Here is a 55,497-nt window from a genome sequence, read left to right as displayed (position 1 = left end):
GCGGATCTGCGGTTCGCCGAGGAAGAAGCGATCGGTCAGGCGAACGTCGTCGGTCCCCGGGATGCCGCGGTCCTCGAAGCTGCGGATCGCGCCGCCCTCGGCGGTCAGCGAAAAGATGAACCCAGCAGGGAGCGGGTAATATTGCCCGACCTTGCCGTTGACGCGCAGGTAGTTCACCGACCCGCCCAGCCCGGCATATTGCGTGGTTATCGCCAGGTTGCGGCCGCGGGTCGGGCGCAGGCGGCTGTCGGTCGAATCGACCGATAGCGTCAGGCCGAGGATCGAACTCGTCCGCTCGCCGATGGCATCGCACAGGAACCGGCCCGCTAGCAGCGGCTCGCAACTGTCTATCCCGTCGCCGTCGAAATCGCTGAAAAAGCGGTTCTCGTCGATCGAGACGTCGTCGTAATTGAGCGTATAGCTGCCCACCAGCGAGGCGTACTCGCTCAGCGGCACGCCCGCGCGCAGCGAGAAGCCGGTGGTCGATTGTTCGAACGTGCTGTTATTGTTCCGGTTGAACCCGAAATTGCTGTAATCCTTGCGGTAGATGTCGACGCCCGCGGAAATGTTCCGGTCGAACACATAGGGCTCCGAAAAGCTCACCTGCGCCGAACGCGAGAAGCGCGAATAGTTCAGGCTGAGCCCGACCGTCTGACCGCGCCCGCGGAAATTGCGCTGGCGGATCGAGCCTTGCAGGATGAAGCTCTCGAGCGAGGAGAAGCCCGCCGAAAGCTGCAGTTCGCCGGTCGCCTGCTCCTCCACATTGGCTTCCAGGATGATCCGGTCCGGGGCGCTGCCCTCGACCTGATTGATCTCGAAATTCTCCTGGAAATAGCCCAGCGAATTGATCCGGGCGGCCGAGCGCTTGACCTGCAGCGAGTTGAAGGCGTCGCCTTCCGCGACGCGGAATTCGCGGCGGATGACCTTGTCCTGCGTCAGCGTGTTGCCGTTGACGTCGATCCGCTCGACATAGACCCGCGGCGCCTCGCGCAGCACGAAGGTCACGTCCATCGTGAGGTCTTCCTTGCTGCGGTCGAACTGCGGCGCGACGTCGGCGAAGGCATAGCCGAAGGTGCCCGCCAGATCGGTCAGCTGCTCGACCGTGTCCTCGACCGCCTTGGCGTCGTACCAGTCGCCGCTCTGCATCGGCAGGCGCCCGGACATCGAAGCGCTGTCGAAATCGCGCAACTGGCTTTCGACCTTCACATCGCCGAACTTGTAGCGCTCGCCTTCCTCGACGACGTAGGTGATGATGAAATCGCGCTGGTCGGGGGTCAGTTCGGCGACCGCGGAGACCACCCGGAAATCGGCATAGCCCTGCGTCAGATAGAACTGGCGCAGTTTCTGCTGGTCGAACGCCAGCCGGTCGGGATCGTAGCTGGTGTTGGAGCTCAGGAAGCTGGTCAGCCGCGCCTGCTTGGTGATCATCTCGCCGCGCAGTTCGCCGTCCGAGAACGCCTCGTTGCCGATGATGTTGATCTGGCGGACCTTGGACTTGGGGCCCTCGTCGATCTCGAACACGACATCGACGCGGTTCTGCGCCAGCTGGACCATCTGCGGCTCGACCGTGGCGGCGAACCGGCCCTGACGCTTGTACAGCTCGATGATCCGCGCGACATCGGCGCGCACCTTGGAGCGGGTGAAGATCTGCCGCGGCGCGAGCTTGATCTCGGGAACGATCTTGTCGTTCTTGATCCGGTCGTTGCCCTCGATGATGATGCGGTTGATCACCGGGTTCTCGACCACGGTGATCAGCACCGTGCCATCCTCGAAGCGGACATCGGCAGAAGCGAACAGTTCGGTGGCGTAGAGATCCTTCAAGACCTGATCGCCCACGACCTGGTTCCATTCCTCGCCCGGACGCAGGCGGATGTAGGACAGGATCGTCTGCGGCTCGAGCCGCTGCGCCCCGGCGACCGAGATCGTCTGGACGATCGGGCCCTGCTGCGCGGCAGGCGCGGCGGGTGCTGGTTGGGCAGTGCCATCCTGCGCCGCCGCGGCGACCGGCAGACCCGTCAGGATCGTCCCCGCCATCAGCATGGCGGGAAGCCGCCAGGCGCGCTTCGTTTCTACAGCCGAGGGCGTATAATGATCGTTCGACAAGGAGATACCCGTCCCATAAAACATCGTCGGACCCGGACAATACGCCGTCACCCGGAGGGGCGACACCGCTGATCCGGGCAGGCTCGCTGCCCTTTGCCCGATGCGCCCCATGCAATCAAGTATTGCAGGCGGCGCCGCGGACGGCCGACGCTTCGTTTCCCCCGGCTAATTCCCGAACACGGGAAGGCTCACCAGATCGTTGATCGTGACGAATATCATCAGCATGAGCACGAGAGCCATGCCGGTGCGATACGCCAGTTCCTGACTGCGCTGACCCACCGGCTTGCGGCGGATCGCCTCCGCCGCGTAAAAAGCCAGGTGCCCGCCGTCGAGGGCAGGAATTGGCAGCAGGTTGATGAATGCCAAGTTAAGCGAAATCAGCGCCACGAAATTGACGAATGTTATCGCTCCCATGCTGAGCTGCTCGCCCGAGAACTTGGCGATCTTGACCGGTCCGCCCAGCTCCTGGACCGAGCGTTCGCCGGTGAATATCTGCGCGATTCCGGTGAGCATCATGTCCATCACCCCGATCGAGTGATCGACCGCCAGCCCCACCGCCGCGATCGGTCCGGCGCGTTCGTAGACGTAGTCCGACCCCGCCGACTGGATCCCGACCAGCCCGATCTTCGAGCTGTTGCCGAAGCGGTCCTCCATTTCCTCGGCGCGGACGGTCACCGGATAGCTGCGCTCGGTCCCGTCGCGCTCGACGGTGAAGGCGAGCGTGCGTCCGGGGTAGAGCATCACCGCCTCCTGGACGGCGGCGAAATCCTCCATCCGCTGCCCCTCGATGGCGAGGATGCGGTCGCCGACCTCGAGCCCGGCCTCGCGCGCGGGCGATTGCTCGGGGAAGGCCTCGATGGTCAGCTGGCGCTCGGGATCGGCGGCGACCGGTTGCCCGTAGAGCGCGAAAAACGAGGCGAAGATCGCGAGCGCGATCAGCACGTTGGTCGCGGGACCTGCGAAGACGATCAACGCGCGCTTCCACAGCGCGGCGCGATGGAACCCGCCGGGGCTGTCGTCCCGCGCGGCGTCGGGATCTGAGCCGGAAACCGGAACGCTGGCGGGGTTCATGTCGCCCTTGAACTGGACATAGCCGCCGAGCGGCAGCGCCGAGAGTTTCCAGCGGGTGCCGCGGCTGTCGGTCCAGCCGGCGATCTCCTTGCCGAAGCCGACCGAAAAGGCCTCGGCCTCGACGCCGAACCAGCGGCCGACCAGATAATGGCCCAGCTCGTGCAGAGTGATCAGCGGCCCCAGCAGCAGCGGGAAGCCGATAAGATACATCCAGAAGGGGATCGAAGCGTCCAAGTCAGTCAGTCTCCGGAATAGCGCTGGCCCAAAAAGGCGGTGGCGGTCGCGCGCGCCTCCCGATCGACCGTGAGGACTTCGTCGAGCGTCTGCGGTGCAGGCGGAAGGGTTCCGCTTTCCAGCACTTGCTCGACCAGTAGCGCGATCCGGGTGAACCCAATCTTACCGGCGAGGAAGGCGGCCACCGCTACCTCGTTGGCGGCGTTGAGCACCGCAGGAGCCGCCCCGCCCGCCTCCGCCGCCTGCCGCGCCAGCCGGGTGGCGGGAAAGCGGGTCTCGTCGGGCGCTTCGAAGGTGAGCTGTCCGATGGCGGCGAGGTCAAGCGGTTCGCAGGGGCTTTCCATTCGCGCCGGCCAGGCGAGGCATGAAGCGATCGGCACCCGCATGTCCGAGGGGCCGAGCTGCGCCAGCGTCGAACGGTCGCGAAATTCCACCATCGAGTGGATCACGCTTTGCGGGTGGACCACGATCCCCAGCCTGTCGAGCCCCACGGGGAACAGGTGATGCGCCTCGATCAGTTCGAGCCCCTTGTTCATCATCGTCGCCGAATCGACGCTGATCTTGGCGCCCATGTCCCAATTGGGATGCGCCACCGCTTGCGCCGCGGTGGCTGCCTCGAGCTGCGCCAGCGTCCAGGTCCGCAAGGGGCCGCCGCTGGCGGTCAGCGTGATCTTCGCCACTTCGGCGAGATCGTTTCCCGCGAGGCACTGGAAGATCGCATTGTGTTCCGAATCCACCGGCAGCAGCGTCGCGCCGTGGCGTTCGACCGCAGCGGTCATCACCGCGCCTGCGGAAACCAGCGCTTCCTTGTTCGCCAGCGCCACCGTGCCGCCCTGTTCGATCGCCGCCATCACCGGCGCCAGACCGGCGCAGCCGACGATTGCGGCCACGGTCATGTCGACCGGGCGCGCAGCGACCTCGCACAGCGCGCTGCGCCCGGCGGCCGCCTCGATCCCGCTGCCCGCCAGCGCAACGCGAAGATCGGCAAGGCAGCTCTCGTCCGCCACCACCGCGATCTCGGCGGAAAACTCGCGCGCCAGCTCCGCCAGTTCGGCGACATTGCCATTGGCGGTCAGCGCCACCACCCGCCAGTCGGCGCGGTTGCGGCGCACGAGATCGAGCGTCGAGGCGCCGACCGAACCGGTAGCACCCAGAATGGTAAGCGAGCGGGTCACGCGGCGGGCGCCAGGATCAGGCCGGCCAGCAGCGCGACCGGGATCAGCCCGTCGGTGCGATCGAACACCCCGCCATGGCCGGGGATCAGATTGGAGGAATCCTTGCGCCCCGCGCGCCGCTTGAGCCAGCTTTCGAAGAAATCGCCCGCCTGCGCCGCGACCGCCAGCACGATCCCGGCGCCCACGATCTGCGCCAGTTCGAGAATGTCGAAACCCACTATCTCGTCCGCGCCGCGTCCGCCCACCACCCACACGAACCCGGCCAGCCACAGGCTCGCGCCGACGATTCCGCCGAGCAGTCCGGCCCAGGTCTTGGAGGGGCTGATGGTGGGCGCGATCTTGGGACCGCCGATGGTGCGGCCGAAGAAATAGGCGAAGGTGTCGATGAAGATCACCGTACCGATCACCCCGACCATCAGGAACACCGGCATCATCGCCAGCAGCAGCCCCGCCACACCGATGTAGGCGGTGCCGAACAGCAGCGCCGCGATCCGCCCCGGCCAGCTGCCGAAGGCGCGATATCCGAGCCGCACATATTCGACGAAGGTGGCCAGCGCGACCGCGCCGATGAACGCCGCGAGCCATGCCCCCCCCGCCCTCAGCGCCGCAACGGCCACCACGATCATCACCACCGCGGATGCCGCGCGCACCGGAAGATCCGAGGTCCGGATCGCAATCGGAACATCGACATAGCGCTTCACCCGCGCGCGCACCCGGTCGCGCTTGCGCGCGGTCAGCGGATCCTGTGCGTCGTGTCGCTCATCCCTCGGCGGATCAGGCAGCGGGGCCTCGGGCTCAGCGTCCACCATAGCGTCGCTCCCGTTCGGCGAATTGCGCCAGTGCCTCGTTAAGATGCGCGGGCGTGTAATCGGGCCACAGCACATCGGTGAAGATCATCTCGGCATAGGCCGCCTGCCACAGCAGGAAATTGGACAGCCGCACCTCGCCGCTGGTGCGGATCAGCAGATCGAGCGGCGGCAGGTCGGCGGTGTAGAGATGGCGCGCGATGCTCGCCTCGGTCACCTCGCCCTCCTGCGCGGCGAGCGCCGCGGCGCGCGCGATCTCCTGATGCGAGCCGTAATTGAGCGCCACCGCCAGTATCCGCGAGCCCTTGGCGGTCTGCGCGAGCGCATCCTCGAGCATGGCGACGATATCGGGCGCCAGCGCCTTGTAGTCGCCGACGATTTTCAGCCGCACGTCATTGGCGATGAATTCGGGCAGATCGGAGATGATGAACTTGCGCAGCAGCCCCATCAGATGGTCGATCTCGTCTTCCGGGCGCTTCCAGTTCTCGCTGCTGAAGGCGTAGAGCGTCAGGCAGTCGAGCCCCATCGCCCCGACCTCGCGGACCAGCCGCCGCACCGCCTCGACCCCGCGCTGGTGGCCGATCGCGCGCGGCAGATGCCGCCGCTTGGCCCAGCGGCCATTGCCATCCATGATGATCGCGACATGGCGCGCACGACCGGGGTCGGCGGTTGCGGGGTCGGCGGTTGCGGGGTCGGCAGCTCCGGGGCCGGCGGTTGCGGGCTGGGTCACCGGCTCGCTCGCTGAGCAGCTCTCTGGCGCAAGCCTTGGCCCGAACGGGACGCGAAGCCTCTCACTGGGAGAGGATTTCCTTCTCCTTCGCCTCCGCGGCCGTGTCGGCTTCGGCGACGTATTTGTCGGTCAGTTTCTGAACCTCGTCCTCGAGCCGCTTGCGGTCGTCCTCGGAGATTTCCTTCTTCTTCTCGTCTTCCTTCAAAGCTTCCATCGCATCGCGGCGCACGTTGCGGATCGCGATCTTGGCATTCTCGGAATATTGCCCGGCGAGCTTGGCCAGTTCCTTGCGACGTTCTTCGGTCAGATCGGGCAGCGGCAGGCGGATGGTCTGGCCGTCGGTCATCGGGTTGAGACCCAAATTGGCGCGGGCGATACCCTTTTCCACCGCGGTGGTGTTGGCCTTGTCCCAGACCTGCACCGCGAGCATCCGCGGCTCGGGCGCGTTGACCGTCGCCACCTGGTTGAGCGGCATGATCGAGCCATAGACGTCGACCGTCACCGGATCGAGCAGCGCGGTGTTGGCGCGGCCGGTGCGCAGCCCCGAAAGATCGCCCTTGAGGCTCTCCACCGCGCCCGCCATCCGGCGTTCGATATCGCTTTTGTCGTATTTGGCCATGGTCGGGATCCTCGGTCTGCTGTGGTCGGTTCGATTTGCTTATGGCTCAGGCGCTTGCGCCCTGGAACAGGGTTTTGCGCTAGGCTTCGCTGGCCGGGGCGCCGACGATGGTCTGGACGCCCTCGCCCGCCAGCACCCGCGCCAGATTGCCCTTCTCGCGGATCGAGAACACCACGATCGGAATCGCGTTGTCGCGACACAACGCGACCGCGCTGGCATCCATGACCCTGAGATTGTCTGCGAGTACCCGGTCGTAACTCACTGTATCGTAGCGCTTTGCCTGGGTGTTTTTCTTGGGGTCGGAATCATAGACGCCGTCGACGCTGGTGCCCTTGAGGAGCGCGTCGCAGCGCATTTCCGCCGCCCGCAGCGCGGCACCGCTATCGGTGGTGAAATAGGGGGCGCCTACGCCGGCGGCGAAGATCACCACGCGGCCCTTCTCGAGATGACGTTCGGCGCGGCGCCGGATCACCGGTTCGCACACCTTGTCCATCTCGATCGCCGACTGAACTCTGGTGGGGACGCCCAATTGCTCGAGCGCACTCTGCATCGCCAGCGCGTTCATCACCGTCGCCAGCATGCCCATGTAATCGGCCTGCGCGCGGTCCATGCCCTGCGCCGCGCCCGCCATCCCGCGAAAGATGTTGCCGCCGCCGATGACGAGGCAGATCTCGAGCCCGCCCGCCTGCGCGGCTTTCACCTCGCGCGCGAGTTCCATCACGAAAGCGGGATCGATCCCGAACTGCTGGTCGCCCATCAGCACTTCGCCCGACAGTTTGAGCAGGACGCGTTTGATGGGGGGCATGGTCATGGGGTGGCCGAGGTCCGATAAATCCGAGGGTTGCGGCTCCTTAGCCCCCTCGCGGCGGAGGCGCAAAGGGGAAAGGGGCGCCGTGCGTACGGGCGCAGAAGCGGGATTTCCTACATGCGATACCCTCGCTAGCCTCGCTCAGGGCAATCTCGTCCGCGATTCGGCCCCCCGCGGACCCGCGCTGCCGCAGCCCGCCTGTGTTTCATCAGCCAACTCGCAACGAATCGGAGAAAACGCACAAAAACGGCCGCCGAATACACATCCGGCGGCCGCAAATTGTAGGATTGGGTTTTGGGCTCAGCCCTTGACCGCCGCCGCCACTTCCGCGGCGAAATCGCTCTCTTCCTTCTCGATGCCTTCGCCGAGCTGGAAGCGGACATAGTCCTTCAGCACGATGGAGTGCCCCGCATCCTTGCCGGCTTTCGCGACGACATCCGAAATCGGAGTCTTGTTGTCCATCACGAAAACCTGGCTGAGCAGCGCGTTTTCCTTGGCGAACTTCTTGATCGCGCCGTCGACCATCTTTTCCTGGACCTCGGCGGGCTTGCCGCTCTCGGCTGCCTTCTCGGCCGCGATCTTGCGCTCGCGCTCGATCGTCTCGGCGTCGAGATCCTCGGCGTTCAATGCCTGCGGGAAGGCCGCTGCGATATGCATCGCGAGCTGCTTGCCGAGCGGTTCGAGCACATCGGCACCCGCCTCGCTCTCGAGCGCGACCAACACACCGATCTTGCCAAGATTGGGCGCGACAGCATTGTGCATATAGGGCACGACCATGCCGCTGGAGACCGCAACGGTCTTCATCCGGCGGATCTGCTGGTTCTCGCCGATCGTGGCGACATTGTCGGTGAGCTTGTCGCTGACGGTTCCGCCGTCGGGATAGTCGAGACCCTTGAGCGTCTCGACATCATCGCCCGAAGCCTTGAGTGCGGTCTCGGTGACCTTGCGGACGAAATCCTGAAACCGGTCGTTCTTGGCGACGAAGTCGGTTTCGGAATTGACCTCGACCGCAACGCCCGTGGTGCCTTCGACGGCCACGCCGACCAGACCCTCGGCCGCGGTGCGGCTGGACTTCTTCTGCGCGGTGGCGAGACCCTTGGCGCGCAGCGCGTCGACGGCCGCCTCGAGATCGCCGTCGCATTCGACGAGCGCCTTCTTGGCATCCATCATGCCTGCGCCGGTCCGCTCGCGCAGCGCCTTGATGTCGGCGGTGGTGAAATTCGCCATGGTGGGATCCTTCTTCGAATGAGGTGCGGCGCCGGGCCGAGATCACTCGGTCCGGCGCCTAGACTGGAGTTTTGACGGGCGCGTGACGCACCCGCACAAATGATCAGGCTGCGGCTTCTTCCGGCGGATTTTCCATCGCGCCGAAATCCTGGCCGCTGTCGACCACGCCTTCGCCCTTGCCCGAGCGCGCGGCTTCGCCGATCGCGTCGCAATAAAGGCGCACGGCGCGGCTGGCATCGTCATTGCCCGGGATCGGGAATGCGATGCCGGTCGGATCGGTATTGGTATCGAGCACCGCGATCACCGGAATGCCGAGGACGTTGGCTTCCTTGATCGCGAGGTCTTCCTTGTTGGCGTCGATCACGAACATGACGTCGGGAATGCCGCCCATGTCGCGGATACCGCCAAGCGAGAGCTCGAGCTTGTCGCGCTCGCGCGTCAGCTGAAGGACTTCCTTCTTGGTCAGACCCGAAGTGTCGCCCGAAAGCTGTTCCTCGAGCGTCTTGAGACGCTTGATCGAACCCGAGATCGTCTTCCAATTGGTGAGCATGCCGCCGAGCCAACGGTGGTTGACGAAATGCTGGCCCGAGGAGCGCGCCGCTTCGGCGATGGCGTCCTGCGCCTGACGCTTGGTGCCGACGAACAGCACTTTGCCGCCCGACCGCGCGGACTGCGCCACGAAGTCGAGCGCGCGCGCGAACAGCGGCACGGTCTGCGACAGGTCGATGATGTGAATGCCGTTGCGCGCGCCGAAGATATACGGCTTCATGCGCGGGTTCCAGCGGTGGGTCTGGTGGCCGAAATGCGCGCCGGCCTCGATCAATTGCTGCATCGTGACGGTAGGAGCCGCCATAGATAATTCCTTTCCGGTTTGACCTCTGGAAGGCTGGAACCCGAGCTGCGGAGCTTCCCGCTATCGGGCACCGGTGTGAAGCGCCTTCCATGTGGATTTGCCTGTCGCGGGATGGGCCGGAGCGGCCGAATCCCCGATCGACAGCGCGCCCTTACTGCGAATTTGCGGCGAAATCCACCTTCAATTCGCCGCTCATAGCGGACCACCAGTCGCGAATTCGCTTGACTGGCGAGAACATATGGGGAACATTATGGCTGTCGCTGGAACATAAGCCGGCCGACACGAGTTTTCCACTGGCAATCCACATCCTTATCCCGGGTCTGGGCTGCACCGAAATGAGGAAAGACGATCGATGTTTGCTCTTGCTGTGAATGTGCTCCTGATCCTGCTGGCTGTGGCCAGCCTGGCAGTGGTGGCCGATTGTGCCCTGCGCTGGTGGTCCGCGTTTGGCGCGTTGAAACGGCAGCTGGCCGATGGCGGCACGAACCATCGTCATTCCCCCAGCGCCGCGCTTCGTCGCGGTGGCGACAAGTCGCGTGCGCTCGTTACGCGCAAGCTTACGCCGCGGGTCGCGCAGCGCGCTGCCGCTTGATCTTCGCGTAACGCATCCAGCCATAGGGTAGCGAGACCAGATAGCCGAGACAGATCGCCACCAGCGTCCACCACGGCTCGATCAGCAAGGCTGCGAACAGCAGCGCCACGAAAGCCAGCAATTCGAGCCGGACCGTCCTTCGCGGACGCAGCGACGCCCAGCTCATCGTTGCCAGATTCGAAATCATCAGCACCGCGATGACCGCCAGCCATGGCCCGACCAGCAAGGGATCGCGAAACAACTCCAGCCCCGTCGCCATCCAGCAATAGAACGGCAGGAACGCGAGACCTGCACCTACCGGCGCGGGTATGCCGGTGAGAAAACCCGCCGATTTATGCGGCTGCTCGTCGATATCGATCTGCGCGTTGAACCGGGCAAGCCGAAGCGCGCAGCAGATCGCGAAGGCCAGAGCGGCGAACCAGCCAAGCCGCGCCATGTCCTGAAGCGACCACAGATAGATGATGATCGCCGGCGCGGTGCCGAACGACAGCGAATCCGCCAGGCTGTCGAGTTCCGCTCCGAAGCGCGATTGCGCGTTGAGCATCCGGGCGATGCGCCCGTCGAGCCCATCGAGCAGGCCTGCCAGAATAATCGCGAACACCGCGAGCCCCCATTGCCCGGATATCGCGAAACGGATGCCGGTGAGACCAGAGCAGAGCGCGGCAGCCGTGATCGCATTGGGCATGAGCGCCCTCAAGGTAAGCCCGCGCGGACGCGACTGACTGACCTCGAATGCCTCGTCCTCGCTGGCCTTGGGCCCCAGACGGGGACGGTCGCTGCGTGGATCGCCGTTCATTGGCTTACCCCTTCGATCAGTTTGCGAGTGCCGATTTCGCCGAGCACGGTTTCCCCGGCGATGCAGCGCTGGCCCAGCAGGACTTTGGAATCCGTGCCTACCGGGAGATAGACATCGACCCTGCTGCCGAACCGGATCAGCCCTACCCGCTGCCCCGCTCCCACCGTGTCGCCGGGCTTGACGAAAGGCACGATCCGCCGAGCCAGCAGGCCGGCGATCTGGGTGAAGCCAATCCGCGTACCGTCGGCGCGTTCGACGAGAATATGCTGCCGTTCGTTCTCTTCGCTCGCCTTGTCGAGATCGGCATTCATGAACTTGCCGGGCAGATAGACCAGCCGCCGGATCACGCCGGCGATCGGCGCGCGATTGATGTGGACGTCGAAGACGCTCATAAAAATCGAGATTCGGGTCACCGGCCCGTCGGGCAGCCCCTCTATTCCGCTCCCGTCGTCGATCTTGAGTTCTTCGGGCGGTTCGACCTGCGAAATCAGCGAAACCAGCCCGTCGGCGGGAGAGACGATCAGCGAGTCCTCGTGCGGAACGACCCGTTCCGGATCGCGGAAGAACGCGAAGATACCGGCAGAAAGCACGAGCAGCGGCCAGCCGACGATCTCCCAATCGAGCAGCAGCAGGAACAAAAGGCTGATGCCGACCGCGATCAGTCCGTATTTGCGACCCTCGGGATGAATGGAGGGGAAAGACCAAGCGACATCGCCGCGGCCCTGATTGTCGAGGAGTTCGCCTGCCATCGGATTCGTCTAGGGTACACGCTCCCCAGCCGCAAGCGCGGGCAACCTAGCCTGCCTTGCGGACGAAAACCGTTCCCGCGGAATAGCCTGCGCCGAAACTGCATATCAGCCCAGCCTCGCCCGGTTGCAAATCCTCGCTGTGCTGGTGGAAGGCGATGATCGAGCCCGCGCTAGAAGTGTTGCCGTAGGTGTCGAGCACCGTCGGGCTCTCGTCCTCGTCCGCTTCATGGCCCAGGACGCGCTGCGCGATCAGGCGGTTCATTCCCGCGTTCGCCTGGTGGAGCCACAGCCGCCGAAGCTTCCGAGGATCGATCGAAAGCCGCTCGGCCTCCTCGACGATCATCTGCGCCACCATCGGCACCACTTCCTTGAACACCTTACGACCTTCCTGGACGAACAGCTTGTCCGGGGTCTCCGCGGTTTCCGGATGCGCGCGGTTGAGAAAGCCGAAATTGTTGCGGATGTTGTTGGAAAACACGGTCTTGAGCCGGGTGCCGAGAATATCCCAATGGCTTTCCGGCGCCAGTGCGGCATCTTCCACCAGCACCGCGGTCGCCACATCGCCGAAGATGAAATGGCTGTCTCGGTCGCGCCAGTTGAGATGGCCGCTGGTGATCTCGGGGCTGATCACGAGCACGCTGCGCGCATTGCCCGCGCGGATATAATCGGCTGCAGTCTGGATCCCGAAGGTCGCCGAGGAACAGGCGACATTCATGTCGAAAGCGAAGCCCTCTATTCCCAGTGCCTGCTGGATCTCGATCGCCATCGCCGGATAGGGCCGCTGCATGTTCGATGCCGCGCACAGCACCGCATCGACATCGCTCGGCTCCCGGCCTGCACGCCGGAGCGCATCGCGCGCCGCCGCAACGCCGATCTCGGCGAGGATGGACAGTTCCTCGTCGCCGCGTTCCTCGATCCGCGGGGCCATGATCGCGGGGTCGAGCACCGAGGCCTTGGTCATCACGTGCCGGGCCTTGATCCCGCTCGCCTTCTCGATGAACTCCACCGAGCTGGGCTGCATGGCATCGAGCTCGCCCGCCGCGATCGCCGCAGCGTTCTCGGCATTATAGCGCTCGGAGTAGAGGTTGAAGCTGGCCACCAGCTCCTCGTTGGAGATGCTCTCCTCGGGGGTGAATAATCCAGTGGCGGAAATGACGGGACGCCCGGTCGGCACAATATCTGCTCTCATGGCTGGCACGCGTAATCCCGCGCGGCCGCTACGGCAAGGCCGCGTCGGCCTAGCCTATCGCGCGATCGACGGGGGTGGCAAGTGGTGGACAGGGCTGGATTCGAACCAGCGTACGCTTGCGCGGGCAGATTTACAGTCTGCTGCCTTTAACCACTCGGCCACCTGTCCACTTGGCTTGCCAGTTTCGCAATGAATTGCGGGGGATCGAAACCGACCCCGCTGGCCGAGAGGCGCCCCTTTGGAGAAGCGGCGCTTGCCTGTCAATGGCCACGCTGGCAGGAGGCGCGGCTATTGCCACAAGGGAGCAGCCATATGGCCAAGACGGAGCGCAAGAAGGCGCTGCGCGGACGCGCGGGACGCATGCAGGGGGGGCGCGGAAGCGGGCGCGCGAGCACCGGGCAAGTGCGCCTGTGGGGTCACCACGCGGTCGAGGCCGCGCTCAATAACCCCGAGCGGCGCCACCACAAATTATGGGCGACGCGCGAGGCGATCGAGCAACTCGACGGCGAATTGCCGCAGGACTTCACGGTCGAATACGCCGGGATGCCCGATCTCGACCGTCTGGTGGCGCGCGACGCGCCGCATCAGGGGCTGGTGCTCGACTGCGCGGCGCTGGACGACGTCTTTCTCGACCAGGTGCTCAAGGCCGAGCCCGATCGCCCGCTGCTGGTGCTCGATCAGGTGACCGATCCGCACAATGTCGGCGCTATCCTGCGCTCGGCGGCGGCCTTCGGTGCCGCGGCGATCGTGACGCAGGACCGCCATGCCCCGCCCGAAGGCGGGGTGATCGGCAAGGCGGCATCGGGCGCATTGGAAGTGGTGCCCTGGGTACGGGTGGTCAATCTGGCGCGCGCGCTCGAGGACATGGCGGCGGCGGGTTACTGGCGCATCGGGCTGGCCGGGGAGGCCGAGACGACGCTGGCGCAGGCGCTGCCCGCCGGCCCGGTGGCGCTGGTGCTCGGCGCAGAGGGCCCGGGGATGCGGCACAATGTCGCCAGCCATTGCGACGCCTTGGCGCGGCTGCCGATCGGCGAGGACATGGAGAGCCTCAACGTCTCGAACGCCGCAGCGATCGCGCTCTACGCGGTGGCGACCCGCTGAGCGAGGGCCCAAAAGGGAAAACGCCGCATCGACCGTGAGGAGCGATGCGGCGTTCGTCCGTTCAGCCCGCCGGCCTGGCGGGGTGGATAATCGTCCTAGTTGACGGCATCCTTGAGGCCCTTGCCGGCCTTGAACTTGGGCTGGTTCGATGCCTTGATCGTCATCGGTTCGCCGGTCCGCGGGTTGCGACCGGTGGATGCCTTGCGCTTGGCCACCGAGAAGGTTCCGAAGCCGACCAGACGCACGTCGTCGCCGCTGGAGAGCGATTTGGTGATCGCGTCGAATACACCTTCGACGGCGCTCGAGGCATCGCTCTTCGAGAGGCCGCTGGAATCGGCGACTGCGGTGACCAGGTCGTTCTTGTTCATCTTAAGGGAACCCCCACTTGGTGTTGAATTCGGCTCGGTGAATCATGTCTCCGAATGCGGGGCAGTTGAACGAGTTGCAGCGGACCTGTCAAAGGCAAATCCGCCCGGATGGCCCAGGAATCGCTTCTAAAAGCCTGAAAACAGCGTGATTGCCCGCTTAACCAAGGGAAAAACCGGCCGCTGCGCCGACGCGGGCCATTTGGCGCCGGAGCCCGCAATCCGAGTCGCGGCACTGCACCATTGCGTCGCTCAATGCGCGGTCCGCACCGGCGAATTCCCGTTGCCCGCAGTGAGCGGCTGGCTCGCGAGGTCGTCCGCCTCGGTCCATTCGATCTCCGCGGGAACCGAGGTCAGCGCGTGTTCGAGCACCTGGTCGATGTGCGAGACCGGGATGATCTCGAGCCCGTCCTTCACCTTGGCGGGGATGTCGGCGAGATCCTTCACATTCTCCTCGGGGATCAGCACGGTTTCGATCCCGCCGCGCAACGCCGCGAGCAGCTTCTCCTTCAAACCGCCGATCGGCAGCACCCGTCCGCGCAAGGTCACCTCGCCGGTCATCGCGACCTCGGGCCGCACCGGGATGCCGCTCAGCGTCGAAACGATCGAGGTCACCATGCCGATGCCCGCGCTCGGGCCATCCTTGGGTACCGCGCCTTCGGGGAGGTGGATATGGATGTTCTTGCGCTGGAAGATGCTGGGCTTGATCCCATAGGCGGGCGCCCGCGCCTTCACGAAGCTGAAGGCCGCGGCGACGCTTTCGTTCATCACCTCGCCCAGCTTGCCGGTGGTCTTGACCTCGCCCTTGCCCGGCGTGGTGACGCTCTCGATGGTCAGCAATTCGCCACCCACCTCGGTCCAGGCGAGACCGGTGACCGCGCCGATCTGCGGTTCTTCCTCGGACATGCCGTGCTTGAACTTGCGCACGCCCGAGAAGTCGGCGAGATTTTCGGGCGTTATGGTGACGCTGGCGGTGGTGCCCTCGAGGATCCTGCGCAGCGATTTGCGGCACAGTTTGGCGATCTCGCGCTCGAGCGTGCGCACCCCCGCCTCGCGGGTGTAGTAGCGGATCAGGTCGCGCAAGGCGTCTTCGGTCAGCGTGAACTCGTCCTTCGTCAATCCGTGCTGCTTGATCTGCTTCTCGAGCAGATGGCCCTGCGCGATCTCGACCTTCTCGTCCTCGGTGTAGCCCTCGAGCCGGATGATCTCCATCCGGTCGAGCAGCGGCTGCGGCAGGTTGAGGCTGTTGGCGGTGCATACGAACATCACATCGGACAGGTCGATGTCGAGTTCGAGATAGTGATCCTGGAACTTGCTGTTCTGCTCGGGGTCGAGCACCTCGAGCAGCGCGCTGGCGGGATCGCCGCGGAAATCCTGGCCGAGCTTGTCGATCTCGTCGAGCAGGAACAGCGGGTTGGACTTGCCCGCCTTCTTGAGATTGGTGACGATCTTGCCCGGCAGCGAGCCGATGTAGGTGCGGCGGTGACCGCGGATCTCGGCCTCGTCGCGCACACCGCCCAGCGATTGGCGGATGAATTCGCGCCCCGTAGCGCGCGCGATCGATTTGCCGAGGCTGGTCTTGCCGACGCCGGGAGGGCCGACGAGGCACAGGATCGGGCCTTTCAGCGTGTTGGTTCGCGCCTGGACCGCGAGATATTCGACGATCCGGTCCTTGACCTTCTCCAGCCCATAGTGATCGGCGTCGAGCACTTCCTGCGCCTTGCCGATATCCTTCTTGAGCCGGCTCTTCTTGCCCCAGGGCAGGCCGAGCAGGACGTCGAGATAGTTGCGGACGACGGTCGCTTCGGCGCTCATCGGCTGCATTCCGCGCAGCTTCTTGAGCTCGCTCTCGGCCTTGGCGCGCGCCTCCTTGCTAAGCTTGGTCTTGGCGATGGTCTCGGTGAGCTCGGCGATCCCGTCGCCATCGTCGCCCTCGCCGCCCAGCTCGTTCTGGATCGCCTTCAACTGTTCGTTGAGATAATATTCGCGCTGGGTCTTCTCCATCTGGCGCTTGACCCGGCCGCGGATCTTGCGCTCGACCTGGAGCACCGAGAGCTCGCCCTCCATGAAGGACATCACCATCTCGAGCCGCTTGTGCGGGTCGGCCTCGGCGAGCAGCGTCTGCTTGTCGGCGACCCGCGCCGCGACGGCGGCGGCGATCGTGTCGGCGAGTTCGCCGGCATCGTCGATCTCGCCCAGTTCGTCGCCAGCACCCTCGCCCAGCTTCTTGTTGAGCTTGGCGTATTCGGCGAATTGCTCGACCACCTGGCGCATCATCGCCACGACCTCGCTGCCCGCTGCGGTCTGTTCCTCGTGCAGCGTGACCTCGGCCATCACGTAATCGTCCTGCTCGCTAAAGCGCTCGCAGGTCGCGCGCGCCGCGCCCTCGACCATCACCCGCACCGTGCCGTCGGGCAGCTTGAGCAATTGCAGCACCCGCGCCACCACGCCGACATCGTAGAGATCGTCGCGCTCGGGATCGTCGCAGCCCGGATCGAGCTGGGCGAGCAGGAAGATGTCCTTCGATCCTTCCATCGCCGCCTCGAGCGCGGCGACCGATTTGTCGCGGCCCACGAACAGCGGGACGACCATGCCTGGGAAGACGACAATGTCGCGAAGGGGGAGGAGGGGGAATTGCTGGGTCATGCTTTCAATCCGTGGTTCGGGCGCAGCGAAAATGGCGCCCCGTTTGATCCGGGATATGGGAACCCGCCCCGCCCGCTGCAATCCCGGCCCCCGCAAAGCTGTGGACGCGAGCGGGAGGCGGACGGCGCCGGCATCTGACACTTCTGACACATCTTAGAGGATTGCGCTGGCTGGTGTGGCTTTCGGATGCAGAAGCACTGCGGCGGAGGGGTATGCTGCGCGCGGAAAAGTCTCACCCTTGGCCGGTTTGTTGATGAAACACATGCGGGCGCATGGCTTCCGATGGCGGGGATCGACGTCGAAGCAGAGGAGTGCTTCGGGCGGCGGAGAGCGCGGGTGGACATCGGCGCACGGTGGCAAATTCGGGGCGTGTAGGAAAACGGTTTCCGGAAGGCGCGCAGGGATACCGGCTTCTTCCGGCGCCATTGCGAGCCGCCGCCGTCGCTATCCATGAACCGCGATGCGCACCGATACCACGGTAGCGACGAGCCGCGCGCTACGCCATGCATTGCCGCGTCGCTGCGTTCCTCGCAATAGCGATGGCGGAGGAGTGGATCGGGGTTCGGGGGCGACGAGGGACGGACTGGCACCTCAGTTTTTGGGCCTCCCTCCACAATCGACTGCGCTCCGGAAGCGGAACCGCCGCTTTGCGCCAGTAATTGCCCAAGTCGGCAATTCGGCTAGCGACCCGATTGTGGACGTTCGCGCCTTAACGGGCGTGCGCCGGAAGCGAAATGGCTGGCAACTGTGATCCCGTGCCGAAAGCGTCTGTCGGCGACCCCCCAGCTAGCCAAGCTGAACGCCGGTGTCTGAACGACCGTCGGCTTTATTTCTCTTCGGCATGCGAATTACTTCGCTCCCCGAGCCGGCAAAGGCCCACGCCTCCGCGCGGGAACGCGTCGACGTGATAGAAACTGGCTCAGCCTCCGAGTTGGTTTGCTGAAACGATGGCAGCGAGGGTTTGCAAGCCTTGTGCCTTCGCATGGGCATAGCAGCGCTTGGTTTCGGGCGAGCGGACGCGAGTGCCCGTAATATGGTCGTTGAACCCGCAAATCTTGCGCGCGGCAATGTCGATGCGCTGCTCTAGAGCCCTCAGACCTTTCGCCGTGGCGAGATCAAGATCCCCATAGAGGATCGTTGCCTTTTCAGCCGAGGCTGGAGCGCCGGCGAGCACTGAGCCTGTCATCGCAAGGGCCATAAGTGCGGTCTTCATGAGCTTTCCTCCGTCGGGATACAGGCTCCCTGTCGAGGCTACTTTCAGCGCGTTCTCGGCTCGACTTCTACCCCCCAACCTTTAGGGTTTGGACAGGCGCCAACCATGCGTTGCTCCTGCAGGTCACGACGAGAATGCCGGGGTTCACCTTGCCGCAATCCTACGCCTCGCTATGTTTCAGGCATGGAGTCCTTCGATCCCCTGCTGGCGGAACAAGCATTCGAAGCGGTGGCGACGCTTCGCACCGCGACCGATCGCGTGGCGCTCGACCGGATTATAGAACCGGTCCTGACTCCCCTGGGCTTGCCTTATTTCGGGGTCGGTCGTTTCTTCGGACCCACTGGTGAAGTGGCTGCTACACTGCTGAACGGCAATCTCCCGGACGACTGGGTTCACCATTATGCACGCTCCGGATACGCCATGCACTCGCCGCTCGCGCGGGAGATGCTGACTACAAATCTTCCTTATAGATGGCAGAGCGTCGTCCAGAATGGCGGTGCGCAGAATTGCCTCGCCAGACGCATCTTGAATGAGGCGGGTCATTTCGGACTACGAGACGGTCTCTATATTCCAATGCGAGAGGCCGACATGAGTTATACGGCCGTGGTCCTCTCGGGACCATCACCCGAACTCGCCGACCCGTTCTTAGCCACTGCAGCTGAAGTGGTCGGTGCCCACTACGGCCTCGCCGCACGACGCCTTAACTCGGCACTGCAACAGGTGGACCGGCGGCTCACTCCGCGTCAGCGAGAATGCCTGCTGTGGGCGCGCGCCGGCAAGAGCTCGACGGTCATCGGCGAAATCTTGGGTATTTCCCCAGCGACCGTGAACGAGCACCTCGGCCTTGCCTGCCGTACGTTGGAAGTAGCGACGCGGGTCCAAGCCGTCGTCGAAGCAATGCGGCTGGGGCTCCTGGATTCGTAGTTTCGCCTGAATGCGATCTCGCATAAACTCGTGAGCAAACGGCGATCAAGCGCGGTTTCCGTTCGAACGCTACCTTTCGGCCACCCGCCCAACCACCGGCGTACAGCTCCCGTGATGGTTACGCCGAGAGCTGCCGCTCGTCTGCGTTTCGTGATGCGCGGACGGCAGCACCAGTTGAGTCCGCAGACGACGGACTTAACTCCGGCGCCTCCGTCTGCTGAGCCTGCGCATCCTAGCTACGAAACCCCGGATCGGTCCGATCCAGCTTCCTCAGCAGCGCGGGCCAGGCGAGCGCGTTGGCGATCGCGCCGATGCCGGCGGGCGGGGTTTGCGACTTGACCTTTTCGGGCGTGCCCTGCGGCGGATTGTGCAGGCCGTCGCGCCCGGCGGAGAGCATCTTGACCTGCGCATCGCAGGCGCGTTCGAGGAAATAGAGCCGCAGGAAGCATTCGCCCACGCTCTTGCCGATCGCCAGCGTGCCGTGGTTGCGCAGGATCATGACGTGCTTGTCGCCCATGTCCGCGACCAGCCGCTCGCGCTCCTCGAGGTCGGTCGCGATGCCCTCGTATTCGTGATAGGCGATGTCGCTGCGCGCGATCATCCCGGTCTGGGTGTGCTCGAGCAACCCGTCGGCCATGGCGCTGACCGCCTGGCCCGCGGGCGTGTGCAGATGCATCACCGCATGGGCATCGTCGCAATTCATGTGCAGCGCGGAATGGATGGTGAAGCCCGCCGGATTGACCGGATGCGCAGTCGGGATCACCGGCTGGCCGTCGACATCGATCTTGACCAGGCTCGAGGCGGTGATCTCCTCGAACATCATGTCGTAGGGGTTGATCAGGAAATGATGCTCGGGTCCCGGCACGCGGGCGGAGAGATGGGTGAAGATGAGATCGTCCCAGCCATATAGCGCGACCAGCCGGTAAGCCGCGGCGAGATCGACGCGGACCGCCCATTCCTCGTCGCTGACCTGCGCGCGGATATCGGCGTCGCTGCCGGATTGTGGGCCGGTGGAATTGTCGTTCATCACGGTTGCCATGACTGCCTCTCCGATTGGTTGTGTTTTGCCACGGATAACACGGAACGGGCGCAGGCTGTAGGGGGTTTGCGGGGGGTGGTCGCGCGCGCTCTGGTTCCTTCGTCCCTCCCCCGCCATTCGTCACCCTGAACTCGTTTCAGGGTCCATTCCTCCGCCTGCGCCGGAGGTACCAAGCGCAGAGATGGATGCTGAATCAAGTTCAGCATGACGAAACTAGGAAGTAGCTGCCTACCCCATGCCGGGGAAGTTGAACCCGGGCGGCAGGCCCATGCCCGACTGGATGCCTTCCATCTCGGTGGCGGCGCGGCGGTCGGCCTTGTCGCGCGCGTCGTTGAAGGCGGCGGTGACCAGATCCTCGACCATCTGCTTTTCCTCGACCTTCATCAGGCTGTCGTCGATCGCGACTCCGAGGATGCGGCCGCGCGCGGTGGCGCGGACCTTGACCAGGCCGCCGCCGGCGCTGCCCTCGACCTCGATCGTGTCGAGCTTGGCCTGCGCCTCGCCCATCTGGGTCTGGATGGTTTCGGCCGCTTTCTGCGCGGCGGCGAGCATTTCTTCCATCGACTTCATGCTTTTTGTCTCCATTCCTGCAGGCCGACCGGCGGTTTGTCGCGGTCGGCGATGATTTCCGCACCGGGGAAGGCGGCGAAGGCGGCCTGTACCAACGGATGCGCGCGCGCTTCGGTTTCCGCGCTCTGCTGCGCGGCTTCCTCGCGCTCGGCGATCGAAGGCGCGGCCTCGTGGCCGCCCTCGCCGTCGGGGACTTCCTCGAGCAGCCAGCGCTTGCCGGTGATCGCGGCGAGCGCCTCGCGCAGGGTCGGGGCGATATCGTCGCGGAACAGCGCGGCGCGCGAGTAGCGCAGCAGCCCGTCCTCGACCGCGATCGGGCGGATCTGCAACCGCATGATCCCGGCGGCGAGATGCTGCCCGCCGGCCTCGACCTTTGCGACGAGGTCTTCCCATTGGATCGCGGTGGCGGCGGGAGCATCGGCGGCGGGGCTGCTATCGCTGGCAGGCGCTGCCGGAGCGCGCGTCGCGGCATCCTCGATCAGCCGCGCCAGCCGACCCGGATCGGGCAGTTCCTGCGCATGCAGCGCGCGCAGCAGCGCCATCCGCGCCGAGACCAGCGGGTCGGGCGCCTGGCGCACCTCGTCGTATCCCTTGAGCAGCAATTGCCACAGCCGGTGGAGCTGCGCCGGAGGAATCGCAGCGGCCCATTCGCCCAGCTGTGCGCGTTCCTCGCCGGACAGCGCATCGACCTCGCCCCCCGAGACCTGCGCCACGGTGACGCGGTGGACGATATCCATCAGCGAGCGCAGCATCGCCAGCGGCTCGACCCCGAGCGCGTATTGCTCGTCGATGCCCGCCAGCAGTTCCTTGCCCTCGCCCGCCAGCAGATGCGCCAGCAACCTTCGCTGCGCGCTCTTGTCGGCGAGCCCGAGCATCGAACGGACCCGCTCGGCGGTGACCCGGCCTGCGCTGTCCATATCGGCATGCGCGATCGCCTGATCGAGAATCGAGAGCCCGTCGCGCACCGAACCCTCGGCGGCATTGGCGATGATCGACAGCGCCTCGGCATCGGCCTCGACGCCTTCCTTGATGCATATCTGGCCGAAATGCTCCTGCAGCATCTCGGCGGGGATCCGGCGCAGGTCGAAGCGCTGGGTGCGGCTGAGCACGGTGACGGGGAGCTTTTCCACCTCGGTGGTGGCGAAGAGGAATTTCACATGCGCGGGCGGTTCCTCGAGCGTCTTGAGCAACGCGTTGAAGGCGTTGCGCGAGAGCATGTGGACTTCGTCGACGATGTAGATCTTGTAGCGCGCGCTGACCGCGGAATAGCGCACCGCCTCGATGATCTCGCGGACGTCGTCGACGCCTGTATGGCTGGCGGCGTCCATCTCGATCACGTCGATATGGCGCCCCTCGGCGATGGCGACGCAGGGTTCGCAGACGCCGCAGGGATCGATGGTGGGGCCGCCGGTCCCGTCGGGGCCGATGCAGTTGAGCGCCTTGGCGATCAGCCGCGCAGTCGAGGTCTTGCCGACCCCGCGCACGCCGGTCATCAAAAAGGCATGCGCCAGCCGGTCGCGCGCGATGGCGTTGGCCAGCGTGCGGACCATGGGCTCCTGCCCGATCAGCTCGGAAAAGGTTTGCGGGCGGTATTTGCGCGCGAGCACGCGATAGGGCTGCGCGGGCGCGTCGGGAACGGGTGTGGCGGCGGGTGCAGAGACTGGGGGTGTCGGGGCCGGAGCGGGCTTGTCGACAGGTTTCTCTGCCGGGGCTGGCGTGGACGCGGAATCCGGCGCGCCGAACAGCGCTTCCTGCCCCGCCTGCTCGAGCTCGGCAGCGCTTGGCAGTGCCTCCTCGGAGTCGGGTGCGGGATCGCTCTCCCACGGCAGGCGGTCTGGATTGTCCGGTGAATCACCCATCCACCCTAGCTAGGGCGTGCGCGGGCGTTTGTCATGCTGGCGATTGGTGGAAAAGGAGCCGAGCGACCCGTCGCAATTCACCTGGGCTGCTTCCTTCCGGACCTGACCCGGTGAGCGAACGCAAACGTCCACCCGACTCCCGGAGCGCCATATGGCGGGGAAGTCGCGGGGGTTCAAGTTTTTCGTGTGGTGGCTTGGTAATCGCCCCCTCCGCATCGTCATTGCGAGGAGCGCAGCGACGAAGCAATCCATGGCGCGGCGTTGGCGGTCGTCACCGCCGTCGTGAAGGCGGAAAGCTCCACCCATGGATTGCCACGCCGCCTGCGGCGGCTCGCAATGACGAATTGTGGGTTTCGACCCGTGGCCGAATCCTCGTCATTGCGAGGAGCGAAGCGACGCGGCACTCCAGCGCCTGCCCTCGCGGGCAACGCAAAGCCTAGTTGAAATTGTCCGCGTAGGCCTGCAGCTTGAGATGGCGCGGCGGGGTCGCGTGGATGCGCGCGGTAATCCCGTGCTTGGCGGCATAGGCCTTCGCCTCGTCGCAGGAATCGAAGGTGAGCACGACCTGAGCCTGCGTGTCGCCGCTGCCGGTCCAGCCCATCAGCGGATCGGCATGGCGGGCTTCACTCTGCTCGAATTCGAGCACCCATTCGTCGATCCGCGCCTTGCCGGACTGCATCGCGTTCTTGGGACGTTGATAGATTCGGGCTGCCATGGGGAAGCCTCTAATTCAGCGCGGCGATTTGGAAAAGGCATTCTTGGTCTTGAGGCTGGGCGCTTCGGTCCATGGCCGTTCGGGCCAGCGGTGTTTGGGGTAGCGGCCCTTCATCTCCTTGCGCACGTCGGCCCAGCTGCCGCGCCAGAACCCGGGAAGATCGCGGGTCGCCTGCAGCGGGCGTCCCGCGGGGCTGGTGAGCTTGAGCAGCAGCGGTACGCCGCCCTCCTTTGGGCCGATCATCGGATGGCGCTCGAGCCCGAACAGCGCCTGCACCCGGACTTCGGTGCTGGGGGCATCGTCGCCGGCATAGTCGATCTCGTGCGTGCTCCCCGCGGGCGAGGTGAAGGCGCGCGGGGCCAGAAGGTCCAGCCGCTGGCGCGTGTCCCAATCGAGCAGGCCCACCGCTGCTTCGGCCAATTTGCCCGCTGCCAGATCGAGATCGCGGCGCCCGGCGAGCAGCGGCGCGAGCCATTGCTCCGCGCTTTGCGCGAGATTTTCGGGCGAAAGCGCGTCGATCCCGGCGTGGCGCGCCCGCGCCAGCAGCGCGGGCGGGAGCACTTCCCCCAGCTTCTCGACAGCTTTTTCCACAAGGATATCCGTAATCGCAGCCATGTCTGGCGACGGGTCCGACCCAGTGGCCAGAGTGATCGCGCCGAGGCGGCGTTCGATCCGCGCCTCGACCCGCGCCGCGCTTTCGTTCCAATTGAGCACCTGGCGGCGTTCGATCCTGTCGGGCATCCAGCACTCCAGATCGGACTCCTCAAGCGGCAACGCGGAGGTGATCCGCGCGCCCTTCGCCTGCCCCTGGGCATCGCCGATCGCGAGCCAGTCCTGCCGCGCCAGCGGGCTGGCCGGATCGAGCACGAAGCCGCGCCCGCCTGCGGCAAGCCAGTGCTCCCCCGAAGCGTCGCGGCGTCGCGCAATGGTGTCGGGCATTCCGGCGGCCAGCAGGATGGCGTGCGGGACGGCTTCGCGCTCATCCTTGCCGTTCACCAGGCCCCGCGCCCGTTCCGCCCAGCGCTCCGCCAACTTTCGGCTCGCCTCGGATTTCGGCGAGCGATCAGCGTTCCAGCGCTGCAGCCTGCCCGCCAAATCCTCGCCGCGCCCACCCAGATTGCGTTCCTGCAGCAGCACGGCGATCCGTGCCGCCTCGCGCGCCGCGCCGTGTTCCGCGCCGAACAGCACCATCGCCGCCTGCGCCGGGTCGAGCGCCAGTTCGGCTAGCTTCCGGCCGCGCGGCGTGATCCTGCCATCGAGGTGGAGCGCGCCCAGCCCCTCGAGCTTCTGACGCGCGGCACCGAGCGAGGCTTCGGGCGGCCCATCGAGCCAGGGCAGCGCGGCGGGATCGCCGCTGCCCCACAAGGCAGTCTTGAGCACCAACGGCGCCAGATCGGCGGTCTCGATTTCGGGCGGGTCAAAGCGCGGACGGCCCTTGTGACCGCCCTCCTCCCACAGACGATAGGCGACACCCGGCCCCTGCCGCGCCGCGCGGCCCGCGCGCTGGGTGGCGGCGGCCTGGCTGGCGCGGTGGGTGACCAGATGGGTGGTGCCGGCGGCGCGATCATGTTCGGCGCGGCGCGACAGGCCGGAATCGACCACCACCGAGACACCCTCGAGCGTGATCGAGGTTTCGGCAATGGCGCTGGCGAGCACGATCCGGCGCCTGCCCTGCGGATCGCGGCGGATCGCGCCGCGCTGCATGGCGGGTTCGACCTGACCGTGAAGCGGGAGGATCGGGACGTCGGGCAGCCGCGCCTCGAGCCGCTCGCGGACACGCTCGATCTCGCCCACGCCGGGCAGGAAGGCGAGGATATCGCCCTCTTCCTCGCGCCAGGCGGTCAGGACCGCCTGCGCCATGGCATCCTCGACACGCATCTGCGGCGAGGAGCCGAGCCACCGGATTCGCAGCGGATAGGCGCGCCCTTCGCTCGCGATAGTGCGGGCGCCCTCGCCCAGCAATTCGGCAAAGCGCGCGCCATCGATCGTCGCCGACATCACCAGCACGCGCAGGTCCTCGCGCAACGCCGCGCGGCTTTCCAGCGCCAGCGCGAGGCCCAGATCGCTGTCGAGATGGCGCTCGTGCGCCTCGTCGAACAGCACCGCGGAGACGCCCTCCAGCTCGGGATCGTCGAGCAGCCGGTTGACGAAGATCGCCTCGGTCATGACCAGAATGCGGGTCCGCGCCGAGGTCCTGCTGTCGAGCCGGGTGAGATAGCCCACCGTCTCGCCCGGGCTTTCGCCCAGCAGCTGCGCCATCCGCTCCGCCGCGGCACGCGCCGCCACCCGGCGCGGCGAGGTGAGAATGATCTGGCCGCCGCACCAGGGCTCGCCCAGCAGCGCGGGCGCCACCGCCGTGGTCTTGCCCGCCCCCGGCGGCGCGACCAGCACCGCGGCGGTTTGCTCGCGGAGCGTCGCGAGCAGCTCGGGCAGCACGGCGTGGATGGGGAGGTCGGCGCTCACTCAATCACCTTTGTCATGCTGAACTTGTTTCAGCATCCATTCTTCCTCTTCGAACCGGGTCTGCGAGGATGGATGGATCCTGGAAGCGAAGCTGTGCACAGCACAACCGAGTTCAGGGTGACGAGTGTTTCAATACCCCCGCGCCACCGCGAAGCGCGCCGCCTCGGTCATCGCCTGGCGGGCCTTGCCATCGGGGAAGATCGAGAGCGCATCGATCGCGCGGTCGGCGAAGTGGCGGGCGCGGGCGCGGGTGTCTTCCACCGCGCCGTGGCGGGCGATCAGCGAACAGGCGTGATCGAGATCGGCATCGCTGCTCTTGATGCCCGAGATCGCGTCGCGCCAGAAGCTGCGCTCTTCCTCGCTGCCGCGGGCGTAGGCGAGGATCACCGGGAGCGTCATCTTGCCCTCGCGGAAATCGTCGCCGCGATCCTTCCCCATCGCCGCGGCGTCGGAATCGTAATCGATCGCATCGTCGACCAGCTGGAAAGCGACCCCCAGATTGCGGCCGTATTCATCGAGCGCGCGTTCCTGGTCGTCGTCGCATTCGGCCACCACCGCTGCGATCCGGCTGGCGGCGGCGAACAGCGCCGCAGTCTTGGCGCGGATGATCTGGAGGTAGCGTTCCTCGCTGGTGCCGATCTTGCGCTGCGCGGTGAGCTGGTCGACTTCGCCCTCGGCGATGATCGCGCTGGCGCCCGAGAGAATCTTGAGCACCCTGAGGCTGCCGTCCTCGGTCATCAGTTCGAAGCTGCGGCTGAACAGGAAATCGCCGACCAGCACGGTCGCCGGATTGCCGAAGATGATGTTGGCGGCGGTCTTGCCGCGCCGCATTTCGCTGCCGTCGACGACGTCGTCGTGGAGCAGCGTGGCGGTGTGGATGAATTCGACCGAGGCGGCGAGCTTGTAATGCCGCGAGCCCTGATAGCCGACCAGTTCGGCTCCCGCGAGCGTGAGCATCGGGCGCAGCCGCTTGCCGCCGCCCGAGATGAGATGGCCCGCCAGCGCCGGGATCAGCGGAATCTCGCTCTGCATCCGGTCGAGGATGACCGCATTGACCGCGTTCATCCCCGGCGCGGTCAGCGCCAGCATGGGATCGAGCGAGGGAGCAGGCGATTGCTTGCGCGAAATGGGGACGATATCGGCGCTCATTGCGCTGCGCGCCATGCTCTGCGCGGGCAAGCTTGGCAAGCCGCGATTTGCTGCTAGCCTCGCCGCCATGACCGATCGGATCTCCCAGCAAGCCGCCGCTGCAAAGCCCGCCGAACCGCGCGAAGACGCGGTGCTGGCCGGCTATCGCAAGAGCATCGACAATATCGACGCCGCGCTGGTTCACATCCTCGCCGAACGGTTCCGGATCACCCAGGCGGTGGGCGCCTACAAGGCCGGCGCGACATTACCTCCCGCCGACCCGGCGCGCGAGAAGGAGCAGATCGCGCGGCTGCGGCGGCTGGCGGAGGAATCCGATCTCGATCCCGAATTCAGCGAAAAGTTCATCCGCTTCGTGATCGAGGAGGTGATCCGCCATCACGAGAAGGCGCGCAACGGCGATCGGTCGGAAAGATCGTGAACGGCGCGCTGTTGTTTGTGGCCAAAATGCAGCTATTCTGACCCGATTGCGACAGAATGGAGCCTTCGGGCCACCAATGGCCTTGAGTCCTGCGCGGTGGGTAACTAAGACTTGCCGCAACACGTCATCAAAGGGGAGTTGATTATGAAGTTCGGTAAAGCAGCCTTGGCCGTATCGGCCGTCAGTCTCGCAATCACTCCGGCAGCCTTCGCTGCCGAGCGCGTCAGCGCGCCGGTCGAAGGCGAGAGCGAAATCGGCGGCGGCGGCGCCACCGTGGCCGTGCTGTTCGCGATCCTCGCGCTTGGCATCGGCATCGCGGTCGGTGGCCAGGACGAACCCGTCAGCCCCTGATCGCTGCATCGGATACGAATACGAGACGGGGTCGGTTTTCCGGCCCCGTTTTCGTTTTGGCTCAGGAAAATCCCGAAGAGATGTCGGGACCGCCTGGTGCCCTCATGGCGGTGACTTGCTCCGGGATCACTTCGCCGGAAGGCTATTCGCGCGCGGCAGGCTGAGCCGCACCAGCAGCCCGCCCAGATCCTCGCTTTCGCCGAGCTCCACCTCGCCGCCATAGATCTCGGCGACATCGCGGACGATCGCCAGCCCCAGGCCGGTGCCGGGCTTGCCGGTGTCGAGCCGCGCCCCGCGATCGAAGATGCTGATTCGGTCGGCCTCGGGGATGCCGACCCCATCGTCCTCGACCCAGATCACGCACAGTTCCTCCTCGGGCTCGGCATCGATCGTCGCGAAGACGCTGCCACCGCCGTATTTGGCCGCATTCTCGATCAGATTGCCGAGAATCTCGTCGAGGTCCTGGCGTTCGATGGCGACCTGCGCATCGCGATTGCCGTCGATGTCGAAGCGGGTGCCCGGATAGAGCCGTTCGACCGCCCGGCGGACCGCCTCGGCGCTCTCCCACACCGGGGTGCGCGCCAGCCCGACCGCCCTGCGACCCACCGCGCGCGCGCGGGCGAGGTGATGATCGACATGGCGCTGCATGGTGCGCGCCTCGCGGATGGTGGTGTCGGCGAGATCCTCGGCGCGCGCGGTGGCGGCATTGGTCAGCACGGTCAGCGGGGTCTTGAGCGCATGGGCGAGATTGCCCGCATGGGTGCGCGCTTCCTCCGCCTGCTTGGCCGAATGGGCGAGCAGCGCATTGAGCTCCTCCACCAACGGCTGGACCTCGAGCGGAAGCGGCTCGTCGATCCGGTTGACCCCGGTGCTGCGCATCTGCTGGATCGCCGCGCGAACCCGGCGCAGGGGGCCCAGCCCGACCCAGTTCTGCAGCACCGCCATCGCGAACAGCCCCAGCCCCAGCAGCGCGAAACTCCACAACAGGATCGCGCGAATCTCGCCGATCTGGGCGTCCAGTTCTCCGCGGCTGGCGGCCACGGTGAACCACCAGCGGGTGTCGCTGTCGGGCAGATAGACCGCACGTTCCGCCACCCGCAGCGGTTCGTTCGGAAATTGTTCCGAATCGTAGATGACGAGCTCGTGCCCGGGATCGCTGCCGCGCACCTCGAGGCTGCGATCCCACAGGCTGCGGCTGGGGTAATCCTCCTGACCCTCGCCGCGAATCTGCCAATAGACGCCGCTGTTCGGTTCAAGGAAGCGCTGATCGCCCAACCGCCGGTAGAAATAGACGTCGCCGAAGGGATCGATCTCGGCGGAGGAGACCAGCGCGTTCATCACATATTCGAGCTGATCGTCGAAATTGCGCTCGACCAGCGAGGTCAGCGTCCGGTCGAGCGCGAAACCGCCGGCGAGCAGCAGCACGAGGATCCAGCCTGCGGCGATCGCCATCATCCGGCTGGCGAGGCTGCGCTTGCCGCCCACCGCCTTGCCTACCGTCACGGGGTTGCGCGCTTCCCCCGCCGGCTCGGCCGGGGAAGCGCCCGCACGATCGGGATCAGGCGCGGGGGGCGTCGTCGGGATCGTCGAGTGAGTAGCCAAGGCCACGGATCGTTGTGATGACTTCTGCGCCCAGCTTCTTGCGGATACGGGTGACGAAGACCTCGATGGTGTTGGAGTCGCGGTCGAAATCCTGATCGTAGATATGCTCGATCAGCTCGGTCCGGCTGACCACCTTGCCCTTGTGATGGATGAGATAGCTCAGCAGCTTGTATTCCTGCGCGGTGAGCTTGACCGGCTCGCCCTTGAGCGTGACCCGGCCCGAACGGGTGTCCAGCCGGACATCACCCGCAGTAAGCTCGCTCGACGTATTGCCCGAGGCGCGGCGGATCAGCGCGCGCAGCCGGGCGATCAGTTCCTCGGTCTGGAACGGCTTGGCGAGGTAATCGTCGGCGCCCGCATCGAGCCCGGCGACCTTGTCGGACCAGCTGTCGCGCGCGGTGAGCACCAGCACCGGAAAGGTCCGCCCTTCCTTGCGCCACATGCCGAGCACCGAAAGCCCGTCGATCTCGGGCAGGCCCAGATCGAGGATCACGGCGTCGTAATCTTCGGTCGAGCCCATGAAATGGCCGTCTTCGCCATCGGTCGAGAGATCGACCGCATAGCCGTTCTGTTCGAGCGTCGATTTCAATTGTTGGCCGAGGGTCGGCTCGTCCTCGACAATCAGGAGCCGCATACAATTCCTATCCCTGTTCGCGCTTGGCCGCCCCGGTATCGGAGCGCGCCGGAGATGTCGTTCATCTGCAGGAACGCGTCAAGTTGGCGCAGGTTTCTAGCGGCTGCGCCGGATGACCCGCCCGGTGCGCGCATCGACATCGACGAACATCACCCTTCCATCGCGGATGAACTTGAGCCGATAGGCCATCGCGGTCGAATCATAGGCGGGACCCAGATATTCGGCATCGCGCATCGTCGGCAGGATCCGCGCCTCGATCTCGCGCAGGGACAGGACGTTCCCGGCGCGCATTTCCTTGCGGGCCTCGCCCTGATCCGAATTCTGCTGGGCGACAGCCGGAGCATGGGCACAAAGGGCGAGACCGGCAGCGGCCAGGGAGGCGAGGAGATGTTTCATGATGGATGGGATGATTGGGCCCAAGCCATTGAACAAGGACTGAATGTCCCCTCGCCCCCATTTGGCACCTGTTGGCTTGGTCCGGTTAGCGGCCCATCTCGTATTTGACCGTGATGCTAACTCCGGTGCCGACCTGGCCCGGCTCGATCGGCGGGGCGGATTCGCCCGAATCCATCGCCGCGCGCGCCATCATCGGTTGCGGCATCGGTCCATGGTTCTGCACGCTTTCGGAGATCTCGAGCAACCGAACCGAAGAGTATCCGGCCACCCGGGCATAGTCCTCGGCCATCCGGCGACCGCGCGCGAACGCCTGCGCGCGCGCTTCGGCCTTGGCTGCCTCGTCGTCCTCGATCATGAAGTTCGGCCCGTAGATCGTGTTGGCGCCGGCATTCACGAGCGCGTCGAGGATTTCCCCGGCCCGCGGCAGATCGCGCAGTTTCACCTGCACCTGATTGCTCACATTGTAGCCGCGGAACACCTGTTCCCCGCTCTGCTGGTTGTAGTCGTATTGCGGGCTGAGATTGAAATTGCTGGTCTGGATGTCCTCGCCCGCGATGCCGAGCTGGCGCAGCCGGGCGACGATCCGGTCCATCGCCTGCGAATTCTGCGTCAGCGCTTCGCGTGCGGTGGCCGCGCGGGTGGTCACACCGGCGCCGACCTGCGCCACATCGGGCGCGCTGCGGACGACTTCATTGACCGACAGTTCGACCACCGGTCCCTGGCTGGCGATCTGGATTTCGGCCGCGGAAGCCGGAACCGCGATGGCCGCCACGGCGGCCAGAGGAATTGCGTATCGAAGCATTGTGTTCTCCTTGGTGGCAAGCCCCTCGACTGCCTCGCTCGAACAAGCGAACGAGAGGCGAGTTGTTCCGCATCTTCTTCTTCTCGCCTGTACCGCTGCACGCAGGCTGAACGCGAGTCGGGCCCGTCGAGGCGAGGCCCCGGAGATTGGACTTGTCGCATGCGCGGGCAACGCCTACCTCGCGCGTCCCATGGCGCAACCTCCGATCCTCAGCTGGGAAGGTCTCGGTCTTCAACAGGGCGGTCGCTGGCTGTTCGGCGCGCCCGAGACCGGCGGGCTCGACCTCCATATCGGCGCGCGCGACCGGATCGCGCTGATCGGTCGCAACGGCGCGGGCAAGACCACTTTGTTCAAGCTGATCGACGACAGGATCGAGGCCGATCGCGGCCTGCGCAAGGTCAAGCCCGGCACCCGGATCGTGGTGCTCGAACAGGACCCGGCCGTCGCCGGACACGCGACGCTGATGGACTGGGCGCTCTCCGGCGAAGACGCTCCCGCCGAGTACGAGATCGATGCCATCGCCGGCCAGCTCGGGATCGACATGACGACCGCGACCAGGGGCGCCAGCGGCGGCGAGAGGCGGCGAGCGGCGATCGCCCGCGCGCTGGCGCAGGATCCCGACCTGCTGCTGCTCGACGAGCCGACCAACCATCTCGACCTCGCCGCGATCGACTGGCTCGAGGATTATCTCGATCGCTACACCGGCGCCTTCGTGGTGATCAGCCACGACCGCACCTTCCTCAAGCGGCTGACCCGCACGACGCTGTGGCTCGACCGCGGCGGGCTGCGGCGCAAGGAGATCGGTTTCGGCGGCTACGAGGCCTGGGAAGAACAGGTCTATGCCGAAGAGGCGCGCAATGCCGACCGGCTCGACGCCAAGCTCAAGCTGGAGGCGCATTGGCTCGAACGCGGGGTGACCGCGCGGCGCAAACGCAACCAGGGGCGGCTGGAAAAACTCCACCAGATGCGCGCCGCGCGCGCCTCGATGGTGTCCGGCGCGGGCACCGCGAAGCTCAAGCTGGCGACGGAGACCGAGTTCAAGTCCAAGGCCGTCATCACCGCGGAAGACATCTCCAAGAGCTACGACGGACGGGCGATCATCAAGCCCTTCAGCCTGCGGATCCAGCGTGGCGACCGGATCGGGATCGTCGGCTCCAACGGCGCGGGCAAGACCACGCTGCTCAGGATGCTGACCGGCGAACTCGAACCCGATACCGGCAGCGTCGAGATTGCCAAGACGCTGACCGGGGTGATGATCGACCAGCAGCGCAGCCTCATGGCCCCCGACAAGACGGTGCGCGAGGTGCTCGCCGAAGGCGGCGACTGGATCGACGTGCGCGGGGTGCGCAAGCATGTGCTCGCCTATCTCAAGGACTTCCTGTTCGATCCCAAGATGGTCGACACCAGGGTCGGCATCCTCTCGGGCGGCGAGCGTTCGCGGCTGCTGCTGGCGCGCGAATTCGCCAAGGCCAGCAATCTGCTGGTGCTCGACGAACCGACCAACGATCTCGACCTCGAGACGCTCGACCTGCTGCAGGAGGTGATCTCGGACTACGAGGGCACCGTGCTGCTGGTGAGCCACGATCGCGACTTCCTCGACCGCACGGTGACGCTGACGCTGGGGCTCGACGGCACCGGCCAGGTCGATGTGGTCGCGGGCGGCTACGAGGACTGGCAGCGCAAGCGCCGCGAACCGGTGGCCGGCAGGAAGAGCGATGCGGCTGCGGCGAGCAAGCCCGCCGCCAAGGCTCCGCCGCCGCCGAAGTCCGACAAGCTGACCTACAAGGACCAGCGCGATTACGAGTTGCTGCCCGCGCGGATCGAGGAGTTGGAAAGCGCGATCGCCAAGGGTGAGGCGATCCTCGCCGATCCCGACCTGTTCTCCGCCGATCCGCAGAAATTCGCCAATATCTCGCAGGGGATCGAGAACGCCCGCGCCGAGAAGGATGCGGCGGAAGAGCGCTGGCTGACGCTGGCCGAACGGGTCGAGGGGTGAGCGAGGCGCTGCGGCGCGAGATCGCCGGGTGCCGGCTTTGCGGGCAGCACCTGCCGCATGGGGTGCGCCCGGTGGTGGGGTTTTCGGCGACGGCGCGGCTGCTGATCATAGGCCAGGCGCCGGGATCGAAGGTCCATGAGAGCGGGATTCCCTGGGACGATGCCAGTGGCGACCGGCTGCGCGAGTGGACCGGGCTGAGCAAGGACGAGATGTACGATCCCGCGCGGGTGGCGCTGGTGCCGATGGGGTTCTGCTATCCGGGCAAGGCCAGCGGGGGCGACAAGCCTCCGCGCCGCGAATGCGCAGCCCAATGGCACGGGCGCGTGCTCGAAGTCCTTCCCGCCAAGCGGCTGACGCTGCTGGTCGGGATGCATGCGCAGGCTCACTACCTCCCCGAACACCGCAAATGGTCGATGACCGAGCGGGTGCGCGAATTCCGCAGCTTTCTGCCGGATGCCTTCCCCCTGCCCCACCCCGCCTGGCGGAGCACGATCTGGATGCGCAAGAATCCGTGGTTCGAGACCGAGGTGCTGCCCGAATTGCGCGCGGCGGTCTCGGAGCCGGTGGCGGGCGCGGATCGCGGCGCAAGTTGATGAAGCACATCCGGGCGCCTCATGTGAGGCGGTAGAAGTCGGCGACCCGGTCGAGCGCGAGGCGGAGCACCAGCTTGCCGCTGCGCGCGGGCCATTCGAGCGCCTTTTCCGCCGCCGGGATCGTCTCGCCAGCGCAGATCACGCGCCACAGCACGTCCTGCAGGCCCCCGCCGGCCTGCGCCAGCGCGCCGTGGAACCGCGCCTTGGCGGCGATCTGGCGTTCGGCGCCGGTGAGGCCGGTATCGCCGGTGGTGCGCGCGCGAACCGGGTCCCAGCGCATCGTCACGCTGGGCGCGAGTTGCGCGCGTTCGTAGTCGCGCCGCAATTGCTCGCCGCCCGCCAATTGCCGGTCGTCGAGATAGCCGCGCGAGTGCAGCCAGGTCAGCGGCGATTCGGCGAGATTGACGGTGACCGAGCGCCGGGTGCGGTGACGCGGACCGTCGGCGCGGCGGGGACCTTCCGGCGTGAGTTCGCGTTCGATCAATTGACGTTTCATGCAGGGAGCCTCCACTAGAGCGAGGGAGGCCTTGCGTTGTTCCGGTTCCTGTAGGAAAGCCGAAAAACCATATCGGTTAGAGAAAGCCCCCCGATGATCAACCGCATCCGCGATATCCGCAAACAGAAGGGCTGGACGCTGGCCGATGTCGCGCAAGCCTGCGTCCCGCCGACAACGCCGCAGACGGTCGGGCGACTCGAGACGGGGATGCGCAATCTATCGCTCAAATGGATGGAGCGGATCGCGACCGCGCTGGAGGTCGAACCCGAAATGCTGGTCCGCTCAGAGGGTTCCGCGCCCCCGCAGACCGTCGCGGTGCTGGCTGCGAATGGCGCCGAGGCGCTGCCTCAATCGCGCGATGCCCTGCTCGCAACCGAGCTGGGCGGCGAGGCGCCGCTGGTGGTGCTCGAGATCGCCTATCCGCATGGCGAATACCGCCCCGGCGATCAGCTGTGGCTGCGCCAGCTCGCCCCCGAGGAGGCGGCGCGCGCAATCAACCGCGACGTTCTGGTCCCACGCAAACACGGCCGCTTCGCCTTCGGGCGGCTGATCGACCGCCAGGGCAAGATGGTCGGCATTCTCCCGCCCGGCCATGGGCAGAAGCAGGAAGTCGTCAGCGATCCCGCCTGGATTGCGGTCGCCGAGATGCTGGTGCGGCGCCTCTGATGCCACGCGTCCTCTCGCTATCGACGCTCTACCCCAACGGCGCCCAGCCCCGGTTCGGCACCTTCGTCGCGCGCTCGCTCGAGGCGCTGCAGCGCGAGACCGACTGGGAGGTGACCGTGATCAACCCGATCGGCGTCGCGCCGCTCGCGCTGGGCCGATATCGCGCCAAGGCCGCCGCAGCCGTCGACGGCATCGAGCACGGCGTCCCGGTCCACCGCCCCACCTTTCGCCTGCTGCCGGGGATCGGCGGGCGTCTCAACCCCCGCGCCATTGCGGGCGCGGCGATCCCGCTGGCCAGGCGGCTGCACCGCGAGAAGCCCTTCGATCTGGTCGATGCGCAATTCTTCTATCCCGACGGACCGGCGGCGCTGCGCGTCGCTCGCGCGCTCGATCTGCCGCTGTCGATCAAGGCCCGGGGCGCGGATATTCATTACTGGGGCGGCAAATCCTACGCCCGCGCTGCCATGCTCGAGGCGGGCGAGGCCGCAGCAGGGCTGCTGGCGGTGTGCGAAGCGCTGGCCAGCGACATGACCGCGCTGGGCCTGCCTCGCGAGAAGATCGCGGCGCATTACACCGGGCTCGATCGCGACCGCTTCCGGCCGCTCGACCACACCCGCCTGCGCCCGCGGCTGGCCAAAGAACTCGATTTGCCGCTGGGATTCGCGGAGCCGCTGCTGGTCAGCGTCGGCGCGCTGATCCCGCGTAAAGGACAGCAGCTGGTGATCCGCGCGCTGGCCGGCCTCCCCGCCGACCTGCAAGGGGCGCGGCTGCTGCTGGTCGGCAAGGGCGAGGACGAGCCCAGGCTGCGAGCGCTGGCGGCGGAACTGGGCGTGGCCGAGCGGGTTCATTTTCTCGGCTTGCTCGACCACGACATGCTGCCGCTGGTGCTCTCGGCCTGCGACGCGATGGTGCTTCCCTCCGCCAGCGAAGGGCTCGCCAACGCTTGGGTCGAGGCGCTGGCTTGCGGCACCCCGCTGGTGATCACCGATGTCGGCGGCGCGCGCGAACTGGTGAGCGATCCCGTTGCGGGCGTGCTGGTCGCGCGCGAGACGCAAGCGGTGCGCGAAGGCGTGGCCCGCGTGCTCGCCCAACCCCGCGACCGCCAGGCCGTGGCGGCAACGGTAGAGCGTTTCGGCTGGACCGAGAACGCCCGCGCGCTTGCGGCCTATTACGACCGTCTGCCCGGAACCGCCGGCTAGACCCCGTCGAGGATCCCGCCGACCGGGTTCTCAGACCTCGCCGCGCGCGGCGCGGTCCTGTTTGTCGGTGGCGGTTTCATCGGGGACGAAGCTCTTCGAGGTCACCCCCATCCAGATCAGCAGCGGCGCAGCCAGATAGACCGAACTGTAGGTGCCGACGCCAAGCCCGACGGTGATCGCCGCGACCAGGCCGAACAGGCTGGCAGGGCCGAAGAACAACAACGGCAGCAGCGCGACCAGCAGCGTCAGGCTGGTCATCACGGTGCGCGCCAGCGTCTCGTTGACCGACAGATCGAGCAGTTCTGGCAGCGGCATCTTGCGGTATTTCTTCAGATTCTCGCGGATCCGGTCATAAACCACGATCGTGTCGTTGAGCGAGTAGCCGATGATCGCGAGGATCGCGGCGATGATCTGGAGGCTGAACTCGAGCTGGAACAGCGCGAACAGGCCCAGCGCGACCGACACGTCGTGGACCAGCGCGAACAGCGCCCCGACCCCGAATTGCCATTCGAAGCGGATCCAGATGTAGATCGCCACCGCGATCATCGCCGCGAGCAGCGCGAAGGCGGCGTCGCTGCGGAACTCGCCCGAGACCTTGCCCGAGACCGAATCGACGCCATCGATGCGCAATTGGGGATGATCGGCCTCGAGCGCCGCGGTGATGTCCTCGGTCATGCGATTGGCGAATTCCGGATCGCCTTCGGCCTCGTCGGGCAGCGCGACGCGGATCGAGACCTGGTTGGGTTCGCCGAAGCGCTGGATGATCGGGTTCTCGACCGCGGGCAGCGCATCGACCGTCTCGCGGATCTCCGCGACCGGGGCTTCCGCCTCGCCCACGAAGGTGACGCGGATTTCCTGGCCACCCGCGAAATCGACTCCGTAATTGAGGCCGTTGACCGCCACCAGCGTCCAGCTTCCCAGGATCAGGAACAGGCTGAAAACGAAGAACGGGACGCGCCATTTGAGGAACTGGATGTTGGTGTCGTCGGGGACGAGCTTGAGCAGTTTCATGGTCTCTCTCCCCTTACAGGTGGATGTCGCTGGGACGGTTCTTGCGCAGCCATCCGGCGACCCACATGCGGGTCAGGGTGACGGCGGTGAAGACGCTGGTGAACAGGCCGATCACCAGCACGACCGCGAAGCCGCGGATCGGGCCGGAGCCGAACAGGAACAGCAGCACGCCGGCGATGAGGTTGGTGATGTTGGCATCGTAGATCGCCCGGCTCGCTTCCTTGTAGCCGTTTTCGACCGCGGCGACGACGCGCCGCCCGCGTTTTCGTTCTTCGCGAATGCGTTCGTTGATCAGCACGTTGGCGTCGACCGCGGCACCGATGGTCAGCACGAAACCCGCAATCCCCGGCAGCGTCAGCGTGGTGTTGAGCGCGGCCATGATCCCCAGGATCATCAGCACGTTGATCACCAGCGCGACCGAGGCATAGATCCCGAAGCGACCGTAGCTGGCGATCATCAGCGCGACCACGGCGACCGATCCGACTATGAGCGCGAGAAGACCGCGGCGGATCGAATCCGCGCCCAGGTCCGGGCCCACCGTCCGCTCCTCGATCACCGCCAGATCGACCGGCAGCGCGCCGGAACGAAGCGAGATCGCGAGATTGTTGGCGCTTTCGGTGGTGAAGCTGCCCGAGATCTGGGCGCTGCCGCCCAGGATCGGTTCGCGGAAGGCCGGCGTCGACAGCACCTCCTCATCGAGGATGATGGCGAAGGCCTTGTCGACATTCTCGGTGCTCAGCTTGGCGAAACGCGCCCCGCCCTGCTGGTCGAACTGGATGTTGACCACCGGCTCGTTGGTCTGCGGATCGAAGCTCTGCTGCGCACCGGTCAGGCTGTCGCCGCGGATCCCGCCGAGCCGGCGCACCGCGACCGAGGTACCCGCCTGCGGCGAGCCTTCGGCATAGGGGAATATCTCGCTGCCCGGAGGAGCGATGCCTTGCATGACATCGGTCGGCAGCGCGGTCTCGTCGACCATCCGGAATTCGAGCCGCGCGGTCTGGCCGAGCAGTTCCTTGAGCTGGTCGGGATCGTCGAGCCCGGGGACCTGCACCACGATCCTTGTATCGCCCTGACGGATGATGGTCGGCTCGCGGGTGCCGAGCGCATCGATGCGCCTGCGGACGACTTCGGTGGCGCTATCCATTGCATCCGAAACTGCTTGTTCCAGGCCGGATTCGGTGGGGGTGAGAACGAAACGCGTTTCGTCGACGACGGTCAGATCCCATTCGCGGACCATTCCCTGGCCGTTGACCAGCGGCAGCAGCAATTCGCGAGCCCGATCGACATCACCCGCGTCGTCGATCATGAAGCTCAGCCGCCCGTCGGCGGTCGAGACATCGCCGATGCGGATGCGCGGCTCTGCGTTCTGGAGGACGGTGCGGACGCCTTCTTCCATGCTCTCGAGCCGCTGCGCGGCAACCTGCGCCGGCTCGGCCTCGAGCAGGATATGGCTACCCCCGGCAAGATCGAGCCCGAGATTGACCGTCGGATCGGGGAGCGCATCGGGCCAGCGCTGATCGATCGCGGCGAACAGCGATGGCAGTGCCGCGAACATGGCGGCCGCGGCGATCAGCCACAGCCAGGTCTTCTTCCATGTGGGGAAGTCGAGCATTGTCGTCTGCGCCCTTCGCTCAGTCGTTCGCCGGGGGGGCGGTTTCGGGCGCGATCACGTCGCCGATGGTCGATTTGACCGCGCGCACCTTGACGCCCTTGGCGAGTTCGAGTTCGGCGTAGTGGTCCTCGACCTTGACGACCTTGGCGACCAGCCCGCCGGCGGTGACCACCTGATCGCCGCGCTTGAGCCCGGCGACCTTCGCCTGATGCGCCTTGTGCTGCTTCATCTGCGGACGGATGATCAGGAACCAGAAGATCAGGATCATGCCGACGATCGGCGCCCAGGTGACCCATGCGGGTGGAGCGTCGGCGGCGCCGGTTGCGGCGGCAAGAAGGTCGAGCATGATACGAAACAGCCTGTCGGTGATGGTGTCTAGCGGATGATTCGCAGGTGGTGGAACGCTGGCGAAAATCAAGCCGCGCACCCCGCCCCCTCGCGAAGTGGCCGCCGCCTAGCAGCAATGGTGCAACAGGGCAATAAAATGGCGTGCGGACCGCGCTTGCCATAGCCGAATGCGGTGCCTATAGGCGCGGCTTCCACTGGATCCGGGACGTAGCGCAGTCTGGTAGCGCACCACACTGGGGGTGTGGGGGTCGCAGGTTCGAATCCTGTCGTCCCGACCAGTGGAATACCCCTCCTCCTTTAGCGTCCGCCTGCTGGTTGAGCAGCGAGAGCGCGACCGGGCGCTCGTGGTTCGCGTTGTCGGCTGCGTCTCGTCGTCGGGACGAAGGCTCCTATTCCAAGGAACGGCTCGGAGACTGCCGGGTTTAGATCGAAGCAGGCGATCGAAACCGGTCGCGACCAGCCGATCGGACGAAGGGAGCCGCAGACCGATGAAAAACCTCCTCACCAGTGAACCTCGCGCCGCCAGCCAGCCGGGGCGTATGTCGCTGCCTCTTCTCCTGCTCGCCGCCATGGCAAGCCCCGTCGGCGCTCAGGCTCCCGAGCGCAGCAATCAAATCGAATCGGTCCACACCGGCGAGGCCGTGGTCTCGGTCGTCGAGGTCGCCGCGGGGCTCGATACGCCCTGGGGCATGACCTTCCTCCCCGATGGCCGCATGCTGGTGACCGAACGTCCCGGCAATCTGGTGATCGTCGCGGCGGATGGAGCCGTCTCCTCGCCGCTTGCCGGTACGCCGACCGTGTACGCGCAGGGTCAGGGCGGTCTGATGGACGTGGCGCTGCATCCCGATTTCGCGCGGAACCGGATGGTCTATCTCACCTTCGCCGAACCCGGTCCGGACGGCTCCGCCGGAACCGCGCTGGGACGCGCGCGATTGGCGAACGACCGCTTGGAGGGCTTCGAGGTGATCTGGCGGCAGGAGCCCAAGCTCGTCGGCCCCAACCATTTCGGCAATCGTATCGCCTTTGCCCCCGACGGCAAGCTGTTCCTCGCGCTGGGCGAGAGGTTCCAGTTCGGCCCGGCGCAGGATCTGTCGAACACGCTCGGCACGGTCGTGCGGCTGAACGACGATGGCTCGATCCCGCAGGACAACCCCTTCGTGGGCCGAGCGGACGCCGAGGACGCGATCTGGTCCTACGGCCATCGCAACATCGAAGCTTCCGCAATTCATCCCGAGACGGGCGCTTTGTGGGTGGCCGAAATGGGGCCGCTGGGCGGCGACGAACTCAATGAAATCCGCGCGGGTGCCAATTACGGCTGGCCGGTCGTCAGCTGGGGGATCAATTACGACGGCGTGGATATCCCCGATCCGACCCAATTCCCCCAATTCGCGGATGCGGCGCATGTCTGGAGCCCGGTCCGCTCGCCCTCGGGAATGATCGTCTACACGGGCGACATGTTCCCCGAGTGGCGGGGAGACATTCTCTTCGGTGCGCTGTCCGCCGGAGGACTGGAGCGGGTGGACATGGAGAACGGCGCGATTGCGGGGACCCAGTTCATCCCGCTCAACACCCGCATCCGCGAGGTGGAACAGGGTCCGGATGGCGCGGTGTATCTGCTCACCAACACCATGGAAGGCGCAAACGGGGCGGTCTGGCGCCTCGAGCCGCTCGAGGTGCATCCCGCTTCGGCGGACGACGGTCGCAGCGGACCGGGATGAGGCGGAGCTCGCTGCGCAGCTAACGGCTCGGCACCACTCCGGCCAAGGTCGCAACGGCCGGGCGCTTGGCACTATTCCAATCGGTCGAGTACGAAGGTCGCTCTTTCCGAAACGGAACTTTCGGGAAGCAGGATCGGATCGTAGCCAAGCTCACGATAGGCAACGGCCAGGCGCTCGTACTCGGCGACCGCCTCGCCTAACGGCTGCGGTCGCTCGGCATCGTTTGCGTAAATCTCCGGCCATGGCGGCGTGAGGAAAACCTGACGATAATACGGCTCGAAGGCGGCCATGACGGACTTGGCAGACCGCGCCGAGGAATGCTCCAGCGCGACGGCAGCGTCGACGAGGCCACGATCGAAGAACCTCCAGCAGCCCGTGTCGGTCTTCGACTCACGATCCTGCGAAGCTATGGCAATCGCGCGTTTTGCGAAGGCGGCGAGGTTTACCCACGGCAAAGCGCCCCCGTCCCCGCGCAGTTCCTCCTGGACGATGCGTCGGCCGGGCTCGGGCACGGTAGGATAGCCGCGGCGAGACAGCTCCACGATCAGACTGGACTTACCGCCTCCCGAGCACCCGGAAATCACAACGTCGCGGCTCGGATTCATGGCTCCGTACATAGCGCCGCATCCTGAAAAGCAAAATTTCAGCGCTTGCCTGTCGGTCGCCATAGCGGCCTTGCCTCGGTCGGGGGTGGCAGCACGCCCTGCCTTTACCGGTTGTCCCGGCTATTGGCCTGAGATACCCGGCGACGCGCGAGCGGGCGCTTTCCGGCGTTCGCGAGCATCACTCGATTGGGATGCGATGAACCAGCACATGCCGGCGATCACGGGCCAGAGACCCCGGCGCGCCCTGTTCGCGCTCGTCATCTCCGCGGGCAGTTTCCTGCTGTTCCTGATCCAGCCGCTGGTGGCGCGGCTGGCGCTGCCGCAGCTGGGCGGCGCGCCCAACGTCTGGAACAGCGCGATGCTGGTGTTCCAGCTGCTGCTGCTGGGCGGCTATGGCTATGCCCATTGGCTGAGCCGCTGGCCGCTGCGGCGGCAGGCACCGATCCATATCGCCTTGCTCCTGGTGGCGGCAGTCGTGCTGCCGATCGCCTTGCCCCGGATTGCGCCACCCGCTGCAGGCTGGGAGGTGCTGTGGGTCCCGGGGCTGCTGGGGTTGGCGGTCGGACCGGTGTTCCTGCTGGTTGCGGCGCAGGCTTCGCTGATCCAGCGCTGGTTCGCCGCGGCGCCGGACGCGGGCAATCCCTATCCGCTCTACGCCGCGTCCAATCTGGGCAGTTTCGCTGGCCTGCTGGCCTATCCGCTGTGGCTCGAGCCGCGGTTTGCGCTGAGCGCACAAAGTGCGCTGTGGTCGTTGGGCTATGGCGTGCTGATCCTGCTTACCGCGCTCGCTGCCGCGCAACGGTGGAAGACCGCAGAGAAGAACGACGGGGCTGCGGCGGCCCCGGAGCCGCTGGAGCATCGGGGCCGGCCGGCTGGGCGCGTCGTGCTGCTGTGGCTGGCGCTCGCTGCGGTTCCTTCGGGGCTGATGCTGTCCACCACCACCTTGCTGACAACGGACCTCATGGCGATGCCGCTGCTGTGGGTGATCCCGCTGGGCCTCTACCTGCTGAGCTTCTCCGTTGCCTTTTCCGAGGTCGGTCACTGGACGCGGATCCTGACCCGGATGGCCCCGGTGCTGCTGCTCGCCGCCGGCTCCTTCGCGATGGTTTCCGGCGGCCAGGCCAATCCGGCGATCGCGCTGGCGATGGTCGGGCTGCTGTTCGTGCTGGCGGTGGCGCTCCACGGCAGGCTCTACGCGCTGCGCCCCGACCCCTCGCAGCTTACCTTCTTCTATCTGGTAGTCGCGGCCGGCGGTGCCCTGGGCGGGGCGTTCACCGCGCTGGTCGCGCCGGTGCTTTTCGACTGGATCTACGAGCACGCGATCCTGCTGCTGGCCGCGGCGGCGCTGTTGCCGCAGACGCTGGTGATCGAGCGCATGCGCCGTTTCCTGCAGGAACGGCCCGCGGGTCGGACAATCGTTGGCGCGCTGGTCATCCTCGCGATTCTGCTCGCCTATCTCCTCCACCGCGCCACGGAAGCGGGCGATGGCGAGACGATCCTCGCTTTGTTCGCTACGCTGACGCTGATCGGCGTGGCACTGGTCGCGATACGCTGGGCCTTCGTCGCGGTAGCGGCGCTGCTGATGCTGGGCATGGGTGGGTTGGCGACGCTGGCGCTGTCGCTCGAGGGCGAGCGCGCGCGGACCTATTTCGGAGTCTACAGCGTCGTCGAGACCGAGGGTGGGCGGTTCCGCCAGCTCGACCACGGGACCACCAATCACGGGCGGCAATGGCTCGACCCCGAGCGGCGCAGCGATCCGACCAGCTATTACGGTCGTTCCGCGGGGATCGGAATCGCGCTCGATGCCGCCGCGCCGGATGCCGAGATCGGGGTGGTCGGTCTGGGTGCGGGAACGCTCGCCTGCTATCGCCAACCCGGGCAGCGCTGGAGCTTCTTCGAGATCGATCCGCAGATCCTCTCCTATTCGCGCGACGGCAGCTTCACCTTCCTCTCCGATTGCGCCCCCGATGCCCGGATGGTGGTGGGCGACGCGCGGCTGGAGCTGGCGGAAGAGCGGCAGGATCGCTTCGATCTGCTGGCGATCGATGCCTTTTCCTCGGATTCGATCCCGCTGCATCTGATGACCGAGGAGGCCTTTGCCACCTATGGCCGCGCGCTTGCCCCCGACGGCTTGCTGCTGGTGCATATCTCCAACCGCTTCATCGACCTCGCTCCGATGGTCTCGGCGCTGGCAGAGGCGCAGGGCTGGCACGGGCGGCTGCGCTTCGACGACGAGAACCTCGCCGAGGGGCTGGCCCCTTCGGTGTGGATCGCGCTGGCGCGCGACGAGGAGGCACTGGCACGGCTGGAGAGCGAAGAGGAGCCGCTGTGGAAGCCGCTGCCCCGCCCCGCCCGCCGTGCCTGGACCGACAACAACGCCTCGATCCTGCCGCTCATCCGCTGGTAGACCCAGGGGGTCACCCCACGCGCCGACGCGCCGCCGCCGCCCCGACCAGCCTTCGCACTTGCAGCATCGTGCCCGATCGCATAGAGGCGCGGCATCCATCGGACCCGGCCTGCCGGGTGGCTCGGCCCGGCGCCTATCCCCGGGACAATGTTCAGACCGGCAGTTCAAACCGCGCATAGTGACCGTCGCGCTCGCGTCGCTCCCCTATGTCATCCGCGTTGTCCCGCCGGTCGTATGGGTCAGGCAAACACTCCCATGTTCGATATCGCTACGCTCAAACGCGAGTGGCTTTCCAATCCCCGGCGCGACATCCTCGCCGGCATCGTCGTCGCGCTCGCGCTGATCCCCGAGGCGATCGGTTTCTCGATCATCGCCGGGGTCGATCCGCGCGTGGGCCTCTACGCCTCCTTCTCGATCGCGGTAATCATTTCGCTGGTCGGAGGCAGGCCGGGAATGATCTCGGCGGCGACCGCCGCGGTCGCGGTCATCGTGGTACCCCTGGTGCGCGAATACGGCGTCGAATATCTCTTCGCCGCGACCGTGCTGATGGGGGTGATCCAGCTGATCGCCGGCTTGCTGCGCCTCCATCTGCTGATGCAATATGTCTCGCGCTCGGTGATCACCGGCTTCGTCAACGCGTTGGCGATCCTGATCTTCATGGCGCAGCTGCCCGAACTGACGGGCGTGCCGATGCTGACCTATGCGCTGGTCGCTGCGGGCCTCGCCATCATCTATCTGTTCCCGCTGCTGACGAAGGCGGTTCCCTCGCCGCTGGTGGCGATCGCGGTGCTGACCGCGGCGGCGTTCTACATGGGCTTCGACGTCCGCACCGTGGGCGACATGGGCGAACTGCCCTCCTCGCTCCCCGCCTGGCTGATCCCCGACGTCCCCTTCACGCTCGAGACGCTGCAGATCATCCTGCCTTATTCGCTCACCATGGCGGCGGTGGGCCTGCTCGAATCGATGCTGACCGCGCAGATCGTCGACGATCTGACCGACACCGGTTCGGACAAGCAGCGCGAGATGAAGGGCCAGGGCATCGCCAATTTCTTCACAGGTTTCCTGGGCGGCATGGGCGGCTGCGCGATGATCGGCCAATCGGTGATCAACGTGAAATCGGGCGGCGAAACGCGGCTTTCGACCATGGTCTCGGGCGTGTTCCTGCTGTTCCTGCTGCTGGTGCTCGGCTCGCTGGTGGCGATCATCCCCATGGCCGCGCTGGTCGCGGTGATGATCATGGTCTCGATCGGCACCTTCTCGTGGCGCTCGATCAAGGACATCCGCATCCATCCCTGGCAGTCCTCGGTCGTCATGGTCGTGACGGTGGTGATCGTGGTCTGGACCCACGATCTGGCGCAGGGCGTGCTGGCGGGCGTGATCCTTTCGGGTCTGTTCTTCGCCAGCAAGGTCAAGCGGATGTTCACGGTCGAAACCGATCTGTCCGGCGATGGCCGGACCCGGACCTATCGCATCGGCGGACAGGTGTTCTTCGCTTCCTCCGACAGTTTCGTCTCGGCCTTCGATTACAAGGAAGTGCTCGACCGGGTCGTCATCGACGTCAGCCAGGCGCATTTCTGGGACATCTCGGCGGTGGGCACGCTCGACAAGGCGATCCTCAAATTCCGCCGCGAGGGCACCGAGGTCGAGGTGCTCGGCCTCAACGATGCCAGCGCGGCGATGATCGAACGCTATGCCATTCACGACAAGCCCGGCGCCGATGCGCAAGCGGGCGCGCACTGATGGGAGAGAGAACCATGGAACACGTGCTCGCGGCGATCGACGCCTCCACCTATGCCACCAGCGTCTGCCGCTATGCCGCCTGGGCCGCGACCCGGCTAACGCTTCCGGTGGAGCTGCTCCATGTGGTGCAGCATCAGGATCCCGTCACCGCTCGCCACGACCTCTCGGGCGCGATCGGTCTGGGGGTCAAAAGCGATCTGATGGAAGAGCTGGTCCGCCTGTCGCAGGACAGCAGCCGGATCGAGATCGAGAAGGGCCGCGTGCTGCTGGCTGCGGGCGAGCAGATGCTGCGCGAGGCCGGCGTGGCGCAAGTCACTGCGCTGCACCGCCACGGCGGTGTGGTCGAGACCATCCTCGAACGCGAGGATACCGCCCGCGTGCTGGTGCTGGGCAAGCGCGGCGTGGCGCATGAAGCGGGCGGCGAGCATCTCGGCTCGATGATCGGGCGCGTGGTCCGCGCCAGCGCCAAGCCGGTGCTGGTCGCCTCGCGCGAATATGCCGAGCCGCGGCACGTGGTCTTCGCCTACGATGCCAGTCCCGCCGCCGATCGCGCGCTCGAGCGGCTGGCCAATTCGCCGCTGTTCGCAGGGTTGCCGGTCACGATCGTGATGGCCGAGGCGGGTGGCGACGCGGAACGGGCGAAGCTGGCCAGGGCCGAGGCGGCGTTTGCGCCCGAGCATTCGGTCACCGCGGTCATGGAGCGCGGCAAGGCCGAGGAAGTGATTCCGCGCATCGTCGCGGCAACCGAAGGCGCGCTGTTGTTGATGGGCGCCTATGGCCACTCGCCGATCCGCCGGATGATCCTGGGCAGCACGACCACCGAGATGGTTCGCACGGTCAAGGCCCCGGTGCTGATGGTCCGCTGAGATGCCGGCCGATCCTGCCAGCTTTCGCGACCTGCTGATCAAGCGCCGCGGCGAGCTGGAAGAAGAGGATCGCATCTCTTCTGATGGCCGCGCGCCGGTAGCGCTCGACCAGGAGAGCGTCGGGCGCCTGTCGCGGATCGACGCGATGCAGGTCCAGGCGATGGCGCTGGCGCAGGAACGGCGGCGCAAGAACGAGCGTCTCGCCATAGACGCCGCGCTCGCGCGGATCGACGAGGGCGAGTTCGGCTTTTGCATCACCTGCGGCGACGCGATTGCCGAGGCGCGGCTCAGGACCAACCCCACCATCGTCAAATGCCTGGAATGCGCCTCGGGCACGGGCTGACCGGCCGGATGCGTTTACAGCAGGTTTACCCCGCAGTGCCATAGTGGGGCGTATGACGGCCTATATCGAAAGCGAGGGGATGCGCTTGCGCCGCAAGGTGCGCGCAGTAGTGATCAACGAGCACGGCGAGGTGCTGCTGGTCCGCCCGCACGGCTATCGCGAGGGCGAATGGACGCTCGCGGGCGGCGGGGTGGAAGACGGCGAATCCCCGGTCGAAGCGATGCGCCGCGAACTGGCCGAGGAGCTTGGAATTGGGCTCGAGGCGGAAATCGACGAGCTCCCGGTGAGCAATCGCTTCGTCTATACTGCCGAATACAAGAGCCGGCGCAAGCTGGACCATGATGGCCAGGATGCTGTGATGTTCGCCTGCCGGGTCGGCAGCGACACCGCCTTCGTATTGCAGACCCAAGAGCTCGCCGATGCACGCTGGTTCGCCGCGAACGAGGCGTCGGCGGCGTTCCCCGTCCTGAAGCAGAAGGAGGTTTTCACCGCGTGCCTGCGAGCCATCGGCTGAGACAAGCCTTTTGATGCCGACGGACTGCGGCGGGTCCCTCATCCGACCCCTTGGTACTTTCTTCTTTCCTACACTAACCGTTATGGTTCATCCTTTCGGCGAATCGGAAGGAGAACCTCGATGGCACTCGTCGAAACACTGATCGGACCGCTCGCCTCGCTTCTGGACAAGCTGATTCCCGACAAGGAGGCCCGCGCCCGCGCCAAGCTCGAACTGCTCCAGCTCGAGGGTACGCAGGAATTGCGCACCATCGAGGCGCGGCTGGCGGCGATCGTCGCCGAGGCCGGTTCGCAGGATCCCTGGACCAGCCGCGCGCGGCCCTCGTTCCTCTACGTGATCTACGTGCTGCTGCTGTGGTCGCTACCGATGGGGGTGCTCGCCGCCTTCTCCCCCGCCACCGCGCGGGATATCGCGACGGGGATGAACGCCTATCTCGCCGGCATCCCCGAACCGCTCTACGCGCTCTTCGGCACCGGCTATCTGGGCTACACCGCCGCGAGGCAATGGGGGAAGGTGAAGGGTGTGGATCGGTAGGGGTGTCGGCTCTTCCGCAAACCCCACTCTCGTCATTGCGAGGAGCGCAGCGACGCGGCAATTCAGCGTGGAGCTTCACGAATAGCCACTATCACAGCGGCGACGCGGAAAGTTCGGGACATGCATTGCCGCGCCGCCTGCGGCGGCTCGCAATGACGAAGAAAAAATTGAAGCCGCCGCTTCCCTTCTCCACCCCCCCTGCAGGGGAAGGTCGGGTGGGGGTGTTCGGCGCTTGTAGCTTCGTGCGTCGCACCCCCACCCCCGGTCCCTCCCCTGGGGAGGGGAGAGGTTGCAGGACAACGAGTAGCGAAGCGAGAACGTCGACAAACGGGCGCAGCCGTGTGTAATCCCCGCTTATGCCTGCAAGCCCCCCACCCGCCCCCGACCGGCGCCGGATCCTCGTCCTCAACGGCCCCAATCTCAACCTGCTCGGGCAGCGCGAGCCGGAGATCTATGGCCACGCCACGCTGGCCGATATCGAGGCGCTGCTCGCCACGCGCGCCGAGCAACTCGGGGTGACGGTCGAATGCCGCCAGTCGAACCACGAGGGCGTGCTGCTCGACTGGTTGCAGCAGGCCGAAGCGGAAGGGTTCGCCGCCATCCTGCTCAACGCCGGTGCCTATACGCACACATCGATCGCGCTGCTCGATGCGATCCACGCGATCGCGGTGCCGGTGATCGAGGTGCATCTGTCGGATCCTTCGCAGCGCGAGGAGTTCCGCCACCTGTCCTATGTCGGCATGGCTGCGGCGGGCACCGTCCAGGGGCTCGGCGCGCAGTCCTATGTCGTCGCGCTGGAGCGTGCCGACGCGCTTTGAAACGAGGCCGTGCCGCAGCGTCGCAGAGCGGGTGCCCCCCCTTGCAACCCGAGCGCCTCACGCGCATAGGTCGCGCAAATAACACACAGGGAATACCATGGCGGAACGAAAGAGCGGCTCCGGCGAGAAGGCCGGTATGAATGTCGATATGGATCTGGTGCGCGAGCTGGCGGAACTGCTGGCGGCATCGGGGCTGACCGAGATCGAGGTCGAGGACGACGATCGCAAAATTCGCGTCGCACGGACGATCAGCGCCGCTCCCGTCGCGGCTGCGGCGCCGGCCCCCGCTGCCCTCCCCGCCGCCGCGCCGCCGTCGCAGGCGCCGGGAGCCGATGCTTCCGCCGCCCCCGCCGCTGCGCACGCAAATGCGTTGAAATCGCCGATGGTCGGCACGGTCTATATGGCCCCCGAACCCGGCGCCGCCGATTTCATCAAGGTCGGCGACACGGTCGCAGCGGGCGACACGCTGCTGATCATCGAAGCGATGAAGGTGATGAACCCGATCGCCGCCGACGCCTCGGGCACGGTCAAGGCCATCCTCGTCGAGAACGCCCAGCCGGTCGAATTCGATCAGCCGCTGGTCGTCATCGGCTGAGTGTTTCGATGAGCATCACTCGCATCCTGATCGCCAATCGCGGCGAGATCGCCCTGCGCATCCACCGCGCGGCGCATGAGATGGGCATCGAGACGGTGGCGGTGCATTCCACCGCCGACGCCGATGCCATGCATGTCCGGCTCGCCGATCACGCGGTCTGCATCGGCCCCGCCCCGGCAGCCGACAGCTATCTCAACATCGCCAACATCATCTCGGCGGCCGAAATCGCCCATGCCGATGCGATCCATCCGGGTTACGGCTTCCTTTCGGAAAACGCCAAATTCGCCGAGATCGTCGAAGCGCACGACATCGCCTGGATCGGCCCCAAGCCCGAACATATCCGCACCATGGGCGACAAGGTCGAGGCCAAGCGCACCGCGGGCGCTCTCGGGCTGCCGCTGGTCCCCGGCTCGGCGGGCGCGGTCAGCGATTTCGACGAGGCGCGGCAGATCGCGCAAGAGATCGGCTACCCGGTGATCATCAAGGCCGCCTCGGGCGGCGGCGGGCGCGGGATGAAGGTGTGCGAGAGCGAGGAAACGCTCGAAACCTTGATGCGGCAGGCGGGCAATGAAGCGAAATCCGCCTTCGGCGACGCGACCGTCTATATCGAGAAATACCTCGGCAATCCGCGCCATATCGAATTTCAGGTCTTCGGCGACGGTCGGGGCGCGGCGATCCATCTGGGCGAGCGCGACTGCTCGCTTCAGCGCCGCCACCAGAAGGTGCTCGAGGAAGCCCCCTCGCCGGTGCTCGGCGAGGAAGACCGCAACCGGATGGGCGCCATCTGCGCGAAAGCGATGGCCGATATGGGTTATCGCGGCGCGGGGACGATCGAATTCCTGTGGGAAGACGGCGAGTTCTACTTCATCGAGATGAACACGCGGCTGCAGGTCGAGCACCCGGTTACCGAGATGATCACCGGGATCGATCTGGTCCGCGAACAGATCCGCATCGCCGAGGGCAAGCCGCTGTCGGTCACGCAGGACGAGATCGAGTTCAAGGGCCATGCGATCGAGTGCCGGATCAACGCCGAGGATCCCTTCACCTTCGCCCCCAGTCCCGGCGACGTGACCTATTACCACGCCGCGGGAGGCATGCATGTGCGGGTCGATAGCGGGCTTTACGCGGGCTATCGCATCCCGCCCTATTACGACAGCATGATCGCCAAGCTGATCGTCTATGGTCGCAGCCGCGAGAAATGCATCATGCGGCTGCGACGCGCGCTCGACGAGATGGTGATCGAAGGGGTCAAGACCAGCATCCCGCTGCATCAGGCGCTGCTCGCGCAGGACGATGTGCTGAGCGGCGACTATTCGATCAAATGGCTCGAGGACTGGCTCAGGGAACGCGAGGCATAACCTCACGCGGCGCTCTCGCGTAGGTTGAAGCGTGGGCGCCCGCCCCTATCCCAGCGGAACCCCCGGCAGGTTCTTGCTGGTCCGGATCGTCAGCGAGGTCTTGACGCTGGCGACATTGGGCGCGGGCGTGAGCTTGCTGGTCAGGAATTCCTGGAACCGCTGCAGATCCTCGCTCACGATCTTGAGGATGAAGTCGATCTCGCCGTTGAGCATGTGCACTTCGCGCACCTCGGGCAGATGCGCCATCGCCGCCTCGAATTCGCGCAGGTCGCCCTCGGCCTGGCTGCGCAGGCTGACCATGGCAAATACGGTGATCGAGAAGCCCAGCTTCGCCGGTTCGAGATCGGCGTGATAGCCGCGGATGACGCCCAGTTCCTCGAGCGCACGCACCCGCCTCAGGCATGGCGGCGCGGTGAGGCCGACGCGATGGGCAAGCTCGACATTGGTCATTCGCCCGTCGTCCTGCAACTCTGCCAGCAGGCGACGATCGATAGTGTCGAGGTTTGCCATTCCAATGAGCCCCCATTTCGGCCGGCGCGACATGTTTCGCTGCAGGTGCGAAAGCTTGTGCCGCGACGATGCGCGTTCTGCTAATAATGTTGTTCTTGCCAGCAATTGTCCCGCTTTGCAACGTGGGCGCAACTTTGTGTTCAGCCTGTTCGTTACACAGATATGAAGCCATAGGTGCGAAGGCATCGGGGCAGCCGACCGGCCCGTCCCCGGCGGCCACAGAGGACGGCGCCGAGCCCTTTCCCAACCCGGAGAAGCATGCATTTCGACGACCGCCTTGCCACCGTTCTGCGCCATCGGGCGACTGGCGAGCGGGCAGCGCGGACGCAGTTCCGCCAGCTGCTCGATCTGCTCGGCGGGCCGGCGGGAGGGCGCGATGCAAGCCTGGAGGCAGCGGCCTATCTGCGGCTCGACGCGCTCGGCGCGCTGATCCCGTTTCGCGAACGCGCGCGGATCGTCGAATGCGACGGGGTGCGTATCCGCAATGCGCGGCTGGTCGCATGGCTGGCCGAGGCCGAACCCGATGTCGCCGCCGCCGCTCTGGCGCAGGCGCGGCTGAGCGAGGAGGAATGGACGCAAGCCATCCCCGAGCTCCCGATCCGCGCCCGCGGCTTCCTGCGCAATCGCCGCAATCTGCCTGCTGGCGCGATTGCCATTCTCGACCGGCTGGGCGTCAGCGATCGCGGACTGCCCCTGCCCGAGCGGGCATCGCTCGCGGAGCCGGCTCCCCCGCCGTCGGCGCAGATCGCAGACGCACCAGCTGAGCCGTCGACCGCCGGCACGAGCTCCGGCGACGACAGCGGCATCGCCGCCCTGGTCCGGCGGATCGAGGCGTTCAACAAGGCGCGCGAGACCGGCCCATCCGCAGGCGCGGGCGCCGCCGCGCCGCAATTGCCGCTCGACCGCGAGCCCCGCGCGGGGGCGCGTCGACGCAGCGAGCTGTTCACCTTCACCGCCGATGTCGATGGCAAGATCGATTGGGCCGATCCGCCGATCGCCCCGATGGTGGTCGGAACCGATCTGGTGCGCGGGCAGGATCGCTCCGCCCCCGGTCCGCAGAATGCCTTCGCCAGCGCCTTCTTCAACCGCCAGCCGTTGCGCGAGGCACCGGTCGAACTGGCCGGCGCCGATCGGATCGCGGGCACCTGGCTGGTCGATGCGACCCCGCGCTTCACCCGCACCGACGGCCGTTTCTACGGCTATGTCGGGCGCTTCCGCCGCCCCGCCGACATCAGCGCGCAGGAGCAGGCCGAAAGCGAAGCCGATCGGATCCGCCAGCTGCTGCACGAATTGCGCACCCCGGTGAACGCGATCCAGGGCTTTGCCGAGGTGATCCAGCAGCAATTGTTCGGTGCGACGCCGCATGAATACCGCGCGCTGGCGGCAGCGATTGCAGGCGACAGCGCGCGGATGCTTGCGGGCTTCGACGAGCTCGACCGGCTGGTGCGCCTCGAAGGCGGCGTGCTCGATCTCGAACCGGGCAGCAGCGATTTCGGCGCCATCCTCCGCAAGCAGATCGAGCAGTTGCAAACCGTCCTTTCGTCACGCGTCGCGCGCCTCGAGTTCGATTGCAAAGCGACGACTGCCGTGCTGGCGCTCGAACAGCAGGACGCCGAGATGCTCGCCTGGCGGCTGCTGGCGACCATCGCCGCGACCACCGGCGCGGGCGAGCGGATCGCGCTGGAACTGCGACAGGAGGACGACCAGCTGTCGCTGCGCAGCGCCATTCCCGCCACGCTCGCGGCATCCAAAGACCCCTTCTCCACCCAGACGAGGCCCTCTGGCGGCGCGCTCAGTCCGGGCATCTTCGGCGCGGGCTTTTCGCTGCGGCTGGCGCGGGCGGAAGCGCGCGCCGCCGGCGGCGAGTTGGCGCAAGAAGCGGATAGGCTGGTGCTGACCCTGCCGCTATTGACCGGCGCGGCGGTGCCACCTAGCCGAGTGGATGCTCCGGACAGCGCGACGGGATGAGATCGCGCCGGGGTGCGGCCCGGGGCACGGGCCGGCAGAGGGGGGTAAGATATTGTCGGATTCACTGCTTGCCCTTCCGCTTCGGGCCTCGAAGGCGCGCTTCGAGAGCGACTTCGGCCAGCGTTCGCTGCTGACCGTCGACACCGAAGAGGAATTCGACTGGAACGGCGATTTCAACGCTCATCAATATGGACTCAAACAGTTCCGCGCGCTCGCCAAGTTCCAGCAGTTCGCCGAAGGGATCGGCGTCTCGCCCGTCTATCTGATCGATTGGCCGATCGCCCAGTCTCCGCGCGCGCAAGAGCTCCTTGGCGACGCCGTGCGACGCGGTACCGCCGAGATCGGACTCCAGCTCCACCCCTGGGTCAACCCACCGCACGACGAAGAAGTCACGCCCTACAACAGCTTCGCCGGCAACCTCCCCGCCGCTGTGGAACGCGAGAAATTCATGCGGCTGCGCGATGCGATCGAGAGAAATTTCGGCTGCCACCCGCAAATCTATCGCGCGGGGCGCTATGGTCTCGGGCCCAACACCGCTAAGCTCCTCAAGGAGGCCGGTGTCGCCATCGACAGTTCGGTGCGTGCGCGCTTCGATTACAGCGCCGTCCACGGCGTCGATTATTCGCGCCATCCGATCGAACCCTATTGGGTCGATGCCGAACGCAAGCTGCTCGAACTGCCGCTGACCACCGTTTTCTGGGGCCTGTTGCGCAAGCAGGGGCAATGGCTCCACCCGCGCGCCTCCGCCTACCCTCTGGTCAACGGCATCCTCTCGCGGCTGGCGCTGCTGGAGAAGATCGCTCTGACCCCCGAAGGCGTAACCCGCGACGAAGCCTTGCGCGGCATCGACATCGCGATCGACGACGGTCTCCCGCTGCTGGTGCTCAGCTTCCACAGTCCCTCGTTGATGGTGGGCCAGACTCCCTATGTCCGCAACGAGGACGATCTCGACGCGCTCTACGACTGGCTGCGTGCGATCTATGCCTATCTCGCATTGCGATCGGTGCGACCGACTACGGTGGGTGAAATCATCGCCAGCGTCGAGGTCTGAACGCCTTTTGCTTGCCCTGCGCGGCGGCGCGGTATAACCGCCAGCCCGCTCATCCGGCATGTGCCCATCCGGCATGCTTGGGCCTGTAGCTCAGTGGTTAGAGCTGGCCGCTCATAACGGCTAGGTCGCGGGTTCGAATCCTGCCGGGCCCACCGGATGTGGGCGGATGGATGGAGCGGGGCGAGTAAGGGCTCAGTCGGGGAGTAGCGCAGCCTGGTAGCGCATCTGCTTTGGGAGCAGAGGGTCGCAGGTTCGAATCCTGTCTCCCCGACCAATTTATCGCAAGAGCGACGGATTTTCGCCTTTTAGCATGGGCTACCCAAGGGTGACGGTCACATGACCGGTACACACAAGGGAGACACATACGGGAAGGTCAGAACTCATGTCCCGTATTCCTCACGCCTGCCGTCGCAAGGGTCGGTACGTGTTCCGCCGTCGGGTCCGTTTCAAAAGATCTTATCTCCAGCCCGATAGCGATCGCTTTGCAGACGGCTGATCCAAAAGGTCGCGCGAGAGCGTGCGGTGGTGCTCTCTGCGCGGTTTGCCGTGGTGAAAGCAGGTGTGAAAAGATCACGGAATTAAAGGCCGACCTCACCGGATTTCAGATAGAAGAGCTGTTCCGCGACGAACTCGAAAGCGAACTGCGTTTCCACGTGCAGCGAGCGTTCGAGGATGACGAATGGTCGGACAAGGCTCTTGAGATGGGGACAGAAGACCGTGTAGTTTACAGGCATCCCACCTCATCTGATCGTTTTGCCCCTGAGCTTCTCGAATATGCCAAGGGCGCGAGCCCTGACGAATGGATTGGTCAGAAGTTGGCGTCCATCGGCGCATCGAGCGATTCACGAGACATTTCCGCAGCGCGAGCCCATCTCTTTGGTACCCGTGCCGCTGCAGGCTCGCTGGTCCAACGGCTATTTTGAAGATGATGCGCTGGACGAGATCGATCCGGTTCGGGCGCTAATGGCCAAGTCCGAATCGCGACCTGAGGGGGCGCCCGAGCACCGTCACGGTATAAACGAGAGCCAGCCCTCGCTCGGGTTCCAGACCATGCCCAACAGAGCCAATTCCTAATTTACGACGATCGGCGGTTTGGCCATGTCTTAGACGCAGTGTGCGCCGAACTTAAATCGGGAGGTGTATGGACACGCGACCTCAAGCAGCAGCGTCGACTTATGCAGACATTCGCCTGGATAACGGGAAATCGCGAGCCCGGCTCCTACGATCACCGGGAAGTTGCGGCCTTCAAGTCCGGACTTACAAGGCTAGGGTCCGGACTCATTCACAGCCAGAAGGCGACGGCAGTGGCGAGCGCCACACTGGATAGGAAGTTGGCGGCAAGCTTGTCGT

At 66.0% G+C, this 55,497-nt stretch carries 53 protein-coding genes, 4 tRNA genes, 1 other RNA gene and 1 other annotated feature (1 of these 59 only partly in view); of the genes, 24 read left to right on the top strand and 34 right to left on the bottom strand.

Going from position 1 to position 55,497, the window contains the following annotated elements; genetic code table 11:
• From bamA to Q9K01_RS05495, 14 genes are all read right to left on the bottom strand, one after another.
• On the bottom strand, positions 1-2,040 hold the 5' portion of the coding sequence (gene bamA / locus Q9K01_RS05560; protein WP_305929877.1) for an outer membrane protein assembly factor BamA. 594 nt of this gene lie to the left of the window's left edge; only the first 2,040 of its 2,634 coding nucleotides appear in the window; it begins with the start codon at positions 2,038-2,040; the stop codon falls past the left edge of the window.
• 228 nt (positions 2,041-2,268) lie between these two features.
• Entirely contained in the window at positions 2,269-3,384 is a 1,116-nt protein-coding gene (gene rseP, locus Q9K01_RS05555; protein ID WP_305929876.1) for an RIP metalloprotease RseP, read from the bottom strand.
• Positions 3,385-3,413: 29 nt separating this feature from the next.
• Positions 3,414-4,583, bottom strand: a complete 1,170-nt coding sequence (locus Q9K01_RS05550) for a 1-deoxy-D-xylulose-5-phosphate reductoisomerase (protein ID WP_305929236.1) — start codon at positions 4,581-4,583, stop codon at positions 3,414-3,416.
• Positions 4,580-5,392, bottom strand: a complete 813-nt coding sequence (locus Q9K01_RS05545) for a phosphatidate cytidylyltransferase (protein WP_305929235.1) — start codon at positions 5,390-5,392, stop codon at positions 4,580-4,582. The genes Q9K01_RS05550 and Q9K01_RS05545 overlap by 4 nt, the downstream gene beginning before the upstream one ends.
• The gene (uppS, locus tag Q9K01_RS05540; RefSeq protein ID WP_305929875.1) at positions 5,379-6,020 is read right to left on the bottom strand and encodes a polyprenyl diphosphate synthase; all 642 of its coding nucleotides are present in this window, start codon (positions 6,018-6,020) and stop codon (positions 5,379-5,381) included. Before uppS ends, Q9K01_RS05545 begins: the two co-directional genes overlap by 14 nt.
• A 160-nt stretch (positions 6,021-6,180) precedes the next feature.
• Positions 6,181-6,738, bottom strand: coding sequence for a ribosome recycling factor (gene frr, locus Q9K01_RS05535; RefSeq protein ID WP_305929234.1), 558 nt, complete (start codon positions 6,736-6,738; stop codon positions 6,181-6,183).
• Between the two features lie 79 nt (positions 6,739-6,817).
• Positions 6,818-7,549: a UMP kinase gene (gene pyrH / locus Q9K01_RS05530; RefSeq protein WP_305929233.1), complete on the bottom strand. Its 732-nt coding sequence runs from the start codon at positions 7,547-7,549 to the stop codon at positions 6,818-6,820.
• Positions 7,550-7,846: 297 nt separating this feature from the next.
• Entirely contained in the window at positions 7,847-8,773 is a 927-nt protein-coding gene (gene tsf / locus Q9K01_RS05525; RefSeq protein ID WP_305929232.1) for a translation elongation factor Ts, read from the bottom strand.
• Between the two features lie 103 nt (positions 8,774-8,876).
• On the bottom strand, positions 8,877-9,626 hold the full coding sequence (gene rpsB, locus Q9K01_RS05520; RefSeq protein WP_305929231.1) for a 30S ribosomal protein S2: 750 nt from the start codon (positions 9,624-9,626) through the stop codon (positions 8,877-8,879).
• A gap of 151 nt (positions 9,627-9,777) precedes the next feature.
• Entirely contained in the window at positions 9,778-10,116 is a 339-nt protein-coding gene (locus Q9K01_RS05515; protein ID WP_305929230.1) for a hypothetical protein, read from the bottom strand.
• A 67-nt stretch (positions 10,117-10,183) separates the two neighbouring features.
• Positions 10,184-11,014 (bottom strand): CDP-alcohol phosphatidyltransferase family protein, encoded by an 831-nt coding sequence (locus Q9K01_RS05510; RefSeq protein WP_305929229.1) that lies wholly within the window; start codon positions 11,012-11,014, stop codon positions 10,184-10,186.
• Entirely contained in the window at positions 11,011-11,763 is a 753-nt protein-coding gene (locus Q9K01_RS05505) for a phosphatidylserine decarboxylase (protein ID WP_305929228.1), read from the bottom strand. Before Q9K01_RS05505 ends, Q9K01_RS05510 begins: the two co-directional genes overlap by 4 nt.
• 46 nt (positions 11,764-11,809) lie before the next feature.
• On the bottom strand, positions 11,810-12,952 hold the full coding sequence (locus tag Q9K01_RS05500; protein WP_305929227.1) for a beta-ketoacyl-ACP synthase III: 1,143 nt from the start codon (positions 12,950-12,952) through the stop codon (positions 11,810-11,812).
• Between the two features lie 82 nt (positions 12,953-13,034).
• Positions 13,035-13,120 (bottom strand) — tRNA-Tyr (locus Q9K01_RS05495).
• Positions 13,121-13,264: 144 nt separating this feature from the next.
• On the opposite strand from Q9K01_RS05495, the gene rlmB reads away from it, so the two are divergent.
• Positions 13,265-14,053 (top strand): 23S rRNA (guanosine(2251)-2'-O)-methyltransferase RlmB, encoded by a 789-nt coding sequence (rlmB, locus tag Q9K01_RS05490; RefSeq protein ID WP_305929226.1) that lies wholly within the window; start codon positions 13,265-13,267, stop codon positions 14,051-14,053.
• A 95-nt stretch (positions 14,054-14,148) separates the two neighbouring features.
• Here rlmB and Q9K01_RS05485 read toward each other — a convergent pair whose 3' ends face one another.
• The 3 genes from Q9K01_RS05485 to Q9K01_RS05475 all read right to left on the bottom strand — a co-directional run bounded on the left by Q9K01_RS05485 (position 14,149) and on the right by Q9K01_RS05475 (position 18,277).
• On the bottom strand, positions 14,149-14,421 hold the full coding sequence (locus tag Q9K01_RS05485; protein ID WP_305929225.1) for an HU family DNA-binding protein: 273 nt from the start codon (positions 14,419-14,421) through the stop codon (positions 14,149-14,151).
• 249 nt (positions 14,422-14,670) lie between these two features.
• Positions 14,671-17,064 (bottom strand): endopeptidase La, encoded by a 2,394-nt coding sequence (lon, locus tag Q9K01_RS05480; protein ID WP_305929224.1) that lies wholly within the window; start codon positions 17,062-17,064, stop codon positions 14,671-14,673.
• A gap of 919 nt (positions 17,065-17,983) precedes the next feature.
• Entirely contained in the window at positions 17,984-18,277 is a 294-nt protein-coding gene (locus Q9K01_RS05475) for a UrcA family protein (RefSeq protein ID WP_305929223.1), read from the bottom strand.
• A gap of 183 nt (positions 18,278-18,460) precedes the next feature.
• Between Q9K01_RS05475 and Q9K01_RS05470 the strand changes: the two genes are divergently transcribed.
• Positions 18,461-19,201: a helix-turn-helix transcriptional regulator gene (locus Q9K01_RS05470; RefSeq protein WP_305929222.1), complete on the top strand. Its 741-nt coding sequence runs from the start codon at positions 18,461-18,463 to the stop codon at positions 19,199-19,201.
• 232 nt (positions 19,202-19,433) lie between these two features.
• Here the strand turns inward: Q9K01_RS05470 and Q9K01_RS05465 are convergent, their stop codons facing one another.
• The 7 genes from Q9K01_RS05465 to Q9K01_RS05435 form a co-directional block, all read right to left on the bottom strand.
• Positions 19,434-20,240 (bottom strand): class II aldolase/adducin family protein, encoded by an 807-nt coding sequence (locus tag Q9K01_RS05465; RefSeq protein WP_422785295.1) that lies wholly within the window; start codon positions 20,238-20,240, stop codon positions 19,434-19,436.
• Between the two features lie 228 nt (positions 20,241-20,468).
• The gene (locus Q9K01_RS05460) at positions 20,469-20,810 is read right to left on the bottom strand and encodes a YbaB/EbfC family nucleoid-associated protein (protein WP_305929221.1); all 342 of its coding nucleotides are present in this window, start codon (positions 20,808-20,810) and stop codon (positions 20,469-20,471) included.
• Positions 20,807-22,669, bottom strand: a complete 1,863-nt coding sequence (locus Q9K01_RS05455) for a DNA polymerase III subunit gamma/tau (RefSeq protein ID WP_305929220.1) — start codon at positions 22,667-22,669, stop codon at positions 20,807-20,809. The genes Q9K01_RS05460 and Q9K01_RS05455 overlap by 4 nt, the downstream gene beginning before the upstream one ends.
• A gap of 48 nt (positions 22,670-22,717) precedes the next feature.
• Positions 22,718-22,812, bottom strand: an RNA gene (gene ffs, locus Q9K01_RS05450) — signal recognition particle sRNA small type.
• 293 nt (positions 22,813-23,105) lie between these two features.
• A complete protein-coding gene (locus Q9K01_RS05445; protein WP_305929219.1) occupies positions 23,106-23,384 on the bottom strand; it encodes an ETC complex I subunit in 279 nt (92 codons plus the stop codon).
• Between the two features lie 15 nt (positions 23,385-23,399).
• Positions 23,400-25,847: an ATP-dependent helicase HrpB gene (hrpB, locus tag Q9K01_RS05440; protein ID WP_305929218.1), complete on the bottom strand. Its 2,448-nt coding sequence runs from the start codon at positions 25,845-25,847 to the stop codon at positions 23,400-23,402.
• Between the two features lie 129 nt (positions 25,848-25,976).
• Entirely contained in the window at positions 25,977-26,996 is a 1,020-nt protein-coding gene (locus tag Q9K01_RS05435) for a polyprenyl synthetase family protein (RefSeq protein ID WP_305929873.1), read from the bottom strand.
• A 67-nt stretch (positions 26,997-27,063) separates the two neighbouring features.
• Here Q9K01_RS05435 and Q9K01_RS05430 point away from each other — a divergent pair, with 67 nt between their 5' ends.
• Both Q9K01_RS05430 and Q9K01_RS05425 read left to right on the top strand, forming a co-directional pair.
• The gene (locus Q9K01_RS05430; protein WP_305929217.1) at positions 27,064-27,414 is read left to right on the top strand and encodes a chorismate mutase; all 351 of its coding nucleotides are present in this window, start codon (positions 27,064-27,066) and stop codon (positions 27,412-27,414) included.
• 144 nt (positions 27,415-27,558) lie between these two features.
• Positions 27,559-27,765, top strand: a complete 207-nt coding sequence (locus Q9K01_RS05425) for a hypothetical protein (RefSeq protein WP_305929216.1) — start codon at positions 27,559-27,561, stop codon at positions 27,763-27,765.
• Between the two features lie 126 nt (positions 27,766-27,891).
• Here Q9K01_RS05425 and Q9K01_RS05420 read toward each other — a convergent pair whose 3' ends face one another.
• From Q9K01_RS05420 to Q9K01_RS05405, 4 genes are all read right to left on the bottom strand, one after another.
• Positions 27,892-29,367 carry a sensor histidine kinase gene (locus Q9K01_RS05420; protein WP_422785294.1) on the bottom strand — a complete coding sequence of 492 codons (1,476 nt, stop codon included), beginning with the start codon at positions 29,365-29,367 and terminating at the stop codon, positions 27,892-27,894.
• Entirely contained in the window at positions 29,324-30,001 is a 678-nt protein-coding gene (locus tag Q9K01_RS05415) for a response regulator transcription factor (RefSeq protein WP_305929215.1), read from the bottom strand. Before Q9K01_RS05415 ends, Q9K01_RS05420 begins: the two co-directional genes overlap by 44 nt.
• A gap of 96 nt (positions 30,002-30,097) precedes the next feature.
• Positions 30,098-30,397 carry a PepSY domain-containing protein gene (locus Q9K01_RS05410; protein WP_305929214.1) on the bottom strand — a complete coding sequence of 100 codons (300 nt, stop codon included), beginning with the start codon at positions 30,395-30,397 and terminating at the stop codon, positions 30,098-30,100.
• Between the two features lie 85 nt (positions 30,398-30,482).
• Positions 30,483-31,199, bottom strand: coding sequence for an SIMPL domain-containing protein (locus Q9K01_RS05405; protein WP_305929213.1), 717 nt, complete (start codon positions 31,197-31,199; stop codon positions 30,483-30,485).
• A gap of 190 nt (positions 31,200-31,389) precedes the next feature.
• On the opposite strand from Q9K01_RS05405, the gene Q9K01_RS05400 reads away from it, so the two are divergent.
• Both Q9K01_RS05400 and Q9K01_RS05395 read left to right on the top strand, forming a co-directional pair.
• The gene (locus Q9K01_RS05400) at positions 31,390-33,195 is read left to right on the top strand and encodes an ABC-F family ATP-binding cassette domain-containing protein (protein ID WP_305929212.1); all 1,806 of its coding nucleotides are present in this window, start codon (positions 31,390-31,392) and stop codon (positions 33,193-33,195) included.
• A complete protein-coding gene (locus Q9K01_RS05395; RefSeq protein ID WP_305929211.1) occupies positions 33,192-33,788 on the top strand; it encodes a uracil-DNA glycosylase family protein in 597 nt (198 codons plus the stop codon). The genes Q9K01_RS05400 and Q9K01_RS05395 overlap by 4 nt, the downstream gene beginning before the upstream one ends.
• Before the next feature lie 19 nt (positions 33,789-33,807).
• Here the strand turns inward: Q9K01_RS05395 and Q9K01_RS05390 are convergent, their stop codons facing one another.
• Positions 33,808-34,284 carry a DUF6456 domain-containing protein gene (locus Q9K01_RS05390; RefSeq protein ID WP_305929210.1) on the bottom strand — a complete coding sequence of 159 codons (477 nt, stop codon included), beginning with the start codon at positions 34,282-34,284 and terminating at the stop codon, positions 33,808-33,810.
• Positions 34,285-34,377: 93 nt separating this feature from the next.
• Between Q9K01_RS05390 and Q9K01_RS05385 the strand changes: the two genes are divergently transcribed.
• Positions 34,378-34,950, top strand: a complete 573-nt coding sequence (locus Q9K01_RS05385; RefSeq protein WP_305929209.1) for a helix-turn-helix domain-containing protein — start codon at positions 34,378-34,380, stop codon at positions 34,948-34,950.
• Positions 34,950-36,149 carry a glycosyltransferase gene (locus tag Q9K01_RS05380; protein ID WP_305929208.1) on the top strand — a complete coding sequence of 400 codons (1,200 nt, stop codon included), beginning with the start codon at positions 34,950-34,952 and terminating at the stop codon, positions 36,147-36,149. Before Q9K01_RS05385 ends, Q9K01_RS05380 begins: the two co-directional genes overlap by 1 nt.
• Positions 36,150-36,179: 30 nt before the next feature.
• Here the strand turns inward: Q9K01_RS05380 and secF are convergent, their stop codons facing one another.
• From secF to yajC, 3 genes are read right to left on the bottom strand one after another with little or no spacing between them, the layout of a single operon-like run.
• On the bottom strand, positions 36,180-37,160 hold the full coding sequence (gene secF / locus Q9K01_RS05375) for a protein translocase subunit SecF (RefSeq protein ID WP_305929207.1): 981 nt from the start codon (positions 37,158-37,160) through the stop codon (positions 36,180-36,182).
• Between the two features lie 13 nt (positions 37,161-37,173).
• Entirely contained in the window at positions 37,174-38,772 is a 1,599-nt protein-coding gene (secD, locus tag Q9K01_RS05370) for a protein translocase subunit SecD (RefSeq protein WP_305929206.1), read from the bottom strand.
• A 19-nt stretch (positions 38,773-38,791) separates the two neighbouring features.
• Positions 38,792-39,118 (bottom strand): preprotein translocase subunit YajC, encoded by a 327-nt coding sequence (gene yajC / locus Q9K01_RS05365; RefSeq protein ID WP_305929205.1) that lies wholly within the window; start codon positions 39,116-39,118, stop codon positions 38,792-38,794.
• A gap of 203 nt (positions 39,119-39,321) precedes the next feature.
• Between yajC and Q9K01_RS05360 the strand changes: the two genes are divergently transcribed.
• Positions 39,322-39,398, top strand: a tRNA-Pro gene (locus Q9K01_RS05360).
• A 210-nt stretch (positions 39,399-39,608) separates the two neighbouring features.
• Entirely contained in the window at positions 39,609-40,838 is a 1,230-nt protein-coding gene (locus Q9K01_RS05355; protein WP_305929204.1) for a PQQ-dependent sugar dehydrogenase, read from the top strand.
• A gap of 71 nt (positions 40,839-40,909) precedes the next feature.
• Here the strand turns inward: Q9K01_RS05355 and Q9K01_RS05350 are convergent, their stop codons facing one another.
• Positions 40,910-41,506 carry an AAA family ATPase gene (locus tag Q9K01_RS05350; RefSeq protein ID WP_305929203.1) on the bottom strand — a complete coding sequence of 199 codons (597 nt, stop codon included), beginning with the start codon at positions 41,504-41,506 and terminating at the stop codon, positions 40,910-40,912.
• A 133-nt stretch (positions 41,507-41,639) separates the two neighbouring features.
• Here Q9K01_RS05350 and Q9K01_RS05345 point away from each other — a divergent pair, with 133 nt between their 5' ends.
• From Q9K01_RS05345 to accC, 9 genes are all read left to right on the top strand, one after another.
• Entirely contained in the window at positions 41,640-43,850 is a 2,211-nt protein-coding gene (locus Q9K01_RS05345; RefSeq protein WP_305929202.1) for a spermidine synthase, read from the top strand.
• Between the two features lie 97 nt (positions 43,851-43,947).
• Positions 43,948-44,000: a sequence feature (sul1 is cis-regulatory element that is thought to sense ions involved in sulfur or methionine metabolism; They are found in Alphaproteobacteria), on the top strand.
• A gap of 105 nt (positions 44,001-44,105) precedes the next feature.
• Positions 44,106-45,590, top strand: coding sequence for a SulP family inorganic anion transporter (locus Q9K01_RS05340; RefSeq protein ID WP_305929201.1), 1,485 nt, complete (start codon positions 44,106-44,108; stop codon positions 45,588-45,590).
• Positions 45,591-45,604: 14 nt separating this feature from the next.
• On the top strand, positions 45,605-46,456 hold the full coding sequence (locus Q9K01_RS05335; RefSeq protein ID WP_305929200.1) for a universal stress protein: 852 nt from the start codon (positions 45,605-45,607) through the stop codon (positions 46,454-46,456).
• A gap of 1 nt (position 46,457) precedes the next feature.
• The gene (locus Q9K01_RS05330; protein ID WP_305929199.1) at positions 46,458-46,799 is read left to right on the top strand and encodes a TraR/DksA family transcriptional regulator; all 342 of its coding nucleotides are present in this window, start codon (positions 46,458-46,460) and stop codon (positions 46,797-46,799) included.
• Positions 46,800-46,851: 52 nt separating this feature from the next.
• Positions 46,852-47,313, top strand: coding sequence for an NUDIX domain-containing protein (locus Q9K01_RS05325; RefSeq protein WP_305929871.1), 462 nt, complete (start codon positions 46,852-46,854; stop codon positions 47,311-47,313).
• A 120-nt stretch (positions 47,314-47,433) separates the two neighbouring features.
• Positions 47,434-47,847: a holin family protein gene (locus Q9K01_RS05320; RefSeq protein WP_305929198.1), complete on the top strand. Its 414-nt coding sequence runs from the start codon at positions 47,434-47,436 to the stop codon at positions 47,845-47,847.
• 356 nt (positions 47,848-48,203) lie between these two features.
• Positions 48,204-48,665 carry a type II 3-dehydroquinate dehydratase gene (aroQ, locus tag Q9K01_RS05315; RefSeq protein ID WP_305929197.1) on the top strand — a complete coding sequence of 154 codons (462 nt, stop codon included), beginning with the start codon at positions 48,204-48,206 and terminating at the stop codon, positions 48,663-48,665.
• A 97-nt stretch (positions 48,666-48,762) separates the two neighbouring features.
• Positions 48,763-49,260, top strand: a complete 498-nt coding sequence (accB, locus tag Q9K01_RS05310) for an acetyl-CoA carboxylase biotin carboxyl carrier protein (protein ID WP_305929196.1) — start codon at positions 48,763-48,765, stop codon at positions 49,258-49,260.
• Between the two features lie 8 nt (positions 49,261-49,268).
• Complete coding sequence (accC, locus tag Q9K01_RS05305; protein WP_305929195.1) at positions 49,269-50,618, top strand: acetyl-CoA carboxylase biotin carboxylase subunit; 1,350 nt, start codon at positions 49,269-49,271, stop codon at positions 50,616-50,618.
• A 45-nt stretch (positions 50,619-50,663) separates the two neighbouring features.
• On the opposite strand, the gene Q9K01_RS05300 is transcribed toward accC, so the two are convergent.
• Positions 50,664-51,128: an Lrp/AsnC family transcriptional regulator gene (locus tag Q9K01_RS05300; RefSeq protein WP_305929194.1), complete on the bottom strand. Its 465-nt coding sequence runs from the start codon at positions 51,126-51,128 to the stop codon at positions 50,664-50,666.
• Positions 51,129-51,386: 258 nt separating this feature from the next.
• Here Q9K01_RS05300 and Q9K01_RS05295 point away from each other — a divergent pair, with 258 nt between their 5' ends.
• From Q9K01_RS05295 to Q9K01_RS05275, 5 genes are all read left to right on the top strand, one after another.
• On the top strand, positions 51,387-53,096 hold the full coding sequence (locus Q9K01_RS05295; RefSeq protein ID WP_305929193.1) for a sensor histidine kinase: 1,710 nt from the start codon (positions 51,387-51,389) through the stop codon (positions 53,094-53,096).
• A gap of 49 nt (positions 53,097-53,145) precedes the next feature.
• Entirely contained in the window at positions 53,146-54,147 is a 1,002-nt protein-coding gene (locus tag Q9K01_RS05290) for a polysaccharide deacetylase family protein (protein WP_305929870.1), read from the top strand.
• A 79-nt stretch (positions 54,148-54,226) separates the two neighbouring features.
• Positions 54,227-54,299, top strand: a tRNA-Ile gene (locus Q9K01_RS05285).
• A 45-nt stretch (positions 54,300-54,344) separates the two neighbouring features.
• Positions 54,345-54,421 (top strand) — tRNA-Pro (locus Q9K01_RS05280).
• Positions 54,422-54,629: 208 nt separating this feature from the next.
• On the top strand, positions 54,630-55,070 hold the full coding sequence (locus Q9K01_RS05275) for a hypothetical protein (RefSeq protein WP_305929192.1): 441 nt from the start codon (positions 54,630-54,632) through the stop codon (positions 55,068-55,070).
• Positions 55,071-55,497: the final 427 nt, after the last annotated feature.

Source organism: Qipengyuania benthica, assembly GCF_030717865.1.
Lineage (GTDB): Bacteria > Pseudomonadota > Alphaproteobacteria > Sphingomonadales > Sphingomonadaceae > Qipengyuania > Qipengyuania benthica.
The sequence above is the reverse complement of the archived record's forward strand: the minus strand, read 5'-3'. Positions and strand labels throughout refer to the sequence as shown.

Bases quoted from the DNA above. Each gene is read 5' to 3' on its own strand.
- rseP (WP_305929876.1), bottom strand. From the start codon at position 3,384: ATGTATCTTATCGGCTTCCCGCTGCTGCTGGGGCCGCTGATCACTCTG.
- Q9K01_RS05545 (WP_305929235.1), bottom strand. From the start codon at position 5,392: ATGGTGGACGCTGAGCCCGAGGCCCCGCTGCCTGATCCGCCGAGGGAT.
- uppS (WP_305929875.1), bottom strand. From the start codon at position 6,020: ATGGATGGCAATGGCCGCTGGGCCAAGCGGCGGCATCTGCCGCGCGCG.
- frr (WP_305929234.1), bottom strand. From the start codon at position 6,738: ATGGCCAAATACGACAAAAGCGATATCGAACGCCGGATGGCGGGCGCG.
- pyrH (WP_305929233.1), bottom strand. From the start codon at position 7,549: ATGACCATGCCCCCCATCAAACGCGTCCTGCTCAAACTGTCGGGCGAA.
- tsf (WP_305929232.1), bottom strand. From the start codon at position 8,773: ATGGCGAATTTCACCACCGCCGACATCAAGGCGCTGCGCGAGCGGACC.
- rpsB (WP_305929231.1), bottom strand. From the start codon at position 9,626: ATGGCGGCTCCTACCGTCACGATGCAGCAATTGATCGAGGCCGGCGCG.
- Q9K01_RS05515 (WP_305929230.1), bottom strand. From the start codon at position 10,116: ATGGTTCGTGCCGCCATCGGCCAGCTGCCGTTTCAACGCGCCAAACGC.
- Q9K01_RS05510 (WP_305929229.1), bottom strand. From the start codon at position 11,014: ATGAACGGCGATCCACGCAGCGACCGTCCCCGTCTGGGGCCCAAGGCC.
- Q9K01_RS05505 (WP_305929228.1), bottom strand. From the start codon at position 11,763: ATGGCAGGCGAACTCCTCGACAATCAGGGCCGCGGCGATGTCGCTTGG.
- Q9K01_RS05500 (WP_305929227.1), bottom strand. From the start codon at position 12,952: ATGAGAGCAGATATTGTGCCGACCGGGCGTCCCGTCATTTCCGCCACT.
- rlmB (WP_305929226.1), top strand. From the start codon at position 13,265: ATGGCCAAGACGGAGCGCAAGAAGGCGCTGCGCGGACGCGCGGGACGC.
- Q9K01_RS05485 (WP_305929225.1), bottom strand. From the start codon at position 14,421: ATGAACAAGAACGACCTGGTCACCGCAGTCGCCGATTCCAGCGGCCTC.
- lon (WP_305929224.1), bottom strand. From the start codon at position 17,064: ATGACCCAGCAATTCCCCCTCCTCCCCCTTCGCGACATTGTCGTCTTC.
- Q9K01_RS05475 (WP_305929223.1), bottom strand. From the start codon at position 18,277: ATGAAGACCGCACTTATGGCCCTTGCGATGACAGGCTCAGTGCTCGCC.
- Q9K01_RS05470 (WP_305929222.1), top strand. From the start codon at position 18,461: ATGGAGTCCTTCGATCCCCTGCTGGCGGAACAAGCATTCGAAGCGGTG.
- Q9K01_RS05465 (WP_422785295.1), bottom strand. From the start codon at position 20,240: ATGGCAACCGTGATGAACGACAATTCCACCGGCCCACAATCCGGCAGC.
- Q9K01_RS05460 (WP_305929221.1), bottom strand. From the start codon at position 20,810: ATGAAGTCGATGGAAGAAATGCTCGCCGCCGCGCAGAAAGCGGCCGAA.
- Q9K01_RS05455 (WP_305929220.1), bottom strand. From the start codon at position 22,669: ATGGGTGATTCACCGGACAATCCAGACCGCCTGCCGTGGGAGAGCGAT.
- Q9K01_RS05445 (WP_305929219.1), bottom strand. From the start codon at position 23,384: ATGGCAGCCCGAATCTATCAACGTCCCAAGAACGCGATGCAGTCCGGC.
- Q9K01_RS05435 (WP_305929873.1), bottom strand. From the start codon at position 26,996: ATGAGCGCCGATATCGTCCCCATTTCGCGCAAGCAATCGCCTGCTCCC.
- Q9K01_RS05430 (WP_305929217.1), top strand. From the start codon at position 27,064: ATGACCGATCGGATCTCCCAGCAAGCCGCCGCTGCAAAGCCCGCCGAA.
- Q9K01_RS05425 (WP_305929216.1), top strand. From the start codon at position 27,559: ATGAAGTTCGGTAAAGCAGCCTTGGCCGTATCGGCCGTCAGTCTCGCA.
- Q9K01_RS05415 (WP_305929215.1), bottom strand. From the start codon at position 30,001: ATGCGGCTCCTGATTGTCGAGGACGAGCCGACCCTCGGCCAACAATTG.
- Q9K01_RS05410 (WP_305929214.1), bottom strand. From the start codon at position 30,397: ATGAAACATCTCCTCGCCTCCCTGGCCGCTGCCGGTCTCGCCCTTTGT.
- Q9K01_RS05405 (WP_305929213.1), bottom strand. From the start codon at position 31,199: ATGCTTCGATACGCAATTCCTCTGGCCGCCGTGGCGGCCATCGCGGTT.
- Q9K01_RS05400 (WP_305929212.1), top strand. From the start codon at position 31,390: ATGGCGCAACCTCCGATCCTCAGCTGGGAAGGTCTCGGTCTTCAACAG.
- Q9K01_RS05390 (WP_305929210.1), bottom strand. From the start codon at position 34,284: ATGAAACGTCAATTGATCGAACGCGAACTCACGCCGGAAGGTCCCCGC.
- Q9K01_RS05385 (WP_305929209.1), top strand. From the start codon at position 34,378: ATGATCAACCGCATCCGCGATATCCGCAAACAGAAGGGCTGGACGCTG.
- Q9K01_RS05380 (WP_305929208.1), top strand. From the start codon at position 34,950: ATGCCACGCGTCCTCTCGCTATCGACGCTCTACCCCAACGGCGCCCAG.
- secF (WP_305929207.1), bottom strand. From the start codon at position 37,160: ATGAAACTGCTCAAGCTCGTCCCCGACGACACCAACATCCAGTTCCTC.
- secD (WP_305929206.1), bottom strand. From the start codon at position 38,772: ATGCTCGACTTCCCCACATGGAAGAAGACCTGGCTGTGGCTGATCGCC.
- yajC (WP_305929205.1), bottom strand. From the start codon at position 39,118: ATGCTCGACCTTCTTGCCGCCGCAACCGGCGCCGCCGACGCTCCACCC.
- Q9K01_RS05355 (WP_305929204.1), top strand. From the start codon at position 39,609: ATGAAAAACCTCCTCACCAGTGAACCTCGCGCCGCCAGCCAGCCGGGG.
- Q9K01_RS05350 (WP_305929203.1), bottom strand. From the start codon at position 41,506: ATGGCGACCGACAGGCAAGCGCTGAAATTTTGCTTTTCAGGATGCGGC.
- Q9K01_RS05345 (WP_305929202.1), top strand. From the start codon at position 41,640: ATGAACCAGCACATGCCGGCGATCACGGGCCAGAGACCCCGGCGCGCC.
- Q9K01_RS05340 (WP_305929201.1), top strand. From the start codon at position 44,106: ATGTTCGATATCGCTACGCTCAAACGCGAGTGGCTTTCCAATCCCCGG.
- Q9K01_RS05335 (WP_305929200.1), top strand. From the start codon at position 45,605: ATGGAACACGTGCTCGCGGCGATCGACGCCTCCACCTATGCCACCAGC.
- Q9K01_RS05330 (WP_305929199.1), top strand. From the start codon at position 46,458: ATGCCGGCCGATCCTGCCAGCTTTCGCGACCTGCTGATCAAGCGCCGC.
- Q9K01_RS05325 (WP_305929871.1), top strand. From the start codon at position 46,852: ATGACGGCCTATATCGAAAGCGAGGGGATGCGCTTGCGCCGCAAGGTG.
- Q9K01_RS05320 (WP_305929198.1), top strand. From the start codon at position 47,434: ATGGCACTCGTCGAAACACTGATCGGACCGCTCGCCTCGCTTCTGGAC.
- aroQ (WP_305929197.1), top strand. From the start codon at position 48,204: ATGCCTGCAAGCCCCCCACCCGCCCCCGACCGGCGCCGGATCCTCGTC.
- accB (WP_305929196.1), top strand. From the start codon at position 48,763: ATGGCGGAACGAAAGAGCGGCTCCGGCGAGAAGGCCGGTATGAATGTC.
- accC (WP_305929195.1), top strand. From the start codon at position 49,269: ATGAGCATCACTCGCATCCTGATCGCCAATCGCGGCGAGATCGCCCTG.
- Q9K01_RS05300 (WP_305929194.1), bottom strand. From the start codon at position 51,128: ATGGCAAACCTCGACACTATCGATCGTCGCCTGCTGGCAGAGTTGCAG.
- Q9K01_RS05295 (WP_305929193.1), top strand. From the start codon at position 51,387: ATGCATTTCGACGACCGCCTTGCCACCGTTCTGCGCCATCGGGCGACT.